This window comes from Rhodococcoides corynebacterioides (genome assembly GCF_019834675.1).
GTDB lineage: Bacteria > Actinomycetota > Actinomycetes > Mycobacteriales > Mycobacteriaceae > Rhodococcoides > Rhodococcoides corynebacterioides_A.
Window position 1 is genome coordinate 1 of the sequence record NZ_JABUBU010000015.1, and the last position, 57,671, is coordinate 57,671.

Below are 57,671 nucleotides of genomic sequence, written 5' to 3' on the forward strand. Positions count from 1 at the left end.
AGCCAGGATCAAACTCTCCGTTGAAGACTCTTATCGACCACCCAGCAGAAACCGAGCAGCCAATGAAAACTAGAGAGCCAAATCCAGCAATAAAACTCACGCCAGCACACAAAAATGTACTGACAAAACCGATCCTCCCCCGACGGGAAGAAGGAGAAGAACCGGAACCAAAAAATTGGCACTGACATTCATCGACACACTGTTGAGTTCTCAAAGAACACACGCACACCACCACCGACCCACCAACGTGAACCGGATCCGGGGCAACCGTTCCAGACTAACCGTAGTCCGAGTGGAGGGTCAAGGACCCTCGTAGCGGACTCGATCAGGGTGTCAGAACCGGCTCGGCGGCGGCCTTGCGGCTCGCACTCCGTGTCCGTCTCGCTCTGACTCGACAAAAGTTACGCGCCGGATAACTGTGCGTCAAATCCGCTGGTCGAACCGGCGTCCACGGTCTGTTGCCGCAGGTCGGAGAACCACCCGCGTCGGCGCGCGGGCACCGACCCCGGCCGACGGGGGCTGTGACCCCGCCCACGGTCCGCCGCCGCCAGTCGGCTCCGGGCGCGTCACCCCTGCCGGCGAGCCCCGGCCATGTTCTTCTTCCCGCGCCGCACCACCAGCCACTCCCCGTGCAGGTAACCGTCGGCGTCGGGACGCCAGTCCTCGTCCGAGATCTTCACGTTGTTCACCGACGCGCCGCCCTCCTTGACCACCCGCCGGGCCGCTCCCTTGCTCTCGCAGAGTCCGGTGCCGACGAGCAGATCGACGATGGTCGGGGGCTCCCCCGCAGCCACGTCGAGGACCGCGGTCTCGCGCAGCGCGGCGCTCAGCGTCGACGCATCGAGCTCGGTCAGTTCGCCGCGACCGAACAGAGCGCGGCTGGCCAACTCGACCGCGGCGGTGTTCTCGGCACCGTGGACCAGCGTCGTCATCTCGGCGGCCAGGCGTCGCTGGGCTTCCCGCGCCTGCGGTCGCTCGGCCGTCGCGGTCTCGAGCTCGGCCAGCTCGTCGCGGTCCAGGAACGTGAACCACCGGAGGTACCGCACGACGTCGGCGTCGGAGGTGTTCACGAAGTACTGGTACCAGGCGTACGGGGAGGTCATCTCGGGATCGAGCCACAGGCTGCCGCCCCCGGTGGACTTGCCGAACTTGGTGCCGTCGGCCGCCGTCACCAGCGGGACCGTCATCCCGTGCACAGTCTTCGCGTCCACCCGGCGGTTCAGGTCCACCCCGGCGACGATGTTGCCCCACTGGTCGGAGCCGCCCACCTGCAGCACGCACCCCAGTTCGCGGCGCAGGTGCAGGTAGTCGTTCGCCTGCAGGAGCATGTAGCTGAACTCGGTGTAGGACATGCCGTCCGATTCGAGGCGCTTCTTCACGGTCTCGCGCGCGAGCATCACGTTGACCGAGAAGTGCTTGCCGAGATCGCGCAGGAAGTCGATCGCCGTGAGCTCGCCCGTCCACTCCAGGTTGTTCGCCACGATCGCGTCGGCGGGCGAGCCGGTGTCGAGGTCGACGAACCTCGACAGCTGCCCCCGGATACGATCGGCCCACTCCGCGACCGTGGCGGCCGCGTTCATCGTCCGCTCTCCGACGTCCCGCGGATCGCCGATCAGTCCGGTCGCACCGCCGGCGAGAACCACCGGCCGGTGTCCGGCGCGCTGGAACCGGGCGAGCACCAACAGAGGCACCAGGTGACCGGCGTGCAGACTCGGTCCGGTCGGATCGAATCCCGCGTACAGCGTGATGGGCGCACGCGTCGCCTCGGTCAGGGCCTCGATGTCGGTCGACTGGGCGATCAGCCCACGCCAGGACAGTTCCTCGATGATGCTCACGAGCGTCGATCTTTCCGTATCGGCGTTCGGTCGACCACATCCGCCCTGGTGGGCGCGCGCGGACTCCGTCGGTAGGCGGACACCGCCGGATCGCCCGGGATCCAGAAGCGCCACGGCACGTCGGCCGCCGCGCTGACACCGACCCGCGGACCGTCGACGGAGTCCACGGGTTCACCGAGGTCGAACCGCACCGGTGAGTCGGGCGAGGACAGATCCAGACCGTTGTGCTCGAGGGTCAGCCCCAGCGCGGACCCCACGTTTCCCGGTCCGCGTGCCCGGCCGGGTCCCGGGGCCGACGGACGCCGAGCGGCCACCGTGTCGTCGCCGTCCACCACCGCACCGGCTCGGATCAGCACGGCGCCGGCGACGCCCTCCGCCGCGCACACGATGTTCGCGCACCGGTGCATCCCGTAACTGAGGTACACGTACAGGCGTGCCGCCGGCCCGAACATCACGGAGTTCCGCGGCGTCGGGCCACGGAAGGAATGCGCGGCGGGATCCGGCCAGGGGCCCGCGGGGTCGCCGCCGTAGGCCTCGACCTCCACCACGCGCAGGGCGACGTCGCCGTGACGGAGAACGCCGCCGAGGATGCGACGAGCCGCGGCGACCGGGTCCGCACGAGCCAGCACCGACTCCAGGGCGGACGTCAGCCGACGGTCTCCGGCTCGGTGGCCCGCGCGACGATGTCCGCGTGCTGCTCGTCGGTCGCGTCGCGCGCGTCGTCGACCAGCAACACCGGAATGCCGTTCTCGATCGGATAGATCCGGCGGAGCCGCGGGTTGTAGAGCAACTCGTCCTGGATCAGGAGCAGTGGACCCTTGTCCTGCGGACACGCCAGGATGCTGTGCAGGCGGGCATCGACACTCATCGGAACTCCTGTGGTCGGGGTGATGGTGCCACCCTACGATCCGGATCGCCCGGCCGACGACGCGCCCGTCGTCACCGAGAACCGTTCCGCCGCCACCGCCTTGGTCAACCGGCGGTACTCCCCCGACCGATCGGCGAACCACGTCCGCGGCCCCGGCGCCGGTATCCCCGCCGCGCGGAGCTCGTCGTCGACGGGCCGGAAGGCCGCGCTGACGGCGATCTCGGGCACGACGTGCACGATGTCGGGTCGCTGCGCCGCGGGCAGAACCGCCAGCGCGTCCGTCACGGCCCGTGCGCCGAGGCTCGCACCGTCGCGGAGCGTCACCGCACACACGGCCCACTGGGCACCCGGGTCGCCCACGCCGTACATCACGGCCAGATCCACGCCGTCGAGCGTGGAGACGGCGTCGACGATCGGCTGCGGGAAGACCGGGCCGCGCGCCGCGATCACCACGGACCGCTTGTTGCCCAGCAGCCAGAAGTCGCCACCCTCGTCCCGACGGAACATCAGCTCGGTCGGCGTCCAGACGTCCCCTGCCTCGAACACGCCCCGCATGTAGGAACCGCTGGCGTCGTCGAGCCCCGGTCGGCCGAGCAGCACGCCGGGCTCGTCGTCCGCGCACTCGCGGACGAACCCGTCGTCGTCGGTGAGGAACCGGGCGGTCACGGGATCGTAGGCGGCCAACGCCACCCGTCCGCTGCCCGGCAGCGGTCGACCCTTCGACCCGATCTTGACGCCGGCGACGTTGGCCAGCACCACGTCCCCCTCGGTGGAGGCGTAGAACTCCAGCACCCGCGCCGGAGCGAGACGCTCGACCGTGCGCCGCCACAGGCCCACCGGCATCCCGGAGCCGATGAACAGCCGGATCGGGTGCAGGCGCGGTTCGGGCAGGTCGGGGTGATCGAGCAGGTCCCGCATCATGGCCCAGGTGTAGGACACCACGGTCACTCCGTAGCGCTGGACCTCGTCCGCGAATCGCTCCGGATCGAGGCCGCGGGAGAGCGCGATGCGGGCTCCCCCGGCCAGGGCGCCGCCGACCGCGACCAGCAGACCGGCCGAGTGATGCAGTGGCGCAAGGCAGTAGACGGTGTCACTGCGCGACAGGCCCGCCGAGCCGGCCGTACCGAACGCGGAGAGCGCCCACCGGTAGTTGGTGACGAACTTCGGCGTCAGCGTGTCCCCGGATCCGCTGAACAGGACGAAGCCGAGCTCGCGCGCCCGGCCGGGGTTGGGGACGTACCACCCCGGCAGCTCGACGCCCGCCGGATCGACCTGCTCGAGGTCCACCACGGTCTCCGACGTCGGGACCGAGAGCGTCCGGTTCTCGCCGCCGCCGAGCACCAACACCTCGACGCCCAGGTTGACGGCCGCGTCGAGGTTGTCGGGGTCGACGATCACCATCTCGGCGCGGCCGAGTCGCAACGCGGCCGCGACGTCCGGCGACGGCTGCACCACCACGGCCACGGCACCGATGCGGGAGAGCGCGGCGACGGCCGCGAGCGCACTGGGCCGCGTCTCCATCAGCACGCCGATGTGCATCGCGGGTCGGATGCCGTGCGCGATCAGTCCGCGCACCACGTTGTCGATCCGATCGTTCACCGCCGCATAGGAATACACCCGGTCGTCGAACACGAAGCATTCCGCCGACGGTGCGCGGCGGTTCTGCTCGGCGAGCAGGCGGCCCATCGACACCGGCGAATGCGGCTGCAACTGCCCGAGCCGGGCCAGCTTCGGCAGGGTGCGAACGGCCTCGGTGGAGATCTCCCGTGAGCCGCGGACCGCACCGGCGGCCGCGGACACGGCCCCGCGTCCGATTCCGACGCCGACCTCGGCGATCGTGGCCGCCGTGTGGACCAGCCGGGCGCTGACCGACACGCCGCTCTCCGACGGCGGGTGGTCGTCGTAGGACATCGCACGCACGTCGAGCGGCCGGGGACCGCGTCCCTCGCGCCAGTCGATCCACGCCGACGTGATCGGCCACGTCTGCGTGGCCGCGGTACTGCCGACGACGAGGCCGAAGTGGCCGGCGCGCAGGTCCGCCTCGTACACGTCGGCGCGCGGTGCGGCGCGCCGGATGCCGCGCACGGCCAACGGCTGGCCGATGTCGTCCACCTCGCCCACGAACGCCAGGATCGGCACCGTCAGCTCGGTCAGCGAGACGACCTTGCCCCGGATGGAGAAGCCGCCGGTCATCATGCGGTTGTGGACGACGAACTGCGTGAGCAGTTCCGCCACCGCGGGCCCGGACCAGGCGACCCACCCGTCCATCGCGAGGAATCGCCGCTGAGTCTCGCGCGGCAGCAACGCATCTCGATCGTGGAGCTGGAGCAGGAAATCGATACGGCTCTTCACGGTCTTGGCCGGATCGAGCAACTGGAACCCCGTGCGGGCCATCCAGTCGGTCACGGCCAGCCGGGTGAACACGTGCTCGGCGAGGAACTCCGCGCCGCGGGTCGCCACCCCGGCCGGAATGCCCAGCGGGAGTGCGGCCAGGGTGTCGACGGGACTGCCGAAGGTGATGATGCTGGCGATGTTCCGACTCGACCGGTAGGCCGCCGCCTGGTAGCAGAACATCCCGCCCTGCGAGTACCCCGCGAGGTGGACGTCGCGGCCGGTCTCCTCCGCGACGTGGTCGACGATCTGGCTGATCGCGACGATGTGGTCGGTGAGGGTGCGGTTCCAGCCGCCCTCCTCGGTGGCGGGCGACCCGAAGTCGACCACCCACGGGTCCATGCCCGCGGAGTGGAGCAGGCCCACACCGCCCTGATCGCGGGTCACGTCGTAGACGTCCGCGGACATCATCATGGGCGGGACGAGCACCACCGGCGGTCCCGACGGGTTCTCGTCGGCGAAGTACCGGCGCAGCCGGTACATCGGATCCCGTGCGACGACGGTGAACGACGACGGCACGGCGTCCGTCTCGAGTCCGCCGAGGCGGAGAACCTCGAGCCCGTTCTGCGCGGTGGCGACGACGCGACGCAGCGACGTCGTCACGGACCCGGTGTCGAAACCCAGCACCTGTACTCCTCAGTCACCGAACCACTCACGCACCGAACCACTCACACCGAACCGGTCACCACCCGCGGCGATCCACCGTCGACGGGCGCATCACAGCGTCTCACACCGGCACGGGGTCTCCCCCGGACTCTGCCGGATCAGGCGTCGGGCCACTCACGCAGCCGGGCCGCGCGCGCCCGGACACCCGCGAGCTGCTCGGCGACCCGAACCGGCGCCGTGCCGCCGCGACTGTCCCGCGAGGCGATGGATCCGTCGACGGTGAGCACGCTGCGCACCTCGGGACCGAGGGCCGGGTCGATCGCGGCGAACTGCTCGTCGGTGAGCTGGTCGAGCTCGACGCCGGACTCCTCCGCCACCCGCACGCAGGCACCGGCGACCTCGTGGGCGTGCCGGAACGGGATTCCCTGGCGCACCAGCCATTCGGCGATGTCGGTGGCCAACGTGAAGCCCGCGGGAGCGAGCGCGCGGAGGCGGTCGGTGTCGAACTCGAGCGTGCCGATCAGGCCGCTGAGCGCGGGCAGCAACAGGTCGAGTTGGGCGACGGAGTCGATGACCGGCTCCTTGTCCTCCTGCAGGTCCCGGTTGTAGGCGAGAGGCTGCGCCTTGAGCGTCGCGAGCAGGCCGGCGAGATTCCCGATCAGTCGCCCGGTCTTGCCGCGCGTCAGCTCCGCCACGTCGGGGTTCTTCTTCTGCGGCATGATCGAACTGCCCGTGGACCAGGCGTCCGCGAGCGTCACGTAGCCGTACTCGGGCGTGCTCCAGGAGACGATCTCCTCGGCGAGACGGGACAGGTCCACCGCCGTCATCGCGAGGACGAACGCGGCCTCCGCCGCGAAGTCACGGGAGCTGGTCGCGTCGATCGAGTTCTCGGCCGACTCGTCGAAGCCCAGTTCGGCGGCGATCTTCTCCGGAGACAGACCGAGCGAGGACCCGGCCAGCGCACCGGACCCGTAGGGCGACACCGCCGCCCGTCGGTCGAAGTCCCGGAACCGCTCGACGTCGCGGAGCAACGGATGCGCGTGCGCGAGCAGGTGGTGAGCCAGCAGAACCGGTTGCGCCGCCTGCGAATGCGTCTTGCCCGGCATCACGGCGCCGGGATGCGCCGCGGCCTGCCCGGCCAGCGCGTCGACGACGTCGAGCACGCCGACCGACACGCGGCGGACCGCGTCGCGGAGCCACATGCGGAACAGCGTGGCCACCTGGTCGTTGCGCGAGCGCCCCGCCCGCAGCCGGCCACCCAGTTCGGGCCCGACGCGCTCGATCAGTCCGCGCTCGAGGGCGCCGTGGACGTCCTCGTCGGACTCGGCGGGGCCGAACGCGCCGGAGTCGACGTCGGCGGCCAGCGCATCGAGACCGGCAAGCATCGCCTCGAGGTCCGGCGCGGTGAGCAGTCCCGCCGAGTTCAGCACCCGCGCATGCGCTTTGGACGCCCGGACGTCGTACGGCGCCAACACCCAGTCGAAGTGGGTGGACTTGCTCAGGGCGGCCATGGCGGCCGCGGGACCGGACCCGAACCGGCCACCCCAGAGGGCCCCCGTGTTGGTGCCGTGCCCGGCCCCGGCCCCGCCCGTCGGCTGGTCCGTCACAGGTCCGACTGTCCCTGCGCGCCGACGGCGCCGCGATCCCGACGCGCGGCGATCTTCGAGGACAGACCGTGCAGCTGCACGAATCCCTTGGCCGACGACTGGTCGAAGGTGTCGCCCGCGTCGTACGTCGCGAGGTTGAAGTCGTACAGCGACTCACCCGAGCGGCGTCCGTTCACCACGATCGACCCGGCGTGCAGGACCAGACGGATCTCGCCGGAGACGTGCTGCTGCGTGTGCTGGACGAAGGTGTCCAGCGCGCTCTTGAGCGGGGAGAACCACAGACCGTCGTAGACCTGCTCGGCCCACTTCTGGTCCGTGTGGCGCTTGTAGCGGCCGAGCTCGCGCTCGAGGGTGACGTGCTCGAGCTCCTCGTGCGCGCGGATGAGCACCATGGCGCCGGGGGCCTCGTAGACCTCGCGGCTCTTGATGCCCACCAGACGGTCCTCGACCACGTCGAGGCGGCCCACACCCTGCTTGCCGGCGCGCGTGTTGAGCTCCTGGATGGCCTCCAGCACCGACACCGGGCGGCCGTCGATGGCCACGGGACGGCCCTTGTCGAACGTGATCACCAGCTCGTCGGGCGCGGTGAAGTTGGCCGTCGGGTCCTCGGTGTAGTCGTAGACGTCCTTGGTCGGCGCGTTCCACAGATCCTCGAGGAATCCGGTCTCGACGGCGCGGCCCCACACGTTCTGGTCGATCGAGAACGGGGACTTCTTGGTGACGTTGATCGGGATCGCGTTCTCCTCGGCGAAGGCGATGGCCTTCTCCCGGGTCCACGCGTAGTCGCGCACCGGCGCCAGCACGTCGAGCTCCGGCGCGAGCGTGTTGAAGCCGACCTCGAAGCGCACCTGGTCGTTGCCCTTGCCGGTGCAACCGTGCGCGACGACCGTGCCGCCGTGGGCGCGCGCGTTGTCGACGAGGTGCTTGACGATCAGCGGGCGGCTGATCGCCGAAACCAGGGGGTAGCGGTCCATGTACAGCGCGTTCGACTGGATGGTCGGCAGGCAGTACTCCTCCGCGAACTCGTCGCGGGCGTCGACCACCACGGACTCGACGGCGCCGCAGTCGAGCGCACGCTGACGGACGACGTCCATGTCCTCGCCGCCCTGGCCCAGATCGATCGCGACGGCGACGACCTCCTTGCCGGTCTCGCGGCCGATCCAGCTGATGGCGACGGAGGTGTCGAGTCCACCGGAGTAGGCGAGGATGACGCGTTCGGCCATGAGGTTGTGCTCCTTGTGTGTCGTGGTTCGGTTCGCGCGCATTCCGTGGTCGCGGAACGTCAGTGCGCGAGATGTTCGATGCGGTCCGCGAGGTCGCGTCCGGTGAGGGGTTCGCGGGCGATCACGAAGATCGTGTCATCCCCCGCGACGGTCCCGACGACGTCGGGCAGCGACGCGCGGTCCAACGCGCTCGCGAGATAGTGCGCGGCGCCGGGCGGCGTCCGCAGCACGGCGAGGTTGGCGCTGGCGTCGGTGGACACCAGCAGCTCGCCGAGCAGGCGCGACACCCGTCCGGTTCCCCCGAACACGCCGCGGACGGGACTGCCGTCCTCGGGCACCAGGTAGACCCCCGGACCGCCGTCGGCCCCGCGCAGTTTGACGGCGCCGAGTTCGTCGAGATCGCGCGAGAGCGTGGCCTGGGTGGCCTCGATGCCCTCGGCGGCCAGCAGATGCTGCAGCTCGGGCTGCGACCGCACCTGGTGTGCCCCCAGCAGCGCGACGATGCGCGCCTGCCGACCCGCGCGCGTGGACGCGGTCACGGGACCGCGGGATTCCGGTTCGGGCGCCGCGTCGGGGGACGTCACCGCGCCTGCTCCAGCAGCCACACCAGCACCGCCTTCTGCGCGTGCAGGCGGTTCTCGGCCTCGTCCCACACGCCGCTGTGCGGGCCGTCGAGCACGGTGTCGGTGATCTCCTCCCCGCGGTGCGCGGGGAGACAGTGCAGGACGAGCACGTCGGACGCAGCCCGCGCGAGAAGGTCCTCGTTCACCTGGAACGGCCGCAGCGGACCGACGCGATCGAGCCCGTCGTTCTCCTGACCCATCGACGTCCAGGTGTCGGTGACCAGGACGTCCGCGTCGGTGGCGGCCGCGATCGGATCGGACGTGACCGTCACCGACCCGCCCGTCTCGGCGGCGCGCGTGGTGGCCGCCGCGAGGACGTCGGCGTCCGGCAGGAAGCCCTCCGGCGCCGCGACGGTGACGTGCATGCCGGCCGTGACACCGCCGAGCATCAGCGAGTGCGCCATGTTGTTCGCGCCGTCACCGAAGTAGGACAGCCGCAGCCCGGCCGGGTCGCCCTTGCGTTCGGCGATGGTCTGCAGGTCGGCCAGGACCTGGCAGGGGTGGAACTCGTCGGACAGGGCGTTGACGATGGGCACGGAGGCACCCGTCGCCATCTGCTCGAGCCGCTTCTGCCCGAAGGTGCGCCAGACGACGGCGTCGACGTACCGGGACAGGACGCGCCCGGTGTCCTGCAGGGTCTCCTCCCGGCCGAGCTGGGTGCTGCGTCCGTCGACGACCACGGCGTGGCCGCCGAGCTGGGCGACGCCCATCTCGAACGAGAACCGGGTGCGCGTGGAGTTCTTCTCGAAGATGACGCCGACGCCGCGCGGTCCCTCCAGCGGCCGTCGGGAGAACGGGTTCTTCTTGAGTTCTGCTGCGAGAGCGAGGACCTCGGCCTGCTCGGCCGGACTCAGGTCGTCGTCACGCAGGAAATGGCGGACCGTCACTGCGCAGCCTCCTTCGATGCGGCGGCCCCGTCGAGGACCGCCGGCAGTGCGGCCACCAACGCGGCGGCCTGGTCGTCGGTGAGAACGAGCGGCGGCGCCAGTCGGACGACGTCGGGCTGGGCCGCGTTGACCAGGAACCCCGCGCCGCGGGCGAGCCGCTCCACCTCGGGTGCGACCGGGTCGGTGAGGACGACGCCCAGGAGCAGACCGGCGCCGCGAACGTGGCTCACCAAGGGGTGACCGAGGTTCTCGATGTCCCCGGCGAGGGACTTGCCCAGCCGGTCGGCACGGCCGAGCAGATCCTCCTCGGCGATCGTCCGCAACACCGCGAGGGCCGCGGCGGCGCAGACCGGATTGCCGCCGAACGTCGTGCCGTGCTTGCCCGGCGTGAGCAGCTCGGCCGCGCGGCCGATCCCGATGGTGGCGCCGATGGGCAGTCCGCCGCCGAGGCCCTTGGCCAGGGTGATCACGTCGGGCACGATGCCGTCGCGCTGATGCGCGTAGAACCACCCGGTGCGGCCGATGCCGGTCTGCACCTCGTCGAGGACCAGCAACGCACCGCGTGCGGCGGTGATCTCCCGCGCGGCGGCCAGGTACCCGTCCGGGGGAACGACGACGCCGCCCTCGCCCATGATCGGCTCGAGAAACACGGCGGCGGTGGTCTCGTCGACGGCGGCGTCGAGCGCGGCGACGTCGCCGAAGGGCACGTGCGTGACCCCGCCCGGCAGCGGCTCGAACGGCGTCCGCTTGTCCGGCTGGCCGGTGAGCGCCAGCGCCCCCATGGTGCGGCCGTGGAAGGCCCTCTCCGCGGCGACGATGCCCGGGCGGCCGGTGAGCCGCGCCATCTTGAACGCGGCCTCGTTCGCCTCCGTTCCCGAGTTGCAGAAGAACACGCGCGCATCGGTGCCCGGCGCATGACCGAGGTGGTGGAGCAACTGCTCGGCGAGGGCGACGGAGGGCTCGGACGCGTAGAGGTTCGAGGTGTGCCCGAGGGTCGAAAGCTGCGTCGTCACGGCCTCGACGACGGCCGGATGCGCGTGGCCGAGGATGTTGACCGCGATGCCCGCGAGGAAGTCGACGTAGTCCGTGCCGTCCGCGTCGGTCACCACGGCGCCCGCGCCCCGCACCAGGGCCACGCGGGGCACGCCGTAGTTGTTCATCAGCGCGTCCGCGAAGCGGTGCTGAAGCTGCTCGGTGGCGGTCACGGGATCACCCGCGTCGTGTCGGACACCATGGTTCCGATCCCTTCTCCGGTGAACAGTTCGAGCAGGACCGAGTGCTCGGTCCGGCCGTCGACGACGTGCGCGCTCGGCACGCCGCCGCGTACGGCGCGCAGGCAGGCCTCCATCTTGGGCACCATGCCGGCGTCGAGGGTCGGCAGCAGCTGCTCCACCGAGGCGGTGTCGATCTCGGAGACGAGCGAGCTGCGGTCCGGCCAGCGGGTGTAGAGGCCCTCGACGTCGGTGAGCATCACCAACTTCTCCGCGCCCAGCGCCTCGGCGAGAGCCGCCGCGGCGGTGTCGGCGTTGATGTTGTGCACCACGCCGTCCGCATCGGGAGCGATGGTGGAGACCACCGGGATCCGCCCGGCGTCGATGAGATCGTGCACCGCGTCGGGGTTCACGCTCGTGACGTCGCCGACCAAGCCGATGTCCGTCGCCACGCCGTCCACCTGCACGGTCCGCCGCGTCGCGGTGAACAGTCCGGCGTCCTCACCGGAGATGCCGACCGCGTACGGCCCGTGGGCGTTGATCAGACCGACCAACTCGCGGCCCACCTGGCCGAACAGCACCATGCGGACGACGTCCATGACCTCGGGCGTCGTCACGCGGAAGCCGCCGCGGAACTCGCCCACGAGTCCGAGCCGGGCGAGCATCGCGGAGATCTGCGGGCCACCGCCGTGCACCACGACGGGATGCACGCCCACCGTGCGCAGGAACGCCATGTCCGCGGCGAAGGCGGCCTTGAGGGTGTCGTCGACCATCGCGTTGCCGCCGTACTTGACGACCACGATTCGCCCGGACCACCGCTGCAGCCACGGCAGGGCGCCGGCGAGCACGCGTGCCGTCTCGGCGGCCCCGAGCGACCCCGGCTGCACATCGGCGCCTGCGGGCCCCGTCTGCGCCGTCACGACGAGTACGCCGAGTTCTCTTCGACGTACCCGTGCGAGAGGTCCGTCGTGCGAATGGAGGCGGCCGCGTCGCCGACGCCGAGGTGGACGTCGACGGCGATGTCGGTCGCCGAGAGGTCGACCTCGCGCGCACCGGGTGCGCCCATGCCGTCGACGCAGACCGGCCGGCCCTGGAACGAGACCGAGATCCGGTCGGGCTTCATATCCACCGGCGCCGTCCCCACGGCCGCGAGCACCCGACCCCAGTTCGGGTCCGAGCCGAAGAGGGCCGTCTTGACCAACGAATCGCGGGCGATCACCCGAGCCGCGACGACGGCGTCGTCCTCGCTGCGCGCGCCCCGCACGGTGACGGTGACCCGCTTGGTCACCCCCTCCGCGTCGGCCATGAGCTGGTCGGCGAGGTCATCGCACACCGCGAGCACGGCGGCGTCGAGGTCCTCCTGCGTCGCCGACACCCCGCTGGCACCCGAGGCGAGCAGCAGCACGGTGTCGTTGGTGGAGGTCGCGCCGTCGACGTCGAGACGGTCGAAGGACCGCGACGTCGCGTGCCGGAGCGCGGCGTCGAGTTGCTCGGACGTGGCGACGACGTCGGTGGTCACCACGCACAGCATCGTCGCCAGCGAGGGGGCCAGCATGCCGGCGCCCTTGGCCATGCCGCCGACGTTCCAACCACCCGGATGGTGGAGGGCGGCCTGCTTGGGGACGGTGTCCGTCGTCATGATCGCGTAGGCCGCGTCGGTGCCGCCGGAGATACCGCCGGCGAGCTCGTGCACGATCTCGGTGACGCCGGCGAGCAGCCTGTCCATGGGGAGCCGGTCCCCGATGAGGCCGGTGGAGCAGACCGCGATCTCCCCCGCCCCGGTCTCGGTGCCCCAGTCGCTGAGCACGCCGGCGAGGTGTTCGGCCGTGCGGTGGGTGTCCTGGAATCCCGGCGCCCCGGTGCAGGCGTTGGCGCCGCCGGAGTTGAGGACCACCGCGCGCAGCGCGCCGGACCTGAGTACCTGCTGCGACCAGAGCACCGGCGCGGCCTTGACCTTGTTGGTGGTGAACACTCCCGCCGCCGCGTGGTCCGGGCCTTCGTTGACCACCAGCGCGAGATCGGGCTTGCCGGTGGCCTTGATCCCGGCCGCGATGCCGGCGGCACGGAATCCGGCCGCGCAGGTCACGCCCTGGGTGCGGACCAGGACTCCGGGCTGTGCGGTCACGGCGCCACTCCCACGGTCGAGAGCCCGTCGGTCTCGGGGAGGCCGAGGGCGAGGTTCATGGACTGCACGGCGCCACCAGCCGTGCCCTTGGTGAGGTTGTCGATCGCGGCGAAGGCGATCAGCCGGCCGGCGTCGGCGTCCACGACCACCTGCAGCTGCACGGCGTTGGACCCGATCACCGACCCGGTCTGCGGCAACGATCCCTCCGGCAGCAGGTGCAGGAACGGCTCGTCGGCGCAGAACTCCTCGTACACCGCGCGAGCCTGCTCGGCGGTCGCGGTGGTGGGGGCGGAGCACGTAGCGAGGATGCCGCGCGGCATGGGGGCCAGCACGGGGGTGAACGAGACGGCCACCTCGGCACCCGCGATGGCCCCGAGGTTCTGGGCGATCTCGGGGGTGTGCCGGTGCGCGCCGGCCACGCCGTACGGCCGGACCGAGCCCATGACCTCCGAGCCGATCAGATCGACCCGAGCGGACTTGCCCGCACCCGACGTGCCGCTGACGGCGACGACGGTGACGTCGGGCGAGACGATGCCGGCGGCCACCGCCGGTGCCATCGCGAGGGTCGACGCCGTCGGGTAGCACCCCGGCACCGCGATCCGGGTCGCGGTGGACAGCGTGGCCCGCGCGCCGGGGAGCTCGGGGAGGCCGTAGGGCCAATGACCGGCGTACTCGCCGCCGTACCAGCGGTCCCAGGCCGCGGCGTCGGTGAGGCGGAAGTCGGCCCCGCAGTCGACGACCAGCGTCGACTCGGGCAGCGCTGCCGCGATCTCCGCCGACTTGCCGTGCGGCAGGGCGAGGAACACCACGTCGTGCCCGGCCAGGGTCTCCGACGAGGTGTCGCTCAGCTCGCGATCGGCGAGCGGGACCAGGTGCGGGTGATGCTGTCCGAGCAGCGTGCCGGCGTTCCCACCGGCGGTGAGGGCGCCGAGCGTCAGGCTCCCCTCGCGGTGGCCCGGGTGCCCGAGCAGCAGCCGGAGGATCTCTCCCCCGGCGTAGCCGCTCGCTCCGGCGACGGCGATCGTCCGTGCGGTGGTCATGTGATGATTATGCACTACCGTGCAAGCTCATTCGACCGTGGGTCTCACCGCAACTGTGCGCCGACGGCGGACGCGGCCGCCGCGACCGCGGCGTCACGCGCCGCACTGGCCTCGTCCTCGGTCAGCGTGCGGTCGGCCGCCCGGAACCGCAGGGCGAACGCGAGCGACTTCCGATCCGCCCCCACCTGGTCGCCGGTGAACACGTCGAACAGCCGGATGTCCTCGAGCAGATCCCCTGCCCCGTCGACCAACGCCCGCTCGACGTCCGCCGCGGGCACCGCCCGGTCGACGACCACGGCCACGTCCTGCAGGACGGCCGGGAACGGCGACACCGTGGGAGACGGCAGCACCTCCCGAACCTCGATCGCATCCAGGTTCATCTCCACGGCACAGGTCCGCGGCGGCAGTCCCGCCCGCTCGAGCACGCCCGGGTGCAACTCCCCCGCGTGCCCGACGACGACGCCGTCGACCACCAGCTCCGCGCACCGGCCCGGATGCCACGGGAGATGCTGCGCGGCGCGCAGGTCGAGCTCGACGCCGCACGTGTCGGCGACGATCCGCGCGGCCGCGAACGCGTCCGCGGCCTCGGCCGGTCGCCCCGGACCCCAGGGACCCGACGCGGTGACCGCACCGGTCAGCACCACGCCGACGTGAACGGGCTGGACGGGCAACGACTGGGTCAGCGCGGCGATCTCCTCCTCCGTCGGCCGACGGTCCACCGCCAGCGCCTCGACGGGGCGGGTGCCCTCACCCGGCAGGACGACCTGGGCGATCGAGAAGAGCGACAGGTCGCGCTGTCCACGCGAGACGTTGCGCTGCAGAGTCTCCAGCAAGCCGGGGAGCAGCGTCGTGGCCAGCGCGGGGCGGTCCGCCTCGAGCGGATTGAGCACCGTGGTGGTCACGCGCCGCGTGTCGTCCGCCGGCAGACCCCACACGTCGAAGACGCCCGCCGGCAGGAACACCGGAGCCAGGATCTCGACGTGGCCGGTGTAGGCCAGCGCCCGACCGATCGCGCGACGACGCCGCTGCACGGGCGTCAGCCCACGCCCGGCGGGTGCCGCGGGGAGCACGGACGGGATGTTCTCCAGTCCCTCGAGCCGCAGCACCTCCTCCACCAGGTCCGCGGCCTGCGTCAGGTCCGGTCGCCAGGTGGGTGGGGTCACCACCAGCACTCCGCGACCGGCATCGGACACCTCCACCCGCGTGTCGCATCCGATCTGCGACAGGCGACGGACCGAGGTCCCCGCCGCGTACTGCACTCCGGCGACGCGGTCCGGGAGGTCGAGGTCCATCCGCACGGCGGGGAACGTGTCGGCGGCGCCGACGTCGGTCAGCGTCGAGTCCACGCGGCCCCCGGCGATCGACACCAGCAGCGACGCCGCACGATCGAGCGCTCGGACCGGCAGCGCGGAGTCGACGACACGCTCGTACCGTCGGCTCGCCTCGCTCGGCAGCTTGTGCCGACGGGCGGTCCGGAACACCGCGAGCGGGCTCCAGATCGCCGCTTCGAGCACGACGTCGGTGGTCGCGTCCGACACCTCGGTGGACGCTCCGCCCATGACGCCGGCGAGCGAGACCACACCGGAGTCGTCGGCGATGACGACGTCCTCGGGGTCGAGAGTCCGCTCGACGTCGTCGAGGGTGCGCAGGGTCTCCCCAGCCGCAGCACGACGCACCACCAGCGGCCCACGCAGCGCCGCGGCGTCGAACGCGTGCAGCGGCTGGCCGAGCTCGAGCATGACGTAGTTGGTGACGTCGACCGCGGCGGAGATCGGCCGGACGCCCGCGAGCAGGAGTCGGCGCTGCAACCACCACGGCGAGCGCGCGCCCGCGTCGATGCCGATCACACGGCGGGCGGCGAAGCGGGTCGCGCCGGACTCCGCACGCAGATCGACCTCCCATGCGGGACCGTCGGCCGCCGCCGCGGGCACCACCGGGTGCTGGGCGTCCGCCGGGTCGGCGTAGTCGAGGTCGAAGCCGCACGCGAGTTCCCGCGCCAGACCGCGCACGCTGAGCGCGTACCCGCGGTCGGGCGTGACGTTGACGTCGAAGACCGTGTCGTCCGTGCCCAGCACTGCCCGGGCGTCGTCCCCCGGGGTGACGACGGCGTCCGCGCCGGGCGCCCGGGTGTCGGCGGGCAGCGTGAGAATGCCGGAGTGATCGGACCCGATGCCGAGCTCGGACACCGAACAGATCATGCCGTCGGACGTGCGGCCGTAGGTCTGCCGGGCGGCGATGGCGAACCCTCCGGGCAGCACGCAACCCGGCAGCGCCGCGACCACCAGGTCACCCTCGGCGAAGTTCCGCGCCCCGCAGACGATGCCCCGCGGCTCCGCCTCCCCCACCTCGACCAGGCAGAACCGGATCGGCTTCTTGAACTCGGTCAGTTCCTCGATGGAGACGACACGGCCGATCACCAGCGGACCCGTGATCTCGGGCAGCGGCAGCACGTCCTCGATCTCGAACCCCACGCGGACGAAGCCGGCGTCGAGGTCGGCGGCGGACACCCGCCATCCGGGAGCGGCCGTCGAGACCACCTCGGTCAACCAGGACTGGGGAACGCGCACGGCGGGGGCTCGCTTTCGTGATCGGCTGGAGCGTGGATCGGGTGAATCGGGAGCGGACGGACGAGGAGGGTCAGCCCTGGACGCCGAACGGCAGGCCGAAGCGCACGTCGCCCTCGACGATGTCGCGCATGTCGGGGATGTCGTTGCGGAACTGCAGCGTGCGCTCGAGACCCATGCCGAACGCGAAGCCGCTGTAGACCTCGGGATCCACCCCGCACGCCCGCAGGACGTGAGGGTTGACCATGCCGCAGCCGCCCCACTCGACCCAGCCGGCCCCGCCCTTCTTGCGCGGGAACCACACGTCCACCTCCGCGGACGGCTCGGTGAACGGGAAGTAGTTTGGGCGCATCCGCGTGCGCGTCTCCGGGCCGAACAGGGCGCGGGCGAACGCGTCCAGGGTGCCGCGCAGATGCGCCATGGTCAGGCCCTTGTCCACCGCGAGACCCTCGACCTGATGGAAGACGGGGGTGTGCGTGGCGTCCAGTTCGTCCGTCCGGAAGGTGCGCCCGGGGCACACCACGTAGATCGGCAACTCGCGCTCGAGCATCGACCGCACCTGCACGGGCGAGGTGTGGGTGCGCAACACCTGCCGCGACCCCTCGGGCGCCACGTGGAAGGTGTCCTGCATGGTGCGCGCGGGGTGGTCCGGCAGGAAGTTGAGGGCGTCGAAGTTGAAGTGCTCGGCCTCGACCTCCGGACCGTCGGCGACCTCCCACCCCATGGCGACGAACACGTCCGACACCTGATCGGCGATCACCGTGATGGGGTGGCGGGCTCCGGTGGGGCGTCGCACGGCCGGGAGCGTGACGTCGATGGCCTCCGCCACGAGCGCTGCGGCGTCGCGCTCGGCGGCGAGCACCTCACGGCGCGCGTCGTGCGCTTCCTTGACGCGGTCCCGCGCCACCTTGACCTTCTTGCCCGCATCGGCACGATCCGACTTCGGCAGCTGCCCCAACGCACGCTGCGCGAGCGCCAGCGGCGCCTTCGCGCCGATGTGCCGGGTCTTCGCCTCGGTGAGCGCCTCGAGGTCACCCGCGTCCGCGAAGGCGGCCTGCGCCGCGGCGACCGCAGCGTCCAGGGCCTCGTCCATCAGCAGCTCGCCGTCGCCCGGACCCGCGTTCTCGTCCCGCTCCACGTCGCTGTCTCCCTGTCTCCCGGACCGTCGCGGCCGGTGTTCGCTGGTGTCGAGCCCACCCGAGGGGGTGCCGTCGGGGGGAAATCCTAGGTGATCGGTGCACCACCACCCGCATCCGTCAGGATCGTCGGCGCCGGTGAACCCGTGCGCTGGCGTAGACGCACAGGGTGGCGGCGGTCGCGAGATTGAGACTCTCGGCGCGTCCGTGGATGGGGATGGACACCCGGTGGTCGGCGGCGGCCGCCACCTCACGGGAGAGCCCGTGCGCCTCGTTGCCGAAGAGCCAGACCGTGGGGTTCGCGAGCACCTCGTCGGCGTCGTCGAGATCGAGTTCGCCGTCGACCGTGGTGGCGACGACGGTCAGGCCGGCTCCGCGGGCGGTGGCGAGGGCAACGTCGATCGACCGCTCTCGCGCGACCGGAAGGTGGAACAGGCTGCCCGCGGATGCTCGCACGGCCTTGCCGTTCTGCGGATCCACGCTGTCGCCGGCGAACACGACGGCGTCGGCGCCGGCGGCATCCGCGACCCGCAGGACGGTTCCCGCGTTGCCGGGTTCGGCGATCTCGACCGGCATCGCGACCAGGCGGTGGCCCGAGACGAGGGCGTCGGAGGTGTCCACGACGACGGAGCGGGCGACGGCGATCAGGCCGGGCGGGGTGACGGTGTCGGACAACGCGGAGGCCGCGCGGTCCGTCACGAGGTCGACCGGAACGCCCGCCGCGCGGGCCGTCGCCACGGGGCCTCCGTCGCGGTCCAGCCATCGCTCCGTCGCGAAGAGGCGCAGGGCCATCCCGGCGCCGAGCGCCTCGGTGACGGCGTTCTCGCCCTCGGCGAGGAACGTCCCCGTCCGGCGTCGTTCGACGCCGCGATGGAGCTTCACAGCCGACACGACCCGCGGTGTCCGCTCGGTGAGCGGAGCCGCGGGTCGTGTCGAACCGTCGGAGGAGCCGGTCAGGCTGCTTCTCCGGGCTGGTTCACATCGGCGGGCAGAGCGGCCTTGGCCACCTCGACCAGACCGGTGAACGCGGCCGCGTCGGACACGGCGAGCTCAGCGAGGATCTTGCGGTCGACCTCGACACCCGCGATCTTCAGACCCTGGACGAAGCGGTTGTAGGTGATGTCGTTCGCGCGGGCCGCCGCGTTGATACGCGTGATCCACAGCTTGCGGAAGTCACCCTTGCGCGCCCGGCGGTCCCGGTAGGCGTAGGTGAGCGAGTGGAGCTGCTGCTCCTTCGCCTTGGTGTACAGGCGCGACCGCTGACCGCGGTAGCCGCTGGAGGCCTCGAGAATCGAACGGCGCTTCTTCTGGGCGTTGACCGCCCTCTTGACGCGTGCCACTGGTGAATCCTTGTCGATCTGGGGCCGTTACCGGCCCGGGTGGGAGGGTGTCAGAGACCGAGCAGCCGCTTGACGCGGGGAACGTCGTTCGCGCTCACGACGGCCTTGCCGTCCAGTCGGCGGGTGACACGCGAGGACTTGTGCTCGAGCAGGTGGCGACGTCCGGCCTTCTGGCGCAGGATCTTTCCGCTACCCGAGACCTTGAATCGCTTCGACGTACCACTGTGCGTCTTCGACTTGGGCATGAATCCTCAGTTCTGTGTTGCTCGTCGACCCGCACCCGAGCGGGCGGGTCGACCGTGGACGGACCGGGGCGCGCTACGCGCCCGGCGTGGGTGAAGCGGACGGGGCAGCCGGGGCTGCCGGACGTGCCTGCGACTGCTCGGCGGCCTTGGCGCGGGTCTTGGCACCCTTGTGCGGGGCCAGGACCATCGTCATGTTGCGGCCGTCCTGCTTGGCGGACGTCTCGACGAACCCGAACTCCGCGACGTCTGCACCCAGACGCTGCAGCAGGCGGTACCCGAGCTCCGGGCGCGACTGCTCGCGGCCGCGGAACATGATGGTGACCTTCACCTTCGAGCCGGCCTCGAGGAAGCGGACCACGTGGCCCTTCTTCGTCTCGTAGTCGTGATCGTCGATCTTGGGGCGGAGCTTCTGCTCCTTGATGACCGTGAGCTGCTGGTTCTTGCGCGACTCACGAGCCTTCTGCGCTGCCTCGTACTTGAACTTGCCGTAGTCCATGATCTTGCAGACCGGCGGACGGGCATCGGGCGCGACCTCGACCAGATCGAGATCGGCCTCCAGAGCCAGGCGTAGCGCATCTTCAACACGCACGATCCCCACCTGTTCTCCGCCCGGTCCGACAAGTCGGACCTCGGGAACGCGGATGCGATCGTTGATGCGAGTCTCAGTGCTGATGGGGCCTCCTCGGTAGTGCGGTGACGGACTGTGCCGGACCGGCGCCAGTGCGCCTCGCCTTCCGTCGACACCACGAGTCGGTGGGATATTCCCGAGCGTGCTCGGGCCCATCGACGCGAAAGACCCCGTCGCCACGATTTCTCGTGGACAGCGGGGTCCAGCCGACCGGTCCGTCCGAGCGGATGCTCGTCGACGACAGCGATGTCGTCGTCACGCACCGCAGTGCGTGGGACCGGACCACTGCCCGGCGAACCGAACGGTGGTGGGAGGCGGACTCCACTTGCGGCCTCCGGGCGAACTGGTCACCAGAAGGCGGTCGTACGGCAACGATAGCACCCGGAGAACTCTCGTCCGAATCGTGTCGGCGGTCCGCACGCAGGTCCGTTCCCTCCGCCGACCCGGCTCGACGCCGCGTGAGAAGGTGAGGACATGAGCGACGCGGCCGACACCGGCACCCCCGTTCCCTCCCCCGAGCCGTCCGACGCCGGGCCCACGGCCGTGCGTGAGCTCGCCGACGTCCCGGCCGTCGAGGTCATCAGCCGGTCGGCCGTGATGCTGATGAGTTCCGCGGCGGAGAAGCTCGGCCTGTCCGACGAGGACCCCGAGAACAGCCCCCACCTGGACCTGGACGAGGCGCGCCGGGTCATCACCGCCCTCGCCGGGCTGGTGACCGCGTCCGTGGAGTTCCTCGGTCCGCACGCCGGTCCGATCCGCGAGGGCCTGCAGGCCCTCCAGCGCGCCTTCCGCGAGCAGTCGGCGCACCCCGACGCCCCCGGCGCCGGACCCGGCGAGAAGTACACCGGGCCCGTTCACTGACCGTCGCGGCGGGGCGGGATCAGACCCCGACGGGCTTGCGCTTGCGGCGCGTCCGCGGGGCCGGCGCCGCCGGTGTCTGCTCCAACGCTTCGCGCAGGAACTTCCCGGTGTAGCTCTCCGGCGTCGCGGCGATGTCCTCGGGAGTGCCCTCGGCGACCATGGTGCCGCCGCCCGAGCCGCCCTCCGGACCCATGTCGATGACCCAGTCCGAGGTCTTGACGACGTCGAGATTGTGCTCGATGACGATCACGGTGTTGCCCTTGTCGACCAGACCGTTGATCACCAGCAACAGCTTGCGGATGTCCTCGAAGTGCAGACCCGTGGTGGGCTCGTCGAGGATGTAGACGGTCCGCCCCATCGAGCGCTTCTGCAGTTCGGCCGCGAGCTTGACGCGCTGGGCCTCACCACCGGACAGGGTGGTGGCCGGCTGACCGAGACGCACGTACCCCAGCCCCACCTCGTTCAGCGTCTTGAGGTAGCGGTGGATCGAGGTGATCGGCTCGAAGAAGTCCGCCGCCTCCTCGATGGGCATGTTCAGCACCTCGGCGATGGTCTTGCCCTTGTAGTGGACCTCGAGGGTCTCCCGGTTGTACCGGGCCCCGTGGCACACCTCGCACGGCACGTAGACGTCCGGTAGGAAGTTCATCTCGATCTTCAGCGTGCCGTCGCCGGAGCACGCCTCGCACCGGCCGCCCTTGACGTTGAAGGAGAAGCGGCCGGGTTGGTAGCCCCGCACCTTGGCCTCGGTGGTCGCCGCGAACAGCGTCCGGATCTTGTCGAAGACGCCGGTGTACGTGGCTGCGTTGGACCGCGGCGTGCGCCCGATCGGTGACTGGTCGACGCGCACGAGCTTGTCCAACTGATCGAGCCCGTTGATGCGGGTGTGGCGCCCCGGCACCTGCCGCGCGCCGTTGAGCTTGTTGGCCATGACGGTCGCCAGAATGTCGTTGACCAGGGTCGACTTGCCGGATCCGGACACCCCGGTCACGGAGGTGAGCACGCCCAGCGGGAAGCTCACGTCGATGCCGCGCAGGTTGTGCTCGCGCGCGCCCACCACCGTGACCTTGCGCTTCGGATCCACGGCGCGGCGGGTCTCGGGGACGGCGATGGCGGACCGGCCGGACAGGTAGGCGCCGGTGAGGCTCTCCGGGTTCTCCAGCAACTCCTTGTAGGTGCCGCTGTGCACGACGCGACCGCCGTGCTCGCCCGCGAGCGGGCCTATGTCGACCACCCAGTCGGAGGTGCGAATGGTGTCCTCGTCGTGCTCGACGACGATGAGGGTGTTGCCCAGGTTGCGCAGCCGGGTCAGGGTGTCGATGAGGCGGCGATTGTCCCGCTGGTGCAGTCCGATGGACGGCTCGTCCAGCACGTAGAGCACGCCCACCAGCCCACTGCCGATCTGCGTCGCCAGACGGATGCGCTGCGCCTCGCCGCCGGACAGCGTGCCGGCCGCGCGCGAGAGGGTGAGGTACTCGAGGCCGACGTCGAGCAGGAAGCCCAGACGCGCCTGGATCTCCTTCAGCACCTGGCCCGCGATCGCCTCCTCGCGCGTTCCGAGCGTGAGCGTGTCGAGGAACCGCGCGCAGTCCGCGATCGACAGCGCACACACCTGCGCGACGGAGAGAGCTCCGAAGTCGCCCGCGGTGATACTGACCGACAGGATCTCCGGACGCAGCCGGGCACCGTCGCACACCGGGCAGGCGACCTCGCGCATGTAGCCCTCGTAGCGCTCCTTCATGGCGTCGGACTCGGTCTGGTCCATCCGGCGATGCAGGAAGGGCATGACGCCCTCGAACTCCGCGTAGTAGCTGCGCGTCCGGCCGTACCGGTTCTTGTACCGGACGTGCACCTGATGCTCGCTGCCCTCGAGCACCGCGCGCTTGACCTTCGCCGGGAGCTTGCGCCACGGGGTGTCGATGTCGAAGCCCATCGCGTCGGCTAGGCCGCCGAGCAACCGGCCGAAGTACTCCGACGTCTGTCCCATCGACCAGGGCGCGATGGCACCGTCCGCCAGGGAGAGATCCGGATCGGGCACGACGAGGTCGGGGTCGACCTCCTTGCGCACGCCGAGCCCGGCGCACTCGGGGCACGCACCGTAGGGCGAGTTGAAGGAGAACGACCGCGGCTCGAGCTCGTCGATGGACAGCGCGTGGCCGTTGGGACAGGCGAGACGCTCGGAGAACCGTCGCTCGCGGTCGGCGGCGTTCTCCTCCCGGTCGACGAAGTCGAGCACCACGATGCCGTCGGCGAGCCGGAGCGCCGTCTCGACCGAGTCGGTCAACCGCTGCTTCGACGACGCCTTGACCGTCAGGCGGTCGACGACCACCTCGATGTCGTGCTTGTCCTGCTTCTTGAGCTTGGGCGGGTCGGTCAGCTGGTGCACCGTGCCGTCCACCCGAATCCTGGAGTAGCCCTGCGTGTTCAGCTGCTCGAACAGGTCGACGAACTCGCCCTTGCGGGTCCGGACCACGGGTGCGAGCACCTGGAAGCGCAGACCCTCCTCCATGGCCAGCACCTGGTCGACGATCTGCTGCGGGGTCTGCTTGGCGATGCGCTCGCCGCACTGCGGGCAGTGCGCCGTGCCGGCGCGGGCGTAGAGCAGACGCAGGTAGTCGTAGACCTCGGTGATGGTGCCGACCGTCGACCGCGGGTTGCGGTTGGTCGACTTCTGGTCGATGGACACCGCCGGGGACAGGCCCTCGATGAAGTCGACGTCGGGCTTGTCCATCTGACCCAGGAACTGGCGGGCGTAGGCGGAGAGCGACTCGACGTACCGGCGCTGGCCCTCGGCGAAGATCGTGTCGAAGGCGAGCGACGACTTGCCCGATCCGGACAGGCCCGTGAACACGATCAGGCTGTCTCGGGGCAGGTCGACGTCGACGCCCTTCAGGTTGTGCTCGCGTGCGCCTTGCACGACCAGGCGATCCGCCACGGTCCGTCCTCTCGTCTCGCACGGCCCACGGCCGTGCTGTCTGTGCTGTCGCTTACCCGCGTGCGATGCGTCGCGATCGTCCGGAACCGCATTCGGCGCCGGGCACCGCCCCCGACCATAAGCCGGACCACCGACACGGTCGTCCCTCGTCCGGCTGCGGCCCGCTGTTCGGCGAGCCCGGCGTGGGTAATCTCACGCTCATGACTTCCCCCGAACGCGCCGTGTCCGACGACTACACCGGTGACGTGTCCGACGGCGGTGCGCACCGTCGAGCGTTGTCGCACGCCTCGATCGTCAAGACGTCGGTGGGCCCGATGGACAACAACGCCTATCTGCTCGTCTGTTCCCGCACGGGCGCGTCGCTGCTCGTCGACGCGGCCAACGACGCCGAGGTCTTGCGCGCCCTCGTCGACGCCGTCGCACCGCGCGTCGAGCTGATCGTCACCACCCACCAGCACCCCGATCACTGGCAGGCCCTCGCGGAGGTCGTCGAAGCGACGGCGGCCCCGACCGCGGCGCACCCCCTCGACGCGGATCCGCTGCCCGTCGCTCCCGACACCCTGCTCCACGACGGCGACCGCGTGACGGTCGGCGACGTGGACGTCGACGTGATCCATCTCCGCGGCCACACGCCGGGCTCGATCGCGCTGGCGGTGACCGACCCGGCCGACGGCCGCGTCCACCTCTTCACCGGCGACTCGCTGTTCCCGGGTGGTGTCGGCAAGACCGACGGCCCCGAGAACTTCGCCTCGCTGCTGAACGACGTCGAGACCAAACTGTTCGCCCGGTACGACGACTCCACCGTGGTCTATCCCGGACACGGCAAGGACACCACCCTCGGCGCGGAACGCCCCCATCTCGCCGAGTGGCGAGAGCGCGGCTGGTGATCCGGTGAGACGTCACGAACACCGAGCAGTCCACCCCCGTCGCGGGGATTGACCCGGGGCCCCCGGGGGTACTGCTACCGGTGATGCGGACCGGTCGCCCTCGTCGGCGGCCGTTCGCGCACAGTTCCACCGTCCCCAACCGCCGTTCTGCAGGAGGCTCAGTGATTGTCCGCCGGATCGCCCGACCGATGCTCGCATCCATTTTCGTCGCGGGGGGCGTGGACGCACTGCGCAACCCGTCCGGCCGAGCCAAGGCCGCGAAGCCGCTGATCGACAAGAGCCAGGACGTGCTCCCCGACGAGGTCACCCAGAACGTTCCCGACGATCCCGAGACGCTCGTGAAGATCAACGCGGCGATCCAGATCGGCGGCGGTGTTCTGCTGGCCACCGGCAAGGCGCCGCGTATCGCGTCGGCCGTGCTCGCGGGCAGCCTGGTCCCGACGACGCTCGCCGGCCACGCGTTCTGGGAGGAGACCGACCCGGAGGCGAAGGCGCTGCAGCGGACGCAGTTCCTCAAGAACGTCAGCCTGCTCGGCGGTCTGCTCATCGCCGCCGTCGACACCGAGGGCAAGCCGTCGGTGGCGTGGCGCAGCAAGCGCGCCGCGCGCAACGCCAAGGTCGCCGTCGCCGGGGCACTCCCCCTCGCGTCGTCGTCCGACACCTCGGACACCCTGGCGTCCGCCGGCCACAAGGCCAAGGAGCTGGCCGGCGTCGCCGCCGAGCGCGTGCAGCCCTACGCCGAGGTCGCCGCCCACAGGGGTGCCGAGCAGGCGGCCGTGCTCGCGAACGTTGCGCAGGACCGCGGCGGCAAGCTCGCCGAGCTGGCCAAGGAGCGCAGCTCCAAGTGGGCCGATCTCGCGGCCGCGCGCGCCGCCGACCTCGCCGAAGTCGCCCAGGACAAGGGCAGCAAGTACGCCGACGTGGCCGTCGCCCGCGGTGCGGACCTGGCGGAGCGGGCCCGCAAGGACGGATCCGACCTACTGGACGACTACGGCAAGAAGGCCCGCAAGGCCACCAAGAAGCAGCGCAAGGAAGCTCGCAAGCAGCTCGAGCAGGCGCGCAAGGATTACAAGAAGAAGTACGCCTCGGCGAGCAAGGACGCGCAGAAGCAGCTCCAGTCGTCGCTGAAGGACGCGGAGAAGCGTGCCAAGTCCGCACGGGCACAGATCGAGAGCACCGTGCACCAGTACGTCTGATCTTCCCGGCACGTCCCGCTCGACCGACGGCCGACGCATTCCCCTCGCGGGTGCGTCGGCCGTCGTCGTGTCTCACGCCCGTAGACTCTTCTGGCTCTCGTTTCTTGCGTTCAGGAGGCCCCGTGCCGGATCCGGCCACCCCGTCCACCGACGACACCGCCGACCACACCTCTGCTCGGACCCGTTCCGCCGACCCGGCGGTCGACCCCGCCTTCGCCCCGGAACAGGCCCGGCTCGACGTGCTCTACCGCCGTCTCGACGAACTGCGTGCCTACGCGAAGTCGCGGCTCGGCACCGTTCTCCTCGAGACCGGGGGGACTCCGCAGGCCCGCAGCGAACGAGAGTCCTTCACCGCGCTCTACACCGAGGACCTCGCGAAGTACGACTCGTCGGAGAACGGCCTGTGCTTCGGCCGTATCGACGTCCAGGACGACGACGCGCCCCGGTACATCGGCCGCCTGGGAATCCTGGACGAGGACAACGACTTCGACTCCCTGCTCTACGACTGGCGCGCCCCGCTCGCGCGCCCGTTCTATCTGGCGACGCCGGCCGCGCCCGAGGGCGTGCGGCGACGACGGCATCTCCGCACGCGCGCCCGGCGCGTCACGGGCGTCGCGGACGAGTACCTCGACCTCGACGCGGCTCGCGACGCGGGCGTGGAGATCGGCAGCGACGGCGTCGCGGGCGAGAGCGCGCTGCTGTCCGCTCTGAACGCGGCGCGGACGGGCCAGATGACCGACATCGTGGAGACCATCCAGCGCGAGCAGGACGACATCATCCGGTCGACCCACCGCAGCGTGCTGGTGGTGCAGGGCGGGCCGGGAACGGGCAAGACGGCCGTCGCCCTGCACCGCGCGGCGTACCTGCTGTACACGTACCGTCAGCAGCTCGACAAGAGCGGCGTGCTCGTCATCGGCCCGAACTCGACGTTCCTCGATTACATCGGTCAGGTGCTCCCGTCGCTCGGCGAGACGGGAGTGCTGCTGGCGACGGTCGGCACGCTGTTCCCCGGCGTCGACGCGAGTCGGTCGGAGTCCGCCCGCGAGGCGGAGCTGAAGGGCGACCTCGCGATCGTCGACGTCCTCGTCGCCGCGGTCCGCGACCGGCAGGAGGTGCCGCGGGAGCCCGTCGTCGTCCGCTTCGACGGGTATCCGCTGCGGATCGACCGCAAGACCGTGACCAGGGCGCGAGGTCGGGCACGGTCGTCTCGGCGACCGCACAATCTCGCGCGCCCGATCTTCGTGTCCACGATGATCGACCTGCTCGCCGATCAGTTCGCGGCCCAGGTGGGCGGCGACGTGCTCGGTGGGGCGAACCTGCTCAGCCGGGAGGATCTGGCGGACACCCGGGACGAGATGCGCGCGGACCCCGACATCGCCCGCGAGCTGGCGCGGCTGTGGCCGGAACTGACCGCGCAGCAGGTGCTCGCGGACCTCCTCGCATCGCCGGAGCGGCTGCGGACCGCGACACCGACGTGGTCCGACGACGATCGCGCCGCCGTGGCGCGCAGCGACGACGGCCGCTTCGCCCCGTCCGATGCTCCCCTCCTCGACGAACTCGCCGAGCTGCTCGGTACCGACGACGCCGCGGAGCGCGAACGGGAACGACGGCGGTGGCGCGCCGAGATCGAGGACGCCCAGGGCGCCCTCGACATCCTCACCGGCTCGGCGCCGCAGGACCTCGAGGACGAGTTGGACCCCGAGATCCTCATGGCCTACGACCTGGTGGACGCGGACCGGCTCGCACAGCGCCACGAGAACACGCGTCGCCTCACCGCGGCCGAACGCGCCGCCGGCGACCGGACCTGGACCTACGGTCACGTGATCGTCGACGAGGCGCAGGAGCTGTCCCCGATGGCGTGGCGCATGGTGATGCGTCGCATTCCGAATCGGTGGATGACGCTGGTGGGGGACGTCGCGCAGACGGGTGCCCCCGCCGGGACGTCGAACTGGCAGGACGTGTTGGGGCCGTACGTGGCGCGTCGGTGGAAGCTGACCGAACTGACCGTGAACTACCGCACGCCGGCGGCCATCATGGAACTCGCGCACCGGGTCCTGGCGGTCCTCGACCCGGAGGCGACGCCGCCGCGGCCGGTCCGGGACGGCACCGAGGTACCCCGCGCGGACCGCGTCGCGCCGGAGGACCTGGTCGACGCCGTCGGGCGCCATGTCGCCGCGCACCCGCGGCCCGGTACCTCGGCGGTGTTGGCGCCCCTCGATCTCGTCGAGTCGCTGCAGCGGTGGGCGGGTCCCGACGTCACGGTGTGCACCGTCCGCGAGGCGAAGGGCCTCGAGTTCGACTCGGTCCTGCTGGTGGAACCGGCCGCGATCGCCGCCGACTCCGCCCGCGGACTGAACGACCTCTACGTGGCGCTCACGCGCGCCACCCAGCGCGTCGACATCGTGCACGCGGCGCCGCTGCCCGACGTTCTCGGCGTGGTGCCCGAGTATCGACCGACGCAGGGGTGACACCGGTCTTCGTCGTGAAGGTTCACCGTCCGGCGCCGGCCCGCGGTCGGGGCCGACGCCGGAGGTGACCGTGCCGCGACGGGTCGATCAGCGGGTGGTGTGGACGATCAGGACGTCGCACCGCGCCTTGCGCGCCGCGTCCGACGGCACCGAACCCAGCAGCCGGCCGGTGAGAGAGTTGAGCCCGCGATTGCCGACGACCAGGAGGTCGGCCTTCGTCTCGCCCACCAGCTCGAGCAGGGCGTCGACGGGGTTGCCGACCACCGGTCGCTCCTCGATCGTGGTGGCCCCGGCGGCGGTGGCGCGCTCGCGTGCGGTTCGCAGAATCTCCTGCGTGGGAGCCGAACCCGTGATCTGGTAGGCGTCCTCCCCGAGAACGTCGGCATCGTGGCCCGACGACTTCGAGTCGGTCGGGTAGTACGCGCATGCGATGAACAAGGTGGCGTCGGCGTCTCCCGCCAACGCTGCTGCCTTCTCGACGGCCCGCAATGACGAATCGGAACCGTCGGTTCCGACGACGACGGAGCGGTAAGCGCTCATGCATTCCTCCAGTGGTTCGACGAACAGGTGAGTTCGAGTAGAGCGGTCCTGACCAGGACGGTGTTCGAGTGTCGGGTGAACCTTAGTCGCAGGCCGGATGCCCCGACACGGCTTCGGGTAAGCCACTACTCCACCGCAGGCGGCGGGAGCGGCGGGGGCGCGCTCACGGCACCCGACGCCGGGCTCGCCTACATTCGGTGTCATGCCTCGACCCCGCTTCCGGTTGCCCGGGCGATTTCTCCGCACGCGACCGGTCGTTCTCGGGATCGTCGTTCTGGTGGTGCTCGCGATCGTCGGCGTCGTCGCGCTGCGAACGACCGGCTCCGACACGGCTGCGGTGCGCACCGAGGACGTCGTGCGCGACGTCCCCGAGGGCCCGGGGTCGTCCGCGACGGTGCAGCTCGACGCCACCGTCTATCTCCCCGACGTCGCCGGTCCCGCTCCGGCGGTGATCCTCGCGCACGGATTCGGCGGGGACAAGCGGTCGGTCGACGGCCAGGCCCGCGACCTCGCGTCGCGGGGGTTGGTCGTGCTCGCCTACAGCGCCCGCGGGTTCGGCGCCAGCACCGGCCGCATCGGGCTGAACGACCCCGACCGTGAGGTCGCCGACGCGCGGGCGCTGATCGACTACCTCGCCACCCGGCCGGAGGTGCAACTCGACTCCCCCGGCGACCCTCGGGTCGGTGTGGCCGGTGGGTCCTACGGCGGCGCGCTGGCGCTGATGGCGGCGGGCACCGATCCGCGCATCGACGCGGACGCGGCCTCGATCACGTGGAACGACCTGAATCAGAGCCTGTTCCCCAACTATTCCGCCGCCGCCGGCACCGGGACGCCGACCACCACGCCGGCACCGTCGGAGAACGGCGACGCGGGCGTACTCAAGCGTGGCTGGGCGGGCATCTTCTTCGGCGCCGGAGCGCTGCCGACCGGCGAGAGCACCGTGACCGCCACCGCGGCCGGCGCCGGCGCGGGCGGTCCCGGAGGCGGAGCGGCCGCGCCGAGCATCGACCCCACCGACCCCGCCGCCGCGTGCGGTCGCTTCGCCCTGAACGTCTGCGCCGCGTACGCGACGTCGGCGGTCGGTGGCCAACCGTCGGCGGAGACCACCGAGCTGTTGCGGCAACGGTCCCCCTCGTCCGTGGCCGACGCGATCACCGCGCCGACGTTGTTGGTGCAGGGGCAGCGGGACACCCTGTTCGGGCTCGAGCAGGCCGACGCGACGGCGCGCAAAATCGCCGCGGCCGGCGGTTCGGTCCAGGTGCGGTGGTTCGACGGCGGACACGACGCGGGTGGCACGTCCCCCGCCGCCGACGCCGCCGTGGCCGACTTCCTGGTCGACCATCTCATCGGTGACTCCCACCCGGCCGACCCGTCCTTCGCCTACACCCTCGCCGGCGACCCGACGGACCAGGGCGATCGGGCTCGCGACCTCGTGGCCGCGCGCTACCCGGGCCTGTCCGGCACAGGCACAGGCACAGGCACAGGCACAGGCACAGGCACCGAGCCCACCGAGCGCACCGAGTTCACGCTGTCGTCCGCCACCGGCACGCCGACGCAGATCATCGCGCGGCCGCCGGGCGCGTCACCGTCCGCGGTGTCGTCGTTCCCCGGCGTCGGATCGTTGTCGGGACTGCCCGGCGGGGCGTCCGACGCGCTGGGACCGCTGCTCGCGGGTGACCTTCCCGGTCAGACGGCGTCGTTCGTCACCGAGCCGTTGGACAGCTCCTACACGATCACCGGTTCCACGGCGGTCGACGTCACGGTCGGCCCGACCTCCGCATCCTCCGGCACCGTGCTGTTCGCCAAGCTCTACGACGTGTCCGACGACGGTCGTCGCACCCTCCCGTCGGGCCTGGTCTCGGCGGTGCGGGTGGCGCCGGCCGCCACGCCGACGACGGTGACCGTCTCGTTGCCCGCGGTGGCGCATCAGGTCGCCGCGGGTCACCGCATCGAAGTCGCGTTCGCCACCACCGATCAGGGTTACGCCGTCCCGCTCGAACCGGCGGCCGTCTCGGTGGCGCTGGCGGACGGCCGACTCGCACTCCCCACCGTCCCCGCCGAAAGCACGACGTCGTCCTTCCCGATCGTGCCGGTCGTCGGGATCGCCGCACTCGCCGCGCTGGTGGCCGCGCTGGCCGCAGGGGCCACCGTCCGAGCACGACGCCGCACCGCGGCCGACGTCGACCCCGACCTGGTCGACGTCCCTCTGGTCATCACGGACCTGGCGAAGAACTACGCCAACGGATTCCGGGCCGTCGACGGAGTCTCCTTCCGGGTGGAGCCCGGTCAGGTGCTGGGCCTGCTCGGGCCCAACGGGGCGGGCAAGACCACCACGTTGCGCATGCTCATGGGCCTCATCACGCCGTCGGCCGGGTCGATCCGCGTGTTCGGCCACGCCGTGACGCCCGGCGCGCCGGTGCTCTCCCGGCTCGGGTCCTTCGTCGAGGGGTCCGGCTTCCTGCCGCATCTGTCCGGCCGCGACAACCTGGAGCTGTACTGGCGCGCGACCGGCCGTCCCGCCGAGGACGCGCACCTCGAGGAGGCGCTCGACATCGCGGACCTGGGCCGCTCGGTCGATCGCAAGGTGAAGTCGTACAGCCAGGGCATGCGTCAGCGTCTGGCCATCGCCCAGGCGATGCTCGGCCTCCCGGACCTGATGGTGCTCGACGAACCGACCAACGGTCTCGACCCGCCGCAGATTCGGACGATGCGCGACGTCCTCATCCGCTACGCCCGCACCGGACGCACGGTGCTGGTGAGCAGCCACCTGCTGGCCGAGGTCGAGCAGACCTGCACGCACGTGGTCGTGATGAACAAGGGCGTCGTGGTCAGTGCGGGGCCGGTCGAGGATCTCATCGGCGCCAGCGGACCGGTCGAGTTCCGGGTGGACCGACCGGCGGAGGCCGCGGACATCCTGCGGGGCCTCGACGGGGTCGGCGAGGTGCTCGTCGACGACGAGACCGGTGCGGTGAAGGCGCAGCTCGGGGTCACCGATCCCGCCGTCGCCGTCCGGGCACTGGTGACGGCCGGCGTCGAGGTGTCCACGGCATCCCGGTCCACCCGTCTCGAGGACGTCTTCCTCGAACTCGTCCACGACGACACGGCCTCCGGCGACCGGCCGGAGCCGACAACGGCAGGAGCACGCTCGTGAGCAGCACCGCAGCCGGGCATTCCGGCTCCGCGGATCCGCACGCCGACGACGGACGGGTGGCCGGGTACGACGCGGGGCGCACGCTGTCGGTGCGCACGGAACTGACCCGTCAGTTCACCCGCCGACGCACCCAGTTCTCCCTCGGGTTCCTGGCCCTGCTGCCCGTGATCCTGGCCATCGCGTTCGCGGTGGGGGGATCGGAGTCGGACAGTGCCAGCGGCAGTCTGATCGAGCTGGGCACGCGGAGCGGCGTGAACTTCACCGTGTTCGCACTCTTCGTCTCGGTGGGGTTTCTGCTGATCGTCGTGGTCGCCCTGTTCTTCGGGGACGCAGTGGCCAGCGAGGCATCGTGGTCCTCGCTGCGCTACCTGCTCGCGGTGCCGATCGCACGCGGACGTCTGCTGCGACAGAAGGCGATCGTGTCCGCGATCCTCTCGGTCGCGGCGCTGGCCACCCTGGTCGGGGTGTCTCTGGTGCTCGGCAGCGCGCTCTACGGGTTCGGCGCCCTGGTGTCACCGTTCGGGGACTCGCTGCCGTTCGGGACCTCCCTGGGGCGGCTCGCGATCGGCGTCGTGTTCATCGCGATCAACCTGACGTGGGTGGCCGGTCTGGCGATGGCCCTCTCGGTCTCGACCGACGCGCCGCTCGGCGCGGTGGGCGGCACCGTCATGGTGTCGATCGTCGCGCAGATCCTCGACCAGATCACGGCGCTGGGTTCGCTGCGCAACGCGCTGCCGGGGCACTACTCCACCTCGTGGACCAGCGTCCTGTCCCCCACCCTGTCGTGGAACGACCTGCTCGACGGCGCGTTCTCCTCGCTCGCCTACGCCACGCTCTTCGGCATCGTGGCGTGGCGCCGCTTCGCCACGAAAGACATCACCAGCTGAGCTGGGCGGACATCACCAGCTGATCCGGCCGTCGCCGGGCCGTCGGGGTCACGACAGCCCGGCGGCGTCCATCCCGCGCAGTTCCTTCTTCAGATCCTGGATCTCGTCGCGCAGCCGCCCCGCGAGCTCGAACTGCAGCTCGCGCGCGGCGTTCATCATCTGATCGGTGAGCTGCTTGACCAGGTCGGCCAGTTCCGCCCGCGGCATCGTGGACACGTCGCGTCCCTCGACCACACCGCTGCTGCCGGCTCGGCCGGCCTCGCCCGGTGCCCGGCGGCCGCGACTGGAGTTGCGGCCGGACCCGCCGATGTCGACGACGTTGTCGGTGTCCTCCGCCTCCTCGTACACCTGGTCGAGGATGTCCGCGATCTTCTTGCGCAGCGGCTGCGGATCGACGCCCATCTCCTCGTTGTAGGCGACCTGCTTGGCGCGACGCCGCTCCGTCTCCTCGATCGCGTACTGCATCGAGTCGGTGATGGTGTCCGCGTACATGTGCACCTGGCCGGAGACGTTGCGGGCCGCGCGGCCGATGGTCTGGATGAGGCTGGTGCCGCTGCGCAGGAAGCCCTCCTTGTCGGCGTCGAGGATGGCGACCAGCGACACCTCGGGCAGGTCGAGGCCCTCGCGGAGCAGGTTGATGCCGATGAGCACGTCGTACTCCCCGAGCCGCAGCTGGCGGAGCAATTCGACCCGTCGCAGCGTGTCGATGTCCGAGTGGAGGTACCGCACCCGGATCCCCAGCTCGAGGAGGTAGTCCGTCAGGTCCTCGGCCATCTTCTTGGTCAGGGTGGTGACCAGGACGCGCTCGTCCTTCTCGGTGCGCTCGCGGATCTCGTGCACCAGATCGTCGATCTGCCCCTTGGTGGGCTTGACCACGATCTCGGGATCGACCAGACCCGTCGGCCGGATGACCTGCTCGACGAACTCGCCGCCGCTCTGACCGAGCTCGTACTTGCCCGGCGTGGCGGACAGGTACACCGTCTGCCCGATGCGCTGGGTGAACTCCTCCCACGTCAGCGGGCGGTTGTCCGTCGCCGACGGCAAGCGGAACCCGAACTCGACGAGGTTGCGCTTGCGCGACATGTCGCCCTCGTACATCGCCCCGATCTGCGGCACGGTGACGTGCGACTCGTCGATGACGAGGAGGAAGTCCTCGGGGAAGTAGTCGATCAGGGTGGCGGGCGCGGTACCGGCGGGACGGCCGTCGATGTGCCGCGAGTAGTTCTCGATGCCCGAGCAGAAGCCGACCTGCTTGATCATCTCGAGGTCGTACTGCGTGCGCATCCGCAGCCGCTGCGCCTCGAGCAGCTTGCCCTTGTTCTCGAGGTCGGCCAGCCGCTCCTCGAGTTCGGCCTCGATGTCGCGGACCGCGCGCTCCATGCGCTCGGGACCCGCCACGTAGTGGGTCGCGGGGAAGATGCGGACGCTGTCCACCTCACGGACCACGTCTCCGGTCAGCGGGTGGAGGTAGTACAGGGCCTCGATCTCGTCGCCGAAGAACTCGATGCGCACCGCCAGTTCCTCGTAGGAGGGGATGATCTCCACGGTGTCGCCGCGCACGCGGAAGGACCCGCGGGTGAACGCCAGATCGTTGCGCGTGTACTGCACGTCCACGAGCAGCCGCAGGAACTGATCGCGCGGGACGTCCTGGCCGACCTTCAGGTACACCGACCGGTCGACGTAGGACTGCGGGGTGCCCAGGCCGTAGATGCAGGACACCGACGCCACCACCACGACGTCTCGCCGCGAGAGCAGATTCGCCGTGGCCGAGTGACGCAGACGCTCGACGTCGTCGTTGATCGACGAGTCCTTCTCGATGTAGGTGTCGGTCTGCGCGATGTACGCCTCGGGTTGGTAGTAGTCGTAGTACGACACGAAGTACTCGACGGCGTTGTTCGGGAGCATCTCCCGCAGCTCGTTGGCCAACTGGGCGGCGAGCGTCTTGTTGGGGGCCATCAGCAGGGTCGGACGTTGCACCTGCTCGATCAGCCACGCCGTGGTGGCGGACTTGCCGGTGCCGGTGGCGCCGAGCAGAACGACGTCCTTCTCCCCACCCCTGATGCGCCGGGCGAGTTCCTCGATGGCGGCCGGCTGGTCGCCGGCCGGCGAGTACTCGCTGACGACCTCGAAGGGACGGGTGCTGCGCTCGATCTCGCTCACGGGCCGGTGCTCGGAGTGCGCGAGAACCGGTTGTTCAGCCGCAAATGCCATGACTCCAGAGTAGGCCCGACCACCGACAGGAATCGGGCCCGCAGCCGACCGGAGCGGCCACCGGTGTCGGTCCCCGAGTCCAGAATGGCCCCATGGACCTCGCGCGCATCGTCGACACCTCGGCCACCGTCGCCGCCACGCGTTCTCGCAAAGCGAAAGTGGCCGCTCTCGCCGACCTCCTCCGCGAGTGCGCGGACGACGAGGTGGGCCTGGTGGTGCGGTACGCCTCGGGAATGCTGCGCCAGCGGCGGACCGGGCTCGGGTGGCGGGGCCTGGCCCGGTTGCCGCGTCCCGCCGACACCTCGACCCTGACGGCACAGGACGCCGACGACGTCTTCGAGCGGCTCTCCGCGCTGCAGGGGCCGGGGTCGCAGCGGGCCCGTGCGGACGAGACCGCGCAGCTGTTCGCCCGGGCCACCGCGGACGAGCAGACCTGGTTGCGCGGACTGGTCACCGGCGAACTGCGGCAGGGCGCCCTGGACGCGCTGGTGCAGGAAGCAGTGGCCGCGGCGACCGATCTCCCCCTGGCGGCAGTGCGCCGCGCCGCCATGCTGTCCGGCTCCACTCCGGCCGCCGCGGAGGCCGCGGTGTCCGGCGGCGAGGGCGCCCTCGCGGCGATCGGCCTGACGGTGGGCCGGCCCGTCTCGCCCATGCTCGCCTCGAGCGCCCCCACCGTGACCGACGGCGTCGTGAAGGCCGCCGGGTCCGCGGGCGGTCCGGTGGCCCTCGACACCAAGCTCGACGGCATTCGCATCCAGGTGCACCGCACGGGTGACGAGGTGTCCGTCGCGACGCGCAGTCTCGACGACATCACCGCCCGGCTGCCCGAGGTCGTCGACTACGTGCGCTCGCTGGCCGTGTCGTCCGTGGTGCTCGACGGTGAGGCCCTCGCGCTGGGCGAGGACGGTCGCCCCCGCCCGTTCCAGGACACGGCCTCGCGCACCGCGCAGGCCACCGGCGTGGCCGTCACGCCGTTCTTCTTCGACGTCCTGCACGTCGACGGCGAGGATCTCCTGGACCGTCCGTGGTCCGACCGGATCGCCGTGCTCGACCGTCTCGTCGACGCCGAGCATCGTGTCCCGCGCCTCACCACGGCCGATGCCGCCGAGGCGGAACGGTTCGCCGCCTCGGCCGTCGCCGCGGGGCACGAGGGTGTGGTGATCAAGAACCCGGCGGCGCCGTACGAGGCCGGTCGACGCGGGGCGGCGTGGGTCAAGGTCAAGCCCGTCTTCACCGTCGACCTCGTGGTGCTCGCCGTCGAGTGGGGATCCGGGCGCCGGACGGGGTTGCTGTCGAACCTGCACCTCGGCGCGGTCGATCCCCGCGGCGGATTCGTCATGCTCGGCAAGACGTTCAAGGGCATGACCGACGAGATGTTGGCGTGGCAGACCGAGCGCTTCCTCGAGCTCGAAACGCACCGATCCGACCACGTCGTGCACGTGCAGCCCGTGCAGGTGGTCGAGATCGCGATCGACGGGCTGCAGCGCTCCACGCGCTATCCCGGCGGCATCGCGCTGCGCTTCGCCCGCGTGGTGCGCTATCGCGACGACAAGACCGCCGAGCAGGCCGACACCGGTGGAGAGCGTCAAGGCGCTCTTCGGCCCACCGCCCTCCTGAGCCGACGCGCCGGTACGGTCCACCCATGACGTCCGCGAAGCAGGTGCACGTGCATCCGCCCAAGGTCGAGGTGTTCGACACCCTCGCGCGCACCAACACCGATCCGAAGGGGTACGTCCGCCCCGTCGATGTGTACGAGGCGCATCCGTGGGGGTTGTACATGGCCCGCCCCGCCGATCATCGACAGTTCCACTACGTCGAATCCTGGCTTCTCCCGGCACTCGGCCTGCGCGCGACCGTCTTTCACTTCGTCCCCGAGCACCGACGCGATCAGGACCGCTACGTCGACGTCGGCGAGTACGTCGTCGACGGCTCGGTGTGGCGCTCGACCGACCACTACCTCGACATCGTCGTCCGGACCGGCCGCGGACAGGACCTGCTCGACGTCGACGAGCTGTTCGCCGCGGTGCGCGCCGGTCTGATCGACGACGACGCCGCGGAGTCGGCCGTGACCCGCGCCGCCGATGCTATGGACGGCATCGCCGCGGCGGGACACGATCTCGACGCGTGGTTACGTGCTCGGGGCATGCCCGTCACCTGGCGCTGACGACGAATCCGGTTGCCAGCCGGTCGACGTCGCCCACTCGAGGACCCGCGGGTAGACGCCCTCGAAATACGGCCCCTTCGCCGCCGAGTACGTCGCAACGGCCTCGGCCGGGTCGCTCGTGCCGTCCACCTCGTGCGCGGCACGCTCCTTCACGGCGAGGTACTCCGCGCGGGCGGCAGCGTCGGCCCGCAACCGGTCGCGGAACATGAGAGAGAACCGTTGCCCGGGCCACCCGTCGACCCGCAGGTGCACGAAGGCCGGTCGACCGGGGTCGGCACTGCCGTGCGTCCGCTTCTCCCACAGGGAGGAGTCGGCCTCCCCGGGCACGGCGGACGGGTGCGGATCGTCCACGGTGGCCCACTCCAGGACGGGAAAAGCCGCGCCGCGCAGGGGCTCTCGCAGCGCGTCGGCGTCCTCGAACGAGCGGACCGTGATCTGGATGTCGAGGACGTCCTTGGCCGGGAAGTCCGGGACGGACGTCGACCCGATGTGGTCGATCCGCACGGCGCGGTCACCGCACGCGGCGCGCAGCCTCCCGATCAGCCGCTCCGCCTGCGCGGCCCACGTCGGGTCGGCCGCCGCGATCGCGACCGGTCGACGAGCGACGACGCCGTCCCGGACGTTGCGTTCGAACGGCACCAACCGCGAATCCCACAGAGTTCGAACGGCGTCGACCAGATCGTCCGGACCGCCCGAGTTGTCGAGCCACACGTCGGCCGCCGCGCGTCGCTGCTCGTCGGTGGCCTGCGAGCGGATGCGCGACCGCGCGTCGGCCTCGTCCACCCCGCGCGAGGAGACCAGCCGGCGGATGCGCTCCTCCTCGTCGAGGTGCACGACGATCACGAGTGGGAACCAGGGCGCCGCTCCCGTCTCGACCAACAGCGGAATGTCCTCGACGACGATCGCGTCGGGCGCGGCCTCCGCGAGCAACTCGGCTCGTCGCGCGCCGACGAGCGGGTGCACGATGCCGTTCAGCGCGAGCCGCGACTCGTCGTCGGCGAAGGCGATGGCGCCCAACGCCGGTCGGTTCAGCGAGCCGTCGTCGGCCAGGATGCGATCACCGAATCGTTCGGTCAGCGCGGCCAGTCCCGGGGTGCCCGGTTCGACCACCTCGCGGGCGATCGCGTCGGCGTCGATCACGACGGCACCGAGGTCTGCGAGTGCTCGCGCGGCGGTGGATTTGCCCGCGCCCATTCCTCCGGTCAATCCGATTCTGATCACGGGGTCCAGTGTGGCCGAGCCCTCGGTCGGACGCACCGGACACGCCGCGAATCACCGTCGTCAATACCGGGCGTTTCCCGACCTGTCGGTTATCTTCGAGGCGCACGACCGGTCTCGACGCTTGCTTCGCGCGACGAGCCGGACCAGGCCGACACCGGCCGAGACGACGACACGACGCGACAGGCGGGGACACGGGCATGAACACGATCGCAGGCGAGAGGCGGGGGCAGCCGGGGCGGCATCGTCTGGGCATGCCGGACGGCGTCCACTGCATTCTCATTCCCGAGGTCGCCGACGCCCTCGCCGAGCACCGTCGCAACTGGTTCACGTCTCTGCTCAGCCCGGCGCGGCACAGCTTCGCGTCGATGCGCAAGCGCGGCAGCGCCCTCGGCACCGGGTGGAGCCCCGCCACCGCCGGCTGATCTCCCACCCGTCGTCACGACCCGGTCCTTCGTCGAAGGGCCGGGTCGTTCGCGTTCGGCCTGCTCGTCCTCCACCGAAGCCCCCCGGACACGGGCCAGGCCCCGAACCGCAGTGCGGTTCGGGGCCTGGTCGTGGTGACTACCGGCGAATCATGCTCCACCGGGTCGGCGAATCACGCTCCGCCGGGTCGGCGAATCATGCTCCGCCGGACAGCTTCTCGCGGAGAGCAGCGAGCTGCGCATCGCTGGCAAGCGAGCCACCGGTGGACTCCGACGCGGCTGCGGCGGGCGCACCCTGCGTGGAACCGGTCTCCGAGGAGTAGCCGGCGGCAGCGTTGGCTGCCTCCTGCGCCTCGTCGGCGGCGGTCTTCTCCATCTGAGCGGTGTGCATCTTGTGGCGACGCTCGGCCTCGGCGTACCGGCCTTCCCACTCCTCACGCTGCTTGTCGTATCCCTCGAGCCACTCGTTGGTCTCGGGATCGAAGCCCTCGGGGAAGACGTAGTTGCCCTGCTCGTCGTACGAGTCGGCCATGCCGTACTTGGACGGATCGAACTCGGCGCTGTAGTCCTCGTTGGCCTGCTTCAGCGACAGCGAGATGCGGCGACGCTCGAGGTCGATGTCGATGACCTTGACCAGCGCGTCGTCGCCGACGGTGACGACCTGGTCCGGGACCTCCACGTGGCGCTCGGCCAGCTCGGAGATGTGCACCAGGCCCTCGATGCCCTCCTCGACGCGAACGAACGCGCCGAACGGAACGAGCTTGGTGACCTTGCCCGGCACGATCTGACCGATCGCGTGGGTGCGGGCGAACTGACGCCACGGGTCTTCCTGCGTCGCCTTGAGCGAGAGGGAGACACGCTCGCGGTCGAGATCGACGTCGAGAACCTCGACGGTGACCTCGGTGCCGACCTCGACGACCTCGGACGGGTGGTCGATGTGCTTCCAGGACAGCTCCGAGACGTGGACCAGACCGTCGACGCCGCCGAGATCGACGAACGCACCGAAGTTGACGATCGAGGACACGACGCCCTTGCGGACCTGGCCCTTCTGCAGCTGGTGCAGGAACTCGCTGCGGACCTCGGACTGGGTCTGCTCGAGCCAGGCGCGGCGCGACAGGACCACGTTGTTGCGGTTCTTGTCGAGCTCGATGATCTTGGCCTCGATCTCCTTGCCGACGTACGGCTGCAGATCGCGGACACGACGCATCTCGACGAGCGATGCGGGGAGGAAGCCGCGGAGGCCGATGTCGAGGATGAGGCCACCCTTGACGACCTCGATGACGGTGCCCTTGACGGCCTCGTCCTTCTCCTTGAGCTCCTCGATGGTGCCCCAGGCACGCTCGTACTGAGCGCGCTTCTTCGACAGGATCAGTCGACCCTCCTTGTCCTCCTTGGTGAGGACGAGAGCTTCGACCTCATCGCCCACGGAGACGACCTCGTTGGGGTCGACGTCGTGCTTGATGGAGAGCTCGCGGGAGGGGATGACGCCTTCGGTCTTGTAACCGATGTCGAGCAGGACCTCGTCGCGATCGACCTTGACGATGGTGCCCTCGACGATGTCGCCATCGTTGAAGTACTTGATCGTCGCGTCGATGGCGGCGAGGAAATCCTCGGCGGAGCCGATGTCGTTGACGGCTACCTGCGGCGAGGTGACGGTGGATGAGGCCATGTGGTGAGGTGCTCCGGACGGGTTGGTGTCGGTGGATGGATGTTCGGTCGGACAGACCCTCGGTTGCCGGGACACGCGGCCCCTGCTGCCGTAGATTCGGCAGCGAGCCGAGGCTCGGAATCGAGAGTCACGGACGCCGAGCCCCTCGCACGTGACGTGCGGAGGGCAGACATTCGCGTTCCGAAGACTACTCGGTGCCGCACACGCCCGGCAAACCCGGTTACCGTGTCCCGCGTGGCCGCCGACTCCCCCGCTCCGACACCCTCCGCTCCGGACCGGCCGATCCCGTCCCGGCCGATCCCATCCCAGCCGGCCCGGCGGCGTGTCGACTCCGCCGCCAGCGAGCGCGCCTCCCGCTCGTGGTGGGACGTCGACGCCGCGGACTACCACCGCACCCACGGCGAGTTCCTCGGGGTCGACAGCCCGACGGGCGAGTTCGTCTGGTGCCCCGAGGGCCTGCACGAGGGCGACGTCCACCTGCTCGGCGACGTGACCGGCCGCGACGTGCTCGAGATCGGGTGCGGTTCGGCCCCCTGCTCCCGGTGGCTCGCCCACCGGGGAGCCCGCGCGGTCGCGCTCGACATCTCGGCCGGCATGCTCGCCCACGGCGTCGCGGCGATCGACCGAGCCCGGGCGAGCGACCCCGACTCCCCCGCGCCCGCCCTGCTCCAGGCGTCGGCGGAGAGCCTGCCGTTCGCGGACGCGTCGTTCGACGTGGTGTGCTCCGCGTTCGGCGCGGTGCCCTTCGTGGCCGATTCCGCCCGAGTCATGCGTGAGGCCGCTCGCGTGCTGCGGCCCGGCGGCCGGTGGGTGTTCTCCGTCAATCACCCCGTGCGCTGGATCTTTCCCGACGATCCCGGTCCCGACGGCCTCACCGCCACCATCCCGTACTTCGACCGGACCCCGTACGCGGAGTTCGACGCCGACGGCACCGCGACGTACGTCGAGCACCACCGCACGGTCGGCGACCGGGTCCGCGAGATCGTCGCCGCGGGACTGACGCTGATGGACGTCGTGGAACCGGACTGGCCCGAGTGGTTGGACCGCGAGTGGGGTCAGTGGTCCCCGCTGCGGGGGCGGCTGTTCCCCGGCACGGCGATCTTCTGCACCACCAAACCGAACCCGGACGCCGAGTAGCGGTCAGACTCCCCGCAGCGCGTGCGCGGCGACCGTCTCGACGAACTCCGACGTCGACGCCTGTCCGCCGATGTCCGCGGTCGCGACGCCCGACGCGACGGTGTGCTCGACCGCGCCGCGAAGGCGACCGGCAACTCGCACGAGGTGGTCCGGCCCGCCGGTTCCGGCGGCATGCTCGAACATCGCCGCGGCCGAGAGGATCAGAGCGGTCGGGTTGGCCCGGTTGCGACCGGCGATGTCCGGCGCGGCGCCGTGCGCGGCCTGCGCCATGACCTTCTCCGCGGAGGCGTTGATCGACGCGGCCATGCCGAGAGACCCGGACAGCTCCCCGGCGAGGTCCGACAGAATGTCGCCGAACATGTTCTCCGCCACGACGACGTCGAACTCCTCGCCGCTGCGGACCAACTTGGCGGCCATGGCGTCGACGTGCTCGTAGGTCACCTCGACGTCCGGGTGCCGCTCGCCCACCTCCGCGCACACGTCGCGGAAGAGGCCCGTCGTCAGGCGGAGCACGTTGGTCTTGTGCACCACGGTCACCCGTCGACGACGCTGCTCGGCGAGCACGAAGGCGCGCTCGGCGATGCGTTCGGCCGCCCGGCGGGTGAAGACCCCGACCGCCAGGGCGACGTCGGGAGTCGGCATGAACTCCCCGGACCCGACGGCCATGTTGCGATCCGCGTAGAAGCCCTCGGTGTTCTCGCGCACCACGACGAGGTCCATCCGCGGGGACACGGCGCGGACACCGGGGAGGGCGCGAGCGGGACGGATGTTGGCGTACAGGTCGAAGTGCTTGCGGATGCGGCCGCCGGGCGTGAGATCGCCGCGTGTCTCGGGCGGGTACGACGCGCTGTCGTGCGGCCCGAGGATCCACATGTCCAGGTCCTCGAGGGCGGCGACGGTGGCGGCCGGCACCGCGTCGCCGTGCTCGTCGAGGGCGTCGCGGCCGAACGGAAGCCGGGCCCAGTCCGGGCCCGTCGTCCCGACGCCCTCGAACGCGGCGTCGACGATCCGCACGACGCCGGGCACGATCTCCCGGCCGATGCCGTCGCCGACCAGGACCCCGATACGCGGTCCGTGGCCCGCCCCCGTGTGCGCTGCGCTCGTCATGGTCGCCATCATTGCTCACCATGGTCCAGTCTCTCGAACTGCTTCTCGACGCCGACAGCGACGCGGCGATCCGGCGCGACTGGGCCTACCTCGCCGAGCTGGGGCTGCCCAGCCAGGCGCGCCACACCGGCGCGTCCAACCGCCCGCACGTGACGGTGGCGGTGGCGTCGTCGCTCGACTCCGGCGCCGAGCAGCGCCTGGCCGACCTCGTGGCGACGAAGGGCGCGGTACCGTCCGCCCTGCGCCTCGGCGGACTGGTGGTGTTCGGCGGGGCGCGCGCGACGCTGGCCCGCGCCGTCGTCCCGTCCGCCGAGCTGATGGAGTTCCACGGCCGGGTCCAGGCTCTGCTCGGCGACTCGCCCGGTGTTCCGCCCCACCTGCATCCGGGTCGGTGGACGCCGCACGTCACGCTCGCCATGCGCGGCCGGTCCGACGAGATCGGTTCCGCCGCAGCGGCTCTCGTACCGACGCTCAGCGATCTCGAGGCCACGGTGTCGGGTGTGCGCCGGTGGGACGGCGACGCGAAGCGGGAGTGGACGCTCGGGGACGCTCAGAACCGGTAGTCGCCGTGGCGGGTCACCTCGCGATGGGTGTCGGGCACGCGATCGGCCAGCGCCAGCGCGGCCAGGATGCCGTAGACGACCAGGACACCGAGAAGAAGCACCAGAAATGTCATACGAGAGATGTTCCGACGCAGCACTTCTCGCTACCAGTGGCAGAAACGACATGTTTCGTCGTTTTTCTGCCATACTGATGCGGTGCTGACGAAGGTGGTCCTGCCGCTCCTGCCGTTGACCGAGGCGTTCGAGCTCGGCGTCGCGTGCGAGGTCTTCGGGTTCGACCGGTCCGACGAGGGACTGCCGGTCTACGACTTCTCGTTGATCGCCGCCGTCCCCGAGCCGATCCGCACGCGGTTCGGGTACTCCATCGACGTGCCCTACGACCTCGATCGACTCGACGACGCGGACCTGATCGTCGTGCCCGCGGGTGGCACCGCCACCACCGCGGACGGGTCGTACGTGTGCGGAACCGGCAACGGCTCGGACCTCGGGGACCTCGAGCCGCTCGCCGAGAAACTGCGTGCCGCCGTGGCGCGAGGCACACGGGTCGCGAGCCTGTGCACCGGCGCCTTCGTCCTGGGCGCGGCGGGGCTCCTGGACGGCCGTCGGTGCACCACGCACTGGCGCCACGCGGCGCAGCTGGCCGAGCGCTTCCCCGCCGCGACGGTCGACTCCAACGTCCTCTACGTCCAGGACGACAACGTCTACACCAGCGCGGGCACCGCCGCCGGCATCGACCTCTGCCTGCACATCGTGCGGTCCGCCCAGGGCGCCGCGGTGGCCAACGGCATCGCACGGCGCATGGTGGTGCCGCCGCACCGCGACGGTGGACAGGCGCAGTACGTCGCCGTGCCCGTGCCGGAGTGCGACTCGGACACCCTGGCCCCGCTGATCGACTGGATCGCCGAGAACCTCCGCGAGGACCTCTCCGTCGACGTCCTGGCGGCGCGGGTGTCGATGTCGTCCCGGACCTTCGCGCGCCGGTTCCAGGCGGAGACGGGCACCACCCCGGCGCGCTGGATCAGCGATCAGCGGGTGCTCGAGGCGCAGCGGCTGCTCGAGTCGACCGACCTGTCGGTGGACGCCGTCGCCGACAGCGTCGGCTTCGGTTCCGCGGCGGTCCTGCGGCAGCACTTCCTGCGACTGCGACGCACCACACCGCAGTCCTACCGGCGCACCTTCCGGGCGGTGCCGGTGTCGGTGTGACCGGTGCGCGGGAAGACCGAGGGGACAAGACCGAGGGACGAGACCGGGGGGAAAGACCGTGGGAATGACACCGCCGGTCGGTCTGTTGCACCCCTCGAAGCCCACCGATCCCGACCCCAGCGAGGAGCATCACCAGTGGCTACGCAGACGCTGACCCAGCAGAACTTCGACGAGACCGTGACCGGGAACGACGTGGTTCTCGTCGACTTCTGGGCCGACTGGTGCGGACCGTGCAAGCAGTTCGCTCCCACCTTCGAGAAGTCCTCGGAGAACCACCCGGACGTGGTGTTCGGCAAGGTCGACACCGAGGCCGAGCAAGGTCTGGCGGCGGCGGCCAACATCCGGTCCATTCCGACGTTGATGGCGTTCCGCGAGGGCGTCCTGGTGTTCGCGCAGCCGGGCGCGCTTCCGCAGTCCGCGCTCGAGGACCTGGTCGGCCAGGTCAAGGCGCTGGACATGGACGAGGTGCGCAAGCAGATCGCCGAGCAGCAGGTCGCGGCGGAGTAACGGCGCCATCCAACCCCCGCACGACCGCAGCACGACGGCGCGGAGCCCCCCCGAGGGGTTCCGCGCCGTCGTCGTGTCGGTGCGCGGTCTCAGTGCGCGGCGTCGTCCCAGGTGCGGCCGAAACCGACCGACACCTCCAGCGGAACCGACAGCGTGATCGCGCCGGCCATCTTCTCCCGCACCAGCGCCTCGACCCGCTCGCGTTCGGACTCGACCACCTCGAGCACCAGCTCGTCGTGCACCTGGAGCAGCATCCGTGAGGTGAGCCCGGCCTCGACCAGGCCGCGCTGCACGTCGATCATGGCCACCTTGATGATGTCCGCCGCGGTGCCCTGGATGGGCGCGTTGAGCGCTGCGCGCTCCGCGACCTCGCGGCGCTGACGGTTGTCGCTGGTGAGATCCGGCAGGTAGCGACGACGCCCGTAGAGGGTGGAGGTGTACCCCACCTTGCGGGCGGCCTCGACCACCTCGTGCAGGTAGTCGCGCACCCCACCGAAGCGGGAGAAGTACGCGTCCATCTGCTCCTTGGCCTCGTCGGTGGAGATCTTGAGCTGCTGCGAGAGTCCGTAGGCGCTCAGTCCGTAGGCCAACCCGTAGGACATGGCCTTGACGCGCCGGCGCAGTTCCGGCGTGACCTCGTCGATGGGCACTCCGAAGGCGCGGGATCCCACGAAGCTGTGCAGGTCCTCGCCGGTGTTGAACGCCTCGATCAACCCCTCGTCGCCCGACACGTGCGCCATGATGCGCATCTCGATCTGGCTGTAGTCGGCGGTGAGCACCGAGTCGTATCCCGCACCGACGACGAAACCCTCCCGGATACGTCGGCCGGCGGAGGTCTTGACCGGAATGTTCTGCAGGTTGGGCTCGGTCGAGGACAGCCGACCGGTGGCCGCGATGGTCTGGTTGAACGTGGTGTGGATCCGGCCGTCGGCGCTGACCGTCTTGAGCAACCCGTCGACGGTGACCTTGAGCCGCGTGGCGTCGCGATGATCGAGCAGGTGCCGCAGGAAGGGATGCTCGGTCTTCTCGAACATCGACTGCAGCGCCTCGGCGTCGGTGGTGTACCCCGTCTTGGTGCGCTTGGTCTTGGGCATGTCGAGCTCGTCGAAGAGCACCACCTGCAGCTGCTTCGGCGAACCCAGGTTGATCTGCTTGCCGATCACTGCGTAGGCGGCCTCGGCCGCCGTGGAGACCTCGCCCGCGAACTGGCTCTGCAAGTCGTGGAGGTGATCGAGATCGACCGCGATACCCGTGTTCTCGACCGTCGCCAACACCTCGAGCAAGGGCAGCTCCATGTCCGACAGCAACGGCCGGGACTCGATGTCCGTCAGCTCGGTGTCGAGCGCGTCGGCGAGGTCCGCGACGGCGCGGGCCTTGAGAATCTCGCCCTCGGCGACGGCGGCCTGCGTCTCGTCCGCGTCGTCGAGCAGTGACAGCTGGGACTCGCCGCCGTCCTCCACGCGCAGTTCCCGCTTGAGATAGCGCAACGAGAGGTCGTCGAGCGCGAAGCTGCGCTGACCGGGCCGCACCAGGTACGCGGCCAGCGCGGTGTCGCTGGAGAGCCCCGCGACCGTCCACCCGCGGCCGCGCAGCGCGTGCAGAGCCCACTTGGCCTCGTGGAACGCCTTCGGCCGGTCGGCGTCGGCCAGCCACTGTCCGAGCGCGGCCTCGTCGGCCTCGTCGAGCGCGACCGTCTCCACGTACGCACCCTCGCCGTCCGCGGCGGCGAACGCGAGCGCCGTCGCGTCGCCGTCGAACGGCGATCGCGACCCCACGACGGACAGTCCGGTGCGTCCCTCCGCGGTGTGCGTCTGCAGCCATTCCCCGAGCTCGCCCGGGACGAGCGCCCGGCCGCGCACCTCGAAGCCCTCCTCCGCCTCCGGTTCGGTGGAGGTGAGGGTGGCGAACAGGCGGTCGCGCAGGACGCGGAACTCGAGGTCGTCGAACAGGGCGTGCACCCGCTCCCGGTCCCAGGGCTGCAACTGCAGCTGGTCCGGGGTGTACGGCAGCGGCACGTCGCGCACCATCTCGGTCAGCTGGCGGTTGAGGATCACGCTCGACAGGTTCGCGCGCAGGGCGTCGCCGACCTTGCCGCGCACGGTGTCCACGCCGTCGACCAGCGCGTCGAGGCTGCCGAACTCGGTGATCCACTTGGTCGCGGTCTTCTCCCCCACGCCCGGGATGCCGGGGAGGTTGTCACTCGGGTCGCCGCGCAGTGCCGCGAAGTCCGGGTACTGCTCGGGCGTCAGGCCGTACTTGGTCTTCACCTCCTCCGGGGTGAAGCGCGTGAGGTCCGAGACGCCCTTGCGGGGATAGAGCACGGTCACGTTCTCGTTCACCAGTTGGATCGAGTCGCGGTCGCCCGTCACGACCAGCACGCGGTAACCCGCCTCGACCGCCTGCGTCGTCAGCGTCGCGATGATGTCGTCCGCCTCGTATCCCGGCTCGGCCATCACCGGGATGCCGAGCGCACCGAGGACGTCCTTGGTGATGTCGATCTGCCCGGCGAACTCGTCGGGCGTCTTGATGCGGTTGGCCTTGTACTCCGAGTACATGTCCGCGCGGAACGTCTGCCGCGAGACGTCGAACGCGGCGCCGACGTGGGTCGGACTCTCGTCCCGCAGCAGGTTGATCAGCATCGACGTGAAGCCGTACACCGCGTTGGTGGTCTGCCCGCTGGTGGTGCGGAAGTTCTCGGCCGGCAGGGCGTAGAACGCCCGGTAGGCGACCGAATGGCCGTCGATCAGCATCAGCAGCGGCGGGGCCGCCGCCGTCGACTTCGCGCTCGCGGACGACGGGGCGGACGAGGTGGTGGCAGCGGGACTCACGCGCCTCAGTCTAGGGACGACCACCGACACCCACGGCGCCCCGCACCGAACCCGCGCCGAGCACCCGTCCGCGGCCACCTCGGGGGTGCATCGAAACAAGACCGCAACATCGAAGAAATCGAAGCGGCCCTGTCGGAAACCTCGATCGCTATAGAGTCCGAACCCTTGCAGACAGTCGTCGAATCACCTCGACGCCATTCGATCGTCCGAGAGGACCCCCCGCGTGCCCCCCTCGAGTCCTCGGCGGCCCGGTCCGGCACTGGCTACCGCCACTGTCGTCCGCGCGTTCGTCGTCGTACTCCTGAGCATCGTCGCCGCCGCCACGTTCGCCGGCACGGCCCTCGCTCAGGAACCGACCCCACCACCGGCTCCGGCCCCGACCGCCACGTCGTCCGACACCCCCGGCGCGACACCCGCCGAACCACCCGCCGACGCCGTGAACGTCAGCGGCAGCCTCAACAACGCCGGTGACCGTCTAATCGGCGTCGACGTCGTCGCCGTCGACGCGTCCGGCGCCGAGGTCGCCCGCACGACGTCCGAGACCGGCGGGCGGTGGACGCTCCCGGTCTCCCCCGGCGACTACACGTTCCGCATCGATCCCGAGACCCTGCCGGACGGCGTGTCCGTGCAGGGCGAGGTGCAACGCACCGTCGTCGAGGGCCGCGCGAACACCGTCATCTTCAGCTTCGGCGAGGCGCGCACCGCCACGGTGGTGCCCTTCTACGAGCAGTTCCTGCGCACCACCGTCGACGGACTGCGGTTCGGTCTGGTGATCGCACTCGCCGCGATCGGACTCAGCCTGATCTTCGGCACCACCGGCCTGACCAACTTCGCCCACGGCGAGTTGGTCACCCTCGGCGCCGTCGCGGCCTGGATCTTCAACGTGACGTTCGGCATCCAGTTGATCCCGGCCACGATCCTCGCCGTGATCGTCGGTGTCGCGGTGGGCTGGCTTAACAACGTCGGGCTGTGGAAACCGTTGCGACGGCGCAAGACCGGTCTGATCGGCCAGCTGGTCGTCTCCATCGGCCTCGCCATCGCGCTGCGCTACCTGATCCTCATCTTCTTCTCCGATCGCTCCGAGCCGTTCGCCGACTACCAGGCGCAACAGCAGCGCGAGTGGGGACCGTTCGCCATCACCGACGTCAACCTCGCCTGCATCGTCATCAGCGTCGTGGTGCTCGTCCTCGTCGCCCTCATGCTGCAGAAGACGCGTATCGGCAAGGCCATGCGTGCCGTGGCCGACAACCGCGACCTCGCCGCGTCGTCGGGCATCAACGTCGAGCGCGTCGTCACCTTCGTCTGGTGCATGGGCGGCGGCCTCGCCGCGCTCGGTGGCGTGCTGTTCGGACTCTCCGAGCTCGGCGGCCGCGTCCAGTGGGAGATGGGCTTCAAGCTCCTCCTGCTGATGTTCGCGGGCATCACCCTGGGCGGGCTCGGTACCGCCTACGGGGCTCTGCTCGGGTGCGTGATCGTCGGCCTGCTCGTGCAGTGGTCGACGCTGGTCATCAACCCCGACCTGAAATACATCGGAGGACTGCTCGTCTTGATCGTCATCCTCATCGTCCGGCCGCAAGGCATCCTGGGCTCGCGGCAAAGGATCGGCTGACATGGACATCATCGGAGCTCTCCAGGTCTCCCTGGCCCAACTCGTCGGACCGTCCGCGATCTTCTACGCGCTGCTCGCCATCGGTCTGAACCTGCACTTCGGCTACGCCGGTCTGCTCAACTTCGGTCAGATCGGATTCGCCCTCCTCGGCGGCTACGGCGTCGGCATCATGACCATCACCTACGAGCAGCCGCTCTGGCTGGGCATCATCGTGGGTCTCGCCGCGGCCGGCCTGCTCGCCCTGGTTCTCGGTATCCCGACGCTGCGGCTGCGGGCGGACTACCTCGCCATCGTCACCATCGCCGCGTCGGAGATCCTGCGTCTGGTCTTCCGTTCCACGGCGTCGGACGGGGTCACCGGCTCCACCAACGGCCTGTTCGGCTTCGCCGATCCGTTCACGCGGCTCAGTCCGTTCGACTCGGCCAAGCAGTACGACTTCGCGGGCGTGAAGTTCTACGGCGACGACCTGTGGGCGATGGTGGTCGGCTGGTCGTTGGTCCTGGTGCTCTGCGGGTTCGTCTACCTGCTGACCCACAGCCCGTGGGGACGCGTGCTCAAGGCGGTCCGCGAGGACGAGGACGCCGCCCGCTCGCTGGGCAAGAACGTCTTCGTCTACAAGATGCAGGCGCTGGTCCTCGGCGGCATGATCGGCGGCCTCGGCGGCGTGTTCAACGCGCTGCAGACCAAGTCGATCAACCCCGACTTCTACTCCACGGCGCAGACGTTCTTCGCCTTCGGCGCCCTCATCCTCGGCGGCGCCGCGACGGTCTTCGGACCGGTCGTGGGGGCCATGCTGTTCTGGTTCCTGCTCTCCATTCCCGACGTCCTGCTGCGGCAGGCCGCCGCGGGTCCCGATCCGCTGATCCCCATGACCGAACAGCAGGTCGGCGCCACCCGATTCGTCCTCCTCGGCATCCTCATCGCGGTGCTGATGATCTTCCGCCCGCAGGGACTGCTGGGCAACAAGCGGGAGGTACAGCTCGATGCCAAGTAGTCAGACCGTGGCGGCGCGCAAGCCGCTGAGCGCCGACGCACGCCGGTCGCTGTTCGCCGACGTCGCGAATACCCCCGGTGTGCCGAAACCCGATCCGACCCTGGTGGTCGACGGCGTCTCGCGCACCTTCGGCGGCCTCAAGGCCGTCGACGTCGCCCACCTCGAGATCCAGCGCGGGTGCATCACCGGTCTCATCGGGCCCAACGGCGCCGGCAAGACCACCCTGTTCAACCTGCTGACGGGCTTCGACCGCCCCGACACCGGCACCTGGTCGATGGACGGGAAGTCGTTGGGCCGCATGACACCTCACCAGGTGGCGCGTCACGGCGTGGTGCGCACGTTCCAGCTGACCAAGGCCCTGTCCAAGCTCACGGTGCTCGACAACGTGCGACTCGGGGCCACCGGCCAGAAGGGCGAGCGCATCGTCAACACGCTCGTGCCGTGGACCTGGAAGGCCCAGGAGCGCGAGGTCACCGAGCGGGCCAACGAGCTGCTGGCGCGATTCAAGCTCGACGCCAAGCGCGACGATCTCGCCGGATCGCTGTCCGGCGGCCAGCGCAAGCTGCTGGAGATGGCGCGGGCGCTCATGACCGACCCCGCCGTCGTCATGCTCGACGAGCCCATGGCCGGCGTGAATCCCGCTCTGACGCAGAGCCTTCTGGGGCACATCAAGTCCCTGCGCGACGACGGCATGACGGTGGTCTTCGTCGAACACGACATGGACGTCATCCGCGACATCAGCGACTGGGTCGTCGTGATGGCCCAGGGCAGTGTCATCGCGGAATCGGCGCCGGAGAACCTGGCCGACAACGAGGCCGTCGTCGACGCCTACCTCGGCAGCCACCACGACCAGGCGCTCGAGTTCGACGAGAACGGAAACCCCGTGGGCGCCACCGCCGAACTGGCCGAGGCGCTCGAACAGGCCGAGGCCGAGACCCTCGAGGCGGGCGGCGACCTCTCCGACGCCGAACCGGAGATCGATCTCAACAGGAAGACCACGTCATGACCGATCCCGCTGCCACGCAGCTGACTCCGGCCGAGCACGCGGCCACGCCGGAGGAACACCGTCGGCTGGCCACCGACGCCCTCGTCCGCGCCGACGACCTGGTCGCCGGCTACATCCCGGGCGTGAACATCCTGCGGGAGTGCAACTTCTATCTCAACGACGGCGAGATCGTCGGCATCATCGGCCCCAACGGCGCCGGCAAGTCGACGTTGCTCAAGGCGCTGTTCGGCCTCATCCCCATCCGTAGCGGGTCGGTCACGCTGCGCGGCGACAACATCACTTCCGCCGAGGCGCACGTCCTGGTGACCAAGGGTGTCGGGTACGTCCCGCAGACGCAGAACGTCTTCCCCTCGCTCACCATCGAGGAGAACCTCGAGATGGGGATCTACCTGCGGCCCAAGCAGTTCCAGGAGCGGTTCGACTTCGTCAGCGAACTGTTCCCGCTGCTCGGCGAACGGCGCAAGGTCAAGGCCGGCGCACTGTCCGGCGGTGAGCGTCAGATGGTGGCGATGGGCCGCGCACTGATGATGGACCCGTCGGTGCTGTTGCTCGACGAGCCCTCCGCGGGCCTGTCGCCGATGTTCCAGGACGAGGTGTTCATCCGCTGCAAGAAGATCAACGCGGCGGGCGTGTCCATCATCATGGTCGAGCAGAACGCGCGTCGCTGCCTGCAGATCTGCGACCGCGGTTACGTCCTCGACCAGGGCCGAAACGCCTACACCGACACCGGGACGAACCTCATGACCGACCCCAAGGTCATCGAGCTCTACCTCGGCACCCTCGCGGGGAGCAAGGAGAAGAAGTAGCTCCTCCCGCACACCCCGCACACGAGGAACGGGCCCCGACTCCATGGAGTCGGGGCCCGTTCTCGGGTGGAGCGGGTCAGCCGCCGACGACGATGTAATCCTCGGTGGTCAGCTTGTTGTCCGGCCCGAAGACCAGCTTGCCGTAGGACCCGACGCCCGGCTCGCCGCCGTCGGTGAAGGCGAGCTCACCGGTGACACCGTCGTAGTCGATGTCGGTACCGGCCTGCACCAGCGGCAGGCACTCCTGGAACGACGTGCACTTCTGCCCGTCCTTGGTGACCGCGTTGATGTTGGCCGCGATGTCGGTGCCCGCGGTCGACTTCGCCTGCTCGGCAGCGAGAGCCGAGATCACGACGGCGTCGTAGGACTCACCGGAGTAGTTGAAGTCCACCAGCGCCGGGTTGACGCCCTTCAGACGGTTCTGGAAGTCCGCGCCGACATCGGTGAGCGGCGTGGTGCCCTTCATCGTGTCCAGCAGGCCCGGTCCGACGGACTCGCCGAGCGCGTTGCCCATGTTGCCGTCGACACCGTAGACGGCCGTGCCGTCCGACGGTCCGATGCCGATCTCGTGCATGCGGGTGATGATCTTTGCCGACTCCTCGAAGCCGATGAGCGCCACCGCATCCGGGTCGAAGTTCTTCACCTGGTCGATCTCGGCGTTGAAGGACTGCGCGTTGGGGTCGTAGATGATCGTCTGGATCTGATCGGCCGCGATGCCGGCTTCCTCGAGGTTGGCCTGCGTGTTGCGGGCGAGGCCGGTGCCGTAGGGATCGTTGAGCGCCAGAATGGACACGCGCTGCCCGCCGTCCTCGGCGATCAGCTGCGAGAGTGCCTGTGCCTGCAGCACATCCGTGGGTGCGGTGCGGAAGTACTGGCCCTTGTCCGGGTAGCAGACGAACTGGTCGGACGTGTTGGCCGGCGAGAACTGCACGACACCCGCGCTGGTGATCTTGTCGATCACCTTGAGCGACACCGAGGACGACGCCGCACCGACGATCACGGACACGCCCGCGGCGAGTTCGCGGTCGACGGTGGTGTTGGCGGTGTCGGTGGTGGTGTCACCCGAGTCGCCGGGCACCAACTCGACGGGCTGCCCCAGGACGCCGCCCGCACCGTTGACGTCGTTGACCGCCAACTGCACACCGGCGACTTCCGGCGGTCCGAGGAAGGCGAGGCTGCCGGTCTCCGGCAGCAGCGTGCCGATCTTGAGGGGGGTGGTGACAGGGGTTGCACCGGCGGTGGCCTGCTCGGGTGTGCAGTCCGTGTCCACCGTCTGCTCCGCGGAAGCGGACGCGCCGCCGGAGGCGCTGGTCTCGCCGCCGGAGCTCGAATCGTCGCTCGAAGAACAGCCGAACAGGGCGAGCGACGCGGCGCTCACCACCGCAGCCGTCCGAACGATGGTTCGTTTTGCCATCTGGGGTCTCCTCGAAATTGGGCGCACGGAATCGAAAGCCGTGACGCTCGTGAAGGTGAACTTAGCCCCGAACACGGTGGCGCGACCCGACGATCGGGGCCTGTGACCCTACTGTGACGTGGGCACAGCGAGATTTGACGTCGTCGTAACGCGGCACCGCCCGACGGGGCACCGACGACGTGCCGTGCGGACTGCTCAGGCGGAGTCGGCGGACGGCCCGAGCGTGTCGACGACGACGCCCGCGACAGCCTTCATGGTCGTTCGGCGGTCCATCGCCGCCCGCTGGATCCAGGTGAACGCCTCGGGTTCCGAGAGCGACTGCGACGTCATCAACAGGCCCTTGGCACGATCGATCAACTTGCGCGTGTCGAGACGGTCCTTGAGATCGGCGACCTCGCGCTCCAGCGCGGAGATCTCCGCGAAGCGGCTCGCCGCGAGCTCGACCGCGGGGACCAGGTCGGCCTTGGAGAACGGCTTGATCAGATAGGCCATGGCGCCCGCGTCGCGCGCACGCTCCACCAGTTCGCGCTGACCGAACGCCGTGAGGATCACGACGGGCGCGAGCCGTTCGGCGGCGATCTCGGACGCGGCGTCGATACCGTCGCGGCGCGGCATCTTGATGTCCATGATGACCAGATCCGGCCGCAACTCCCGAGCGAGGTCCACGGCGCGTTGACCGTCGGCCGCCTCGCCCACCACGTCGTAGCCTTCCTCGCGCAGCATCTCCACGAGGTCCAGGCGGATCAGCGACTCGTCCTCCGCCACGACCACCCGACGAGCCGGCGTCTCGGCGCTCATCGCACTCCCCCTCGGGTCCGCCGACCGCCGCGTCGCGCCCGGGCACTGCGAGGGTACCGGTGCGTGTCGACCCGTCTCGATCTTCTACACTCGAACACCGCACCGCCTCCGCGGAGCACATGCCCTCGTATCCCAATTGGCAGAGGAAACGGATTCAAAACCCGTGCAGTGTGAGTTCGAGTCTCACCGAGGGCACCACGATCCACCGTCACTCCAGCGTCCGCACGTCCAGTGAGAACGTGAACCCCGGGTCGCCGTCACGCATCGCGATCCGGATCACGTGACGCCCGGTCGTTCGGCAGCGCAACGTGATCGGGAACGCCACCGCCTGCTGTTCCCCGTTCAGATGTCCGACCACCGGCAGCACCGCGGTGTGCACCGGTTCGTCGCTCACGGTGTCCGACACCGAGACTCGCATCTCCCCCGGCACGCCGATGTCGTCCGGTCCCCGCTGGAGCAGCACCACCAGGTAGGCCTCCAGGCCGTGCGACAGGTCGGGCAGCACACACCAGTCCCACACCGCACCGAGGACGTCGAGCTTGTCGTCGGCCCGGCGGGCGTAGTCGGCCAGGAAGGCTCCTGTCACGATCAAGGTGCAACACCCCTCTCCACGATCCGTCGTTCGAGGTCGGTCAACGCGGCCAGACGGGACCGCACCGCGGCGACGTCCACCCACAGGTGCTCGGCGAGCTCCTCCAGGGATTCGGTGCCGCACCACCGCACGGCGTCGATCAACGCGTGCAGCGGCACCAGCCGGCGTGCCGCGATCTCCTCGACCACCTGTTCTTCGCGCCGACGTTGCCGCGCGTCCCCGACCGGGCGACCCCGCTCGAGGTGCACCAGCTCGTGCGCCAGAGTCGACCGCCGCGCGGCCTGTCCCAGATCTCGGTCCAGCCAGATCCGCCGGTCGACCAACGCCCCGTCGAATCCGGGGGCGAGCGAGTGCCGGGTCACGACCTCGACGGACGGGTCTGCGGCCACGGCCTGCCACGGATCGTAGGAGTGCACGACGCGAGTGTGCCGGGACGGTCCGACACCGACCGACCACCGACCGATCACTGTGCGGGGCGTCGGCCGGCCGTCAGCTCCCGGAGCGACGCGCGGCGTGCAGCTCGCTCACCGGCGGCGGTGCGTCGTCACGGTCGGCGGCGCGGGCCAGGCGTCGACCGATGGCCGTCAGCAGCTCGTCGTCGGTGAGAGCCGCCGCGCTCGCGGCCAGCTCGACCGTCGCGTCGACCTCGTCCGCCTGCAGGTACCCCGCCACCACGAGGGCCTCGACGGGATTGCGGCCGAAGTGTCGCGCCACCGCGATCACGCGATCCGCGCTCGGCGTGTTCTTCCCCAGTTTCCACCGTGACACCGACGCCGGATCCACCCCTGCGGCCCGCGCGATTTCCACCTGTGACGCCTTGTCGGTGACGCGGATCAGGTACTCCCACCACGTCTCCCCACCCCCGGACGACTGACTCATGGCGCGAACACTACTGACACGCACGCAACTCTTCTCGGAGTGTCGACGATTGCCCGAGCGCGATTGCGTGTGTACCTTCCCTGTCGTCGCCGCAACACGTGCGGCACGGCCGACCGTTCGGGGGGATCGTCGATGGCTGTCGTCAAGCTGGACAGAGCAGGGCTCGAGCGTCTGCGTCGCTACGCGGACATCATCACGGACGGCGAACTGGCCGCCCGCATCGGGGTGGATCCGGCCACCGTCTCGCGCATCCTCAGCGGCAAGTGCGCACCGGGAACCAAGTTCATCGCCGGCGTCCTGACCGAGTTCGGATCGGACGCGTTCGGCGAGGTGTTCGTCGTGGCCGACGACGGCGTGGTCAGCGCGCGGGGAAGTGACGGATGAGGCCCTCCTGGACCACCGTCGCCACCAGATCGCCACTGCGGGAGAAGAATCGGCCGGTCGCCAGTCCGCGCGATCCCGCGGCGACGGGCGATTCCGTCGCATAGAGCATCCACTCGTCGAACCGGAACGGCCGGTGGAACCAGATGGAGTGGTTCACGGTCGCGGCCACGATGCGGTCGAAGCCCCAGGACAACCCGTGGGTGGTGATGATCGAATCGAGCACGGTGGTGTCGGACGCGTACCCGAGGGTGGCGACGTGGAGCGACGGATCGTCCGGCAGCGGCCCGTCGGCCTTCATCCAGACCCGGTTGTGGTTCAGCCGCTCACCCGTGGACTTCATGACCCACGCCGGATCGTTGGCGTAACGCATGTCGATGGGCTTGAGCGCCTCGACGAACATCCGCAGCCGGTCCTCGTACCCGTCGAAGTGGTTACCGAGCGGCGGCAACTCCTCGGGGTAGGCGACCTCGGGCACGCTCACGCTGTGCTCGAGGCCCCCGCGGGAGTCCTGATAGGCGGCCAACATGACGAACAGCTCGTCGTCGTCCTGATACGCAGTGACCTGCCGGTTGGCGAACGCCCGCCCGTCGCGATGACGGTCGACGCGGTAGACGATGTCCCGCCCGACGTCACCGCCGCGGATGAAATGGGCGTTGATCGCGTGGACCGGTCGGCCGCCGTCGACCGTGCGGCCGGCCGCCACCAGCGCCTGCCCGATCAACTGGCCGCCGAACGTCCGACTGCCCACCTCCGCCGGGTGACGCCCGACGAACGTGTCGTCGCCGGTCTGCCTCAGATCCAGAATGTCGAGCAGAACGCTCAGGTCACGCGAACGTTCCTGCACGGCAGCGCGGTCCCCACCGCCCGCCGGCTCCCCCCGGTCGACCACTCAGCGGTCCTCTTCTC

The 57,671-nt window shown here is 70.4% G+C and carries 53 protein-coding genes and 1 tRNA gene (1 of these 54 running past the window's edge); 21 read left to right on the forward strand and 33 right to left on the reverse strand.

Annotated elements, in window-relative coordinates:
- Nucleotides 1–185: hypothetical protein (locus HQ603_RS13955; RefSeq protein WP_222685121.1), on the forward strand; the 185-nt coding region annotated here is incomplete at its 5' end.
- A gap of 381 nt (nt 186–566) precedes the next feature.
- On the opposite strand, the gene tyrS is transcribed toward HQ603_RS13955, so the two are convergent.
- The 18 genes from tyrS to infC all read right to left on the reverse strand — a co-directional run bounded on the left by tyrS (nt 567) and on the right by infC (nt 20,422).
- A complete protein-coding gene (tyrS, locus tag HQ603_RS13960) occupies nt 567–1,835 on the reverse strand; it encodes a tyrosine--tRNA ligase (protein WP_222685122.1) in 1,269 nt (422 codons plus the stop codon).
- The gene (locus tag HQ603_RS13965; RefSeq protein ID WP_222685206.1) at nt 1,832–2,473 is read right to left on the reverse strand and encodes a DNA-3-methyladenine glycosylase; all 642 of its coding nucleotides are present in this window, start codon (nt 2,471–2,473) and stop codon (nt 1,832–1,834) included. The genes tyrS and HQ603_RS13965 overlap by 4 nt, the downstream gene beginning before the upstream one ends.
- Nucleotides 2,474–2,481: 8 nt before the next feature.
- On the reverse strand, nt 2,482–2,703 hold the full coding sequence (locus HQ603_RS13970; RefSeq protein WP_222685123.1) for a Trm112 family protein: 222 nt from the start codon (nt 2,701–2,703) through the stop codon (nt 2,482–2,484).
- A 33-nt stretch (nt 2,704–2,736) separates the two neighbouring features.
- The gene (locus HQ603_RS13975; protein WP_222685124.1) at nt 2,737–5,721 is read right to left on the reverse strand and encodes an AMP-binding protein; all 2,985 of its coding nucleotides are present in this window, start codon (nt 5,719–5,721) and stop codon (nt 2,737–2,739) included.
- A 137-nt stretch (nt 5,722–5,858) separates the two neighbouring features.
- Nucleotides 5,859–7,307: an argininosuccinate lyase gene (argH, locus tag HQ603_RS13980; protein ID WP_222685125.1), complete on the reverse strand. Its 1,449-nt coding sequence runs from the start codon at nt 7,305–7,307 to the stop codon at nt 5,859–5,861.
- Entirely contained in the window at nt 7,304–8,530 is a 1,227-nt protein-coding gene (locus HQ603_RS13985) for an argininosuccinate synthase (protein WP_222685126.1), read from the reverse strand. Before HQ603_RS13985 ends, argH begins: the two co-directional genes overlap by 4 nt.
- Nucleotides 8,531–8,589: 59 nt before the next feature.
- On the reverse strand, nt 8,590–9,114 hold the full coding sequence (locus HQ603_RS13990; protein ID WP_308126535.1) for an arginine repressor: 525 nt from the start codon (nt 9,112–9,114) through the stop codon (nt 8,590–8,592).
- Nucleotides 9,111–10,040, reverse strand: a complete 930-nt coding sequence (argF, locus tag HQ603_RS13995) for an ornithine carbamoyltransferase (RefSeq protein WP_222685128.1) — start codon at nt 10,038–10,040, stop codon at nt 9,111–9,113. Before argF ends, HQ603_RS13990 begins: the two co-directional genes overlap by 4 nt.
- On the reverse strand, nt 10,037–11,245 hold the full coding sequence (locus HQ603_RS14000) for an acetylornithine transaminase (RefSeq protein ID WP_222685129.1): 1,209 nt from the start codon (nt 11,243–11,245) through the stop codon (nt 10,037–10,039). The genes argF and HQ603_RS14000 overlap by 4 nt, the downstream gene beginning before the upstream one ends.
- Nucleotides 11,242–12,138, reverse strand: a complete 897-nt coding sequence (gene argB, locus HQ603_RS14005; protein ID WP_222685208.1) for an acetylglutamate kinase — start codon at nt 12,136–12,138, stop codon at nt 11,242–11,244. Before argB ends, HQ603_RS14000 begins: the two co-directional genes overlap by 4 nt.
- Before the next feature lie 29 nt (nt 12,139–12,167).
- Nucleotides 12,168–13,376 (reverse strand): bifunctional glutamate N-acetyltransferase/amino-acid acetyltransferase ArgJ, encoded by a 1,209-nt coding sequence (gene argJ, locus HQ603_RS14010; RefSeq protein WP_222685130.1) that lies wholly within the window; start codon nt 13,374–13,376, stop codon nt 12,168–12,170.
- Nucleotides 13,373–14,416, reverse strand: a complete 1,044-nt coding sequence (gene argC / locus HQ603_RS14015; protein ID WP_222685131.1) for an N-acetyl-gamma-glutamyl-phosphate reductase — start codon at nt 14,414–14,416, stop codon at nt 13,373–13,375. The genes argJ and argC overlap by 4 nt, the downstream gene beginning before the upstream one ends.
- A gap of 44 nt (nt 14,417–14,460) precedes the next feature.
- Nucleotides 14,461–16,983: a phenylalanine--tRNA ligase subunit beta gene (gene pheT, locus HQ603_RS14020; protein WP_222685132.1), complete on the reverse strand. Its 2,523-nt coding sequence runs from the start codon at nt 16,981–16,983 to the stop codon at nt 14,461–14,463.
- A gap of 70 nt (nt 16,984–17,053) precedes the next feature.
- Nucleotides 17,054–18,073: a phenylalanine--tRNA ligase subunit alpha gene (gene pheS / locus HQ603_RS14025; RefSeq protein ID WP_222685210.1), complete on the reverse strand. Its 1,020-nt coding sequence runs from the start codon at nt 18,071–18,073 to the stop codon at nt 17,054–17,056.
- A gap of 163 nt (nt 18,074–18,236) precedes the next feature.
- On the reverse strand, nt 18,237–19,073 hold the full coding sequence (locus HQ603_RS14030) for a TrmH family RNA methyltransferase (protein ID WP_222685211.1): 837 nt from the start codon (nt 19,071–19,073) through the stop codon (nt 18,237–18,239).
- Entirely contained in the window at nt 19,070–19,456 is a 387-nt protein-coding gene (rplT, locus tag HQ603_RS14035; RefSeq protein WP_222685133.1) for a 50S ribosomal protein L20, read from the reverse strand. The genes HQ603_RS14030 and rplT overlap by 4 nt, the downstream gene beginning before the upstream one ends.
- A 50-nt stretch (nt 19,457–19,506) precedes the next feature.
- Nucleotides 19,507–19,701, reverse strand: a complete 195-nt coding sequence (gene rpmI / locus HQ603_RS14040) for a 50S ribosomal protein L35 (protein WP_068101631.1) — start codon at nt 19,699–19,701, stop codon at nt 19,507–19,509.
- A gap of 73 nt (nt 19,702–19,774) precedes the next feature.
- Nucleotides 19,775–20,422 (reverse strand): translation initiation factor IF-3, encoded by a 648-nt coding sequence (gene infC / locus HQ603_RS14045; RefSeq protein ID WP_222685212.1) that lies wholly within the window; start codon nt 20,420–20,422, stop codon nt 19,775–19,777.
- A gap of 381 nt (nt 20,423–20,803) precedes the next feature.
- Between infC and HQ603_RS14050 the strand changes: the two genes are divergently transcribed.
- On the forward strand, nt 20,804–21,190 hold the full coding sequence (locus HQ603_RS14050; protein ID WP_222685134.1) for a DUF1844 domain-containing protein: 387 nt from the start codon (nt 20,804–20,806) through the stop codon (nt 21,188–21,190).
- A gap of 19 nt (nt 21,191–21,209) precedes the next feature.
- Here the strand turns inward: HQ603_RS14050 and uvrA are convergent, their stop codons facing one another.
- Nucleotides 21,210–24,122, reverse strand: coding sequence for an excinuclease ABC subunit UvrA (uvrA, locus tag HQ603_RS14055; RefSeq protein WP_222685135.1), 2,913 nt, complete (start codon nt 24,120–24,122; stop codon nt 21,210–21,212).
- A 200-nt stretch (nt 24,123–24,322) separates the two neighbouring features.
- On the opposite strand from uvrA, the gene HQ603_RS14060 reads away from it, so the two are divergent.
- From HQ603_RS14060 to HQ603_RS14070, 3 genes are all read left to right on the forward strand, one after another.
- Complete coding sequence (locus tag HQ603_RS14060; RefSeq protein ID WP_222685136.1) at nt 24,323–25,009, forward strand: MBL fold metallo-hydrolase; 687 nt, start codon at nt 24,323–24,325, stop codon at nt 25,007–25,009.
- A 161-nt stretch (nt 25,010–25,170) separates the two neighbouring features.
- On the forward strand, nt 25,171–26,205 hold the full coding sequence (locus HQ603_RS14065; RefSeq protein ID WP_222685137.1) for a DoxX family membrane protein: 1,035 nt from the start codon (nt 25,171–25,173) through the stop codon (nt 26,203–26,205).
- Nucleotides 26,206–26,327: 122 nt separating this feature from the next.
- On the forward strand, nt 26,328–28,673 hold the full coding sequence (locus HQ603_RS14070; RefSeq protein ID WP_222685138.1) for a HelD family protein: 2,346 nt from the start codon (nt 26,328–26,330) through the stop codon (nt 28,671–28,673).
- A gap of 87 nt (nt 28,674–28,760) precedes the next feature.
- Here HQ603_RS14070 and HQ603_RS14075 read toward each other — a convergent pair whose 3' ends face one another.
- Nucleotides 28,761–29,213 carry a universal stress protein gene (locus HQ603_RS14075; protein WP_222685140.1) on the reverse strand — a complete coding sequence of 151 codons (453 nt, stop codon included), beginning with the start codon at nt 29,211–29,213 and terminating at the stop codon, nt 28,761–28,763.
- A gap of 202 nt (nt 29,214–29,415) precedes the next feature.
- Here HQ603_RS14075 and HQ603_RS14080 point away from each other — a divergent pair, with 202 nt between their 5' ends.
- On the forward strand, nt 29,416–32,364 hold the full coding sequence (locus tag HQ603_RS14080; protein WP_222685142.1) for an alpha/beta fold hydrolase: 2,949 nt from the start codon (nt 29,416–29,418) through the stop codon (nt 32,362–32,364).
- A complete protein-coding gene (locus HQ603_RS14085) occupies nt 32,361–33,251 on the forward strand; it encodes an ABC transporter permease (protein ID WP_222685143.1) in 891 nt (296 codons plus the stop codon). Before HQ603_RS14080 ends, HQ603_RS14085 begins: the two co-directional genes overlap by 4 nt.
- Nucleotides 33,252–33,299: 48 nt before the next feature.
- On the opposite strand, the gene uvrB is transcribed toward HQ603_RS14085, so the two are convergent.
- Nucleotides 33,300–35,462, reverse strand: coding sequence for an excinuclease ABC subunit UvrB (gene uvrB / locus HQ603_RS14090; RefSeq protein WP_068152744.1), 2,163 nt, complete (start codon nt 35,460–35,462; stop codon nt 33,300–33,302).
- Nucleotides 35,463–35,554: 92 nt separating this feature from the next.
- Between uvrB and HQ603_RS14095 the strand changes: the two genes are divergently transcribed.
- Together HQ603_RS14095 and HQ603_RS14100 are read left to right on the forward strand one after the other, a co-directional pair.
- Nucleotides 35,555–37,108 carry an ATP-dependent DNA ligase gene (locus HQ603_RS14095; protein ID WP_222685145.1) on the forward strand — a complete coding sequence of 518 codons (1,554 nt, stop codon included), beginning with the start codon at nt 35,555–35,557 and terminating at the stop codon, nt 37,106–37,108.
- Entirely contained in the window at nt 37,105–37,626 is a 522-nt protein-coding gene (locus HQ603_RS14100; RefSeq protein ID WP_222685147.1) for a DUF402 domain-containing protein, read from the forward strand. Before HQ603_RS14095 ends, HQ603_RS14100 begins: the two co-directional genes overlap by 4 nt.
- Here the strand turns inward: HQ603_RS14100 and coaE are convergent.
- Complete coding sequence (gene coaE, locus HQ603_RS14105; protein WP_222685149.1) at nt 37,591–38,847, reverse strand: dephospho-CoA kinase; 1,257 nt, start codon at nt 38,845–38,847, stop codon at nt 37,591–37,593. The genes HQ603_RS14100 and coaE overlap by 36 nt on opposite strands.
- A 197-nt stretch (nt 38,848–39,044) precedes the next feature.
- On the opposite strand from coaE, the gene HQ603_RS14110 reads away from it, so the two are divergent.
- A complete protein-coding gene (locus tag HQ603_RS14110) occupies nt 39,045–39,269 on the forward strand; it encodes a hypothetical protein (protein ID WP_222677941.1) in 225 nt (74 codons plus the stop codon).
- A 196-nt stretch (nt 39,270–39,465) separates the two neighbouring features.
- Here the strand turns inward: HQ603_RS14110 and rpsA are convergent, their stop codons facing one another.
- The gene (rpsA, locus tag HQ603_RS14115) at nt 39,466–40,938 is read right to left on the reverse strand and encodes a 30S ribosomal protein S1 (RefSeq protein WP_068152752.1); all 1,473 of its coding nucleotides are present in this window, start codon (nt 40,936–40,938) and stop codon (nt 39,466–39,468) included.
- 282 nt (nt 40,939–41,220) lie between these two features.
- Between rpsA and HQ603_RS14120 the strand changes: the two genes are divergently transcribed.
- Nucleotides 41,221–42,075, forward strand: a complete 855-nt coding sequence (locus tag HQ603_RS14120) for a class I SAM-dependent methyltransferase (protein WP_222685214.1) — start codon at nt 41,221–41,223, stop codon at nt 42,073–42,075.
- Nucleotides 42,076–42,078: 3 nt separating this feature from the next.
- Here the strand turns inward: HQ603_RS14120 and HQ603_RS14125 are convergent, their stop codons facing one another.
- Nucleotides 42,079–43,182, reverse strand: a complete 1,104-nt coding sequence (locus tag HQ603_RS14125) for an isocitrate/isopropylmalate dehydrogenase family protein (RefSeq protein ID WP_222685150.1) — start codon at nt 43,180–43,182, stop codon at nt 42,079–42,081.
- Nucleotides 43,183–43,202: 20 nt separating this feature from the next.
- On the opposite strand from HQ603_RS14125, the gene HQ603_RS14130 reads away from it, so the two are divergent.
- The gene (locus HQ603_RS14130) at nt 43,203–43,745 is read left to right on the forward strand and encodes a 2'-5' RNA ligase family protein (protein WP_222685153.1); all 543 of its coding nucleotides are present in this window, start codon (nt 43,203–43,205) and stop codon (nt 43,743–43,745) included.
- On the opposite strand, the gene HQ603_RS18975 is transcribed toward HQ603_RS14130, so the two are convergent.
- Nucleotides 43,733–43,858 carry a hypothetical protein gene (locus tag HQ603_RS18975; RefSeq protein WP_261773851.1) on the reverse strand — a complete coding sequence of 42 codons (126 nt, stop codon included), beginning with the start codon at nt 43,856–43,858 and terminating at the stop codon, nt 43,733–43,735. The genes HQ603_RS14130 and HQ603_RS18975 overlap by 13 nt on opposite strands.
- 82 nt (nt 43,859–43,940) lie before the next feature.
- Between HQ603_RS18975 and HQ603_RS14135 the strand changes: the two genes are divergently transcribed.
- The gene (locus HQ603_RS14135) at nt 43,941–44,948 is read left to right on the forward strand and encodes a GlxA family transcriptional regulator (RefSeq protein ID WP_222685154.1); all 1,008 of its coding nucleotides are present in this window, start codon (nt 43,941–43,943) and stop codon (nt 44,946–44,948) included.
- A gap of 135 nt (nt 44,949–45,083) precedes the next feature.
- Nucleotides 45,084–45,455, forward strand: a complete 372-nt coding sequence (gene trxA, locus HQ603_RS14140; protein WP_222685156.1) for a thioredoxin — start codon at nt 45,084–45,086, stop codon at nt 45,453–45,455.
- An 89-nt stretch (nt 45,456–45,544) separates the two neighbouring features.
- On the opposite strand, the gene polA is transcribed toward trxA, so the two are convergent.
- Nucleotides 45,545–48,283 (reverse strand): DNA polymerase I, encoded by a 2,739-nt coding sequence (polA, locus tag HQ603_RS14145; RefSeq protein WP_222685158.1) that lies wholly within the window; start codon nt 48,281–48,283, stop codon nt 45,545–45,547.
- A 223-nt stretch (nt 48,284–48,506) separates the two neighbouring features.
- Between polA and HQ603_RS14150 the strand changes: the two genes are divergently transcribed.
- Genes HQ603_RS14150 through HQ603_RS14165 form a run of 4 tightly spaced genes read left to right on the forward strand, consistent with a single transcriptional unit; the run spans nt 48,507 to nt 52,698 of the window.
- Nucleotides 48,507–49,892: a branched-chain amino acid ABC transporter permease gene (locus tag HQ603_RS14150; RefSeq protein WP_371831057.1), complete on the forward strand. Its 1,386-nt coding sequence runs from the start codon at nt 48,507–48,509 to the stop codon at nt 49,890–49,892.
- Between the two features lies 1 nt (nt 49,893).
- Nucleotides 49,894–50,886 carry a branched-chain amino acid ABC transporter permease gene (locus tag HQ603_RS14155; RefSeq protein ID WP_222685160.1) on the forward strand — a complete coding sequence of 331 codons (993 nt, stop codon included), beginning with the start codon at nt 49,894–49,896 and terminating at the stop codon, nt 50,884–50,886.
- Nucleotides 50,876–51,892 (forward strand): ABC transporter ATP-binding protein, encoded by a 1,017-nt coding sequence (locus HQ603_RS14160; RefSeq protein WP_222685161.1) that lies wholly within the window; start codon nt 50,876–50,878, stop codon nt 51,890–51,892. The genes HQ603_RS14155 and HQ603_RS14160 overlap by 11 nt, the downstream gene beginning before the upstream one ends.
- Nucleotides 51,889–52,698 (forward strand): ABC transporter ATP-binding protein, encoded by an 810-nt coding sequence (locus HQ603_RS14165; protein WP_222685162.1) that lies wholly within the window; start codon nt 51,889–51,891, stop codon nt 52,696–52,698. Before HQ603_RS14160 ends, HQ603_RS14165 begins: the two co-directional genes overlap by 4 nt.
- A gap of 76 nt (nt 52,699–52,774) precedes the next feature.
- On the opposite strand, the gene HQ603_RS14170 is transcribed toward HQ603_RS14165, so the two are convergent.
- Entirely contained in the window at nt 52,775–54,079 is a 1,305-nt protein-coding gene (locus HQ603_RS14170; RefSeq protein WP_308126540.1) for an ABC transporter substrate-binding protein, read from the reverse strand.
- Between HQ603_RS14170 and HQ603_RS19135 the strand changes: the two genes are divergently transcribed.
- On the forward strand, nt 53,961–54,218 hold the full coding sequence (locus HQ603_RS19135; RefSeq protein WP_308126541.1) for a hypothetical protein: 258 nt from the start codon (nt 53,961–53,963) through the stop codon (nt 54,216–54,218). The two genes, HQ603_RS14170 and HQ603_RS19135, sit on opposite strands and share 119 nt — an antisense overlap.
- A gap of 89 nt (nt 54,219–54,307) precedes the next feature.
- Here the strand turns inward: HQ603_RS19135 and HQ603_RS14175 are convergent, their stop codons facing one another.
- Nucleotides 54,308–54,910 (reverse strand): ANTAR domain-containing response regulator, encoded by a 603-nt coding sequence (locus HQ603_RS14175; RefSeq protein WP_222685165.1) that lies wholly within the window; start codon nt 54,908–54,910, stop codon nt 54,308–54,310.
- Between the two features lie 121 nt (nt 54,911–55,031).
- Here HQ603_RS14175 and HQ603_RS14180 point away from each other — a divergent pair.
- A tRNA-Leu gene (locus tag HQ603_RS14180) sits at nt 55,032–55,108 on the forward strand.
- Between the two features lie 10 nt (nt 55,109–55,118).
- On the opposite strand, the gene HQ603_RS14185 is transcribed toward HQ603_RS14180, so the two are convergent.
- The 3 genes from HQ603_RS14185 to HQ603_RS14195 all read right to left on the reverse strand — a co-directional run bounded on the left by HQ603_RS14185 (nt 55,119) and on the right by HQ603_RS14195 (nt 56,381).
- A complete protein-coding gene (locus HQ603_RS14185; RefSeq protein ID WP_222685166.1) occupies nt 55,119–55,496 on the reverse strand; it encodes a hypothetical protein in 378 nt (125 codons plus the stop codon).
- Nucleotides 55,497–55,498: 2 nt separating this feature from the next.
- Nucleotides 55,499–55,918, reverse strand: coding sequence for an ImmA/IrrE family metallo-endopeptidase (locus HQ603_RS14190; protein ID WP_222685168.1), 420 nt, complete (start codon nt 55,916–55,918; stop codon nt 55,499–55,501).
- A gap of 73 nt (nt 55,919–55,991) precedes the next feature.
- Nucleotides 55,992–56,381, reverse strand: coding sequence for a helix-turn-helix domain-containing protein (locus HQ603_RS14195; RefSeq protein ID WP_222685169.1), 390 nt, complete (start codon nt 56,379–56,381; stop codon nt 55,992–55,994).
- A 132-nt stretch (nt 56,382–56,513) separates the two neighbouring features.
- Here HQ603_RS14195 and HQ603_RS14200 point away from each other — a divergent pair, with 132 nt between their 5' ends.
- Complete coding sequence (locus HQ603_RS14200) at nt 56,514–56,765, forward strand: helix-turn-helix domain-containing protein (RefSeq protein ID WP_222685171.1); 252 nt, start codon at nt 56,514–56,516, stop codon at nt 56,763–56,765.
- Here the strand turns inward: HQ603_RS14200 and HQ603_RS14205 are convergent.
- The gene (locus HQ603_RS14205; protein ID WP_222685218.1) at nt 56,740–57,609 is read right to left on the reverse strand and encodes an acyl-CoA thioesterase; all 870 of its coding nucleotides are present in this window, start codon (nt 57,607–57,609) and stop codon (nt 56,740–56,742) included. The two genes, HQ603_RS14200 and HQ603_RS14205, sit on opposite strands and share 26 nt — an antisense overlap.
- Nucleotides 57,610–57,654: 45 nt before the next feature.
- On the reverse strand, nt 57,655–57,671 hold the 3' end of the coding sequence (gene pyk / locus HQ603_RS14210; protein ID WP_222685173.1) for a pyruvate kinase. It continues 1,402 nt past the right edge of the window; the window shows 17 of its 1,419 coding nt (coding positions 1,403–1,419); the start codon falls outside the window, past its right edge — the gene reads right to left on this strand; it ends in the stop codon at nt 57,655–57,657.

Excerpts from the sequence above, each read along its gene's own strand:
- HQ603_RS13970 (WP_222685123.1), bottom strand. The coding sequence starts at position 2,703 with ATGAGTGTCGATGCCCGCCTGCACAGCATCCTGGCGTGTCCGCAGGAC.
- HQ603_RS13985 (WP_222685126.1), bottom strand. The coding sequence starts at position 8,530 with ATGGCCGAACGCGTCATCCTCGCCTACTCCGGTGGACTCGACACCTCC.
- argC (WP_222685131.1), bottom strand. The coding sequence starts at position 14,416 with ATGACCACCGCACGGACGATCGCCGTCGCCGGAGCGAGCGGCTACGCC.
- pheS (WP_222685210.1), bottom strand. The coding sequence starts at position 18,073 with ATGGACGAGGCCCTGGACGCTGCGGTCGCCGCGGCGCAGGCCGCCTTC.
- rpmI (WP_068101631.1), bottom strand. The coding sequence starts at position 19,701 with ATGCCCAAGTCGAAGACGCACAGTGGTACGTCGAAGCGATTCAAGGTC.
- HQ603_RS14050 (WP_222685134.1), top strand. The coding sequence starts at position 20,804 with ATGAGCGACGCGGCCGACACCGGCACCCCCGTTCCCTCCCCCGAGCCG.
- HQ603_RS14060 (WP_222685136.1), top strand. The coding sequence starts at position 24,323 with ATGACTTCCCCCGAACGCGCCGTGTCCGACGACTACACCGGTGACGTG.
- HQ603_RS14075 (WP_222685140.1), bottom strand. The coding sequence starts at position 29,213 with ATGAGCGCTTACCGCTCCGTCGTCGTCGGAACCGACGGTTCCGATTCG.
- HQ603_RS14080 (WP_222685142.1), top strand. The coding sequence starts at position 29,416 with ATGCCTCGACCCCGCTTCCGGTTGCCCGGGCGATTTCTCCGCACGCGA.
- uvrB (WP_068152744.1), bottom strand. The coding sequence starts at position 35,462 with ATGGCATTTGCGGCTGAACAACCGGTTCTCGCGCACTCCGAGCACCGG.
- HQ603_RS14095 (WP_222685145.1), top strand. The coding sequence starts at position 35,555 with ATGGACCTCGCGCGCATCGTCGACACCTCGGCCACCGTCGCCGCCACG.
- HQ603_RS14100 (WP_222685147.1), top strand. The coding sequence starts at position 37,105 with ATGACGTCCGCGAAGCAGGTGCACGTGCATCCGCCCAAGGTCGAGGTG.
- HQ603_RS14110 (WP_222677941.1), top strand. The coding sequence starts at position 39,045 with ATGAACACGATCGCAGGCGAGAGGCGGGGGCAGCCGGGGCGGCATCGT.
- rpsA (WP_068152752.1), bottom strand. The coding sequence starts at position 40,938 with ATGGCCTCATCCACCGTCACCTCGCCGCAGGTAGCCGTCAACGACATC.
- HQ603_RS14125 (WP_222685150.1), bottom strand. The coding sequence starts at position 43,182 with ATGACGAGCGCAGCGCACACGGGGGCGGGCCACGGACCGCGTATCGGG.
- HQ603_RS14130 (WP_222685153.1), top strand. The coding sequence starts at position 43,203 with ATGGTCCAGTCTCTCGAACTGCTTCTCGACGCCGACAGCGACGCGGCG.
- HQ603_RS18975 (WP_261773851.1), bottom strand. The coding sequence starts at position 43,858 with ATGACATTTCTGGTGCTTCTTCTCGGTGTCCTGGTCGTCTACGGCATC.
- HQ603_RS14155 (WP_222685160.1), top strand. The coding sequence starts at position 49,894 with ATGGACATCATCGGAGCTCTCCAGGTCTCCCTGGCCCAACTCGTCGGA.
- HQ603_RS14160 (WP_222685161.1), top strand. The coding sequence starts at position 50,876 with ATGCCAAGTAGTCAGACCGTGGCGGCGCGCAAGCCGCTGAGCGCCGAC.
- HQ603_RS14165 (WP_222685162.1), top strand. The coding sequence starts at position 51,889 with ATGACCGATCCCGCTGCCACGCAGCTGACTCCGGCCGAGCACGCGGCC.
- HQ603_RS14175 (WP_222685165.1), bottom strand. The coding sequence starts at position 54,910 with ATGAGCGCCGAGACGCCGGCTCGTCGGGTGGTCGTGGCGGAGGACGAG.
- HQ603_RS14195 (WP_222685169.1), bottom strand. The coding sequence starts at position 56,381 with ATGAGTCAGTCGTCCGGGGGTGGGGAGACGTGGTGGGAGTACCTGATC.
- HQ603_RS14200 (WP_222685171.1), top strand. The coding sequence starts at position 56,514 with ATGGCTGTCGTCAAGCTGGACAGAGCAGGGCTCGAGCGTCTGCGTCGC.